Genomic DNA, 56501 nt, shown 5'->3' with positions numbered 1-56501 from the left:
ATGGCCCGTCAGTGCGGTACAGGTGTTGACGTACTGGTAGGAAAAGCCCGGTTATGTCCCTGTAGCGGCGATGCCGCGCAGCCGGGCAGCACAGCGGCGGCGGTACCGAGTTCTTCCCCGGACCGCCGCCGCTCTCACGCGATTCCCGCCCCGTTGTCAGGCTGTCAGTCGGTGAGGCGCTCACCGGAGGACGTCGAGAAGACGTGCGTCTCGCCCGGGCGCGGCACGACGTGCAGCCGGGCGCCCTTGGCCGGGACCTGGCGGCCGTTGACCCGTACGACCAGGTCCTTGACCTCGCCGCCGACCTCCGCGGCGCCGTACACGTAGCCGTCGGCGCCGAGCTCCTCGACGACATTGACCGTGACGGCCAGCCCGGCCGGCGCGTCCGCGGTCTCCTTGGACAGCGACTTCGCGGCCTCGCCGTTCTGCTCGACGATGTCGAAGTGCTCGGGGCGCACGCCGACCGTCACCGTCCGGTCACCCTTGTCCGCGGCCGCGGCCAGCGCCTCGCGGTTGACCGGCACGACGCTGTTGCCGAACTTCACACCGCCGTCGGTGATCGGCACCTCCACCAGGTTCATCGCGGGCGACCCGATGAAGCCCGCCACGAACAGGTTCGCCGGCCGGTCGTACATGCTCCGCGGCGAATCGACCTGCTGCAGCAGCCCGTCCTTGAGCACCGCGACCCGGTCGCCCATCGTCATGGCCTCGACCTGGTCGTGCGTGACGTACACCGTGGTGATGCCGAGCCGGCGCTGGAGCCCGGCGATCTGCGTACGGGTCTGCACCCGCAGCTTGGCGTCCAGGTTGGACAGCGGCTCGTCCATCAGGAAGACCTGCGGCTCACGGACGATCGCCCGGCCCATCGCGACGCGCTGCCGCTGACCGCCGGACAGCGCCTTGGGCTTGCGCCCCAGGTACTCGGTCAGGTCCAGGATCTTGGCCGCGTCCTCGACCTTCTGCCGGATCTCGGCCTTCGGCACACCGGCGATCTTGAGCGCGAAGCCCATGTTGTCCGCGACCGTCATGTGCGGGTAGAGCGCGTAGTTCTGGAACACCATGGCGATGTCCCGGTCCTTGGGCGGAAGGTGGGTGACCTCGCGGTCCCCGATGCGGATGGCGCCTCCGTCGACGTCCTCCAGCCCCGCGAGCATCCGCAGAGAGGTGGACTTGCCGCATCCGGAGGGGCCGACCAGGACCAGAAACTCGCCGTCCTCGATGGCGATGTCCAGTTTGTCGACGGCGGGCTTGTCGGAACCCGGGTAGATACGGGTTGCCTGGTCGTACGTGACCGTAGCCATGGTGAAAAATCCCTTCACCGGCAGGAACGTGCCGGACGATCCGAGTAAAAGGAGTGGTGTAGTCCACTGATATGGACTCTCCGCGACGGTACCCGCGCCCGCTCCCGATGTCAGTAGGCCGGCAGTCACGAATTGGGGAACGGACATCCGTCGACCCTGGGTACACTGCTTCACGCGCGCCTCCTTAGCTCAGCTGGCCAGAGCACCGCTCTTGTAAAGCGAAGGTCGTCGGTTCGAATCCGACAGGGGGCTCTTAGCTTGAACAGGGACGAAGCCCCGGGCCGGTGGATGGCCTGGGGCTTCTGACGTCTGTGGGGGTGTCGGCGCGGGGCGGTCGTTCGGGGCCGGGTCGACCGGGGCAGCTGTGGATGCGGGTTTCCGGCTGCGGGGGGTTGTTTGCGCGTGGTCAGGGCGCCGGGGGCCTCATGTGTGGTCGGGTTTTCTCGACGGGGTCAGCCAGGAGTTTCCCTCGCGTGCGGCGGTGTAGATGCGCTCGATGTCGGAGGGGGTGAGAACGGGGGAGAGGCCGGACAGTTCGCGGGCCGCGTGGGAGCCGTCGATCAGGCGTACCGAGGGAGTCGCGGTGCGGACGGTCACCGTGGCGGCGCCTACCACGGCCAGTACGGGGTGGACCTCCACCGGGAAGCCACAGGTGTGGGTCAGGAGTCGTGCCGCTCTCCGTGCTTCGAAGAGGCTGTTGCGGACGTATGGGGTCGACTGGCCGTTGACCATGGCGGCGTGATCGCCCAGCCAGATCCTGCCGCCTCTGTGATGCTTGGTGTTGATGGTGAAAACACCGGGTGGTCCGATGGCCACGTGGTCGATGTCGGCGCCGCTCGGGAGCTCCACCGAGTGCAGGACGAACCAGCCGTCGCGCCGCAGCCGGTTCAAGCTCTTGCCCGCGATGCGCTCGCCCCGGAAGCCGGTCTCCCAGGGGCGTAATGCGGCGTCCAGCCCGAACCACCGTTTGAGCGTGCGGAGGAGGGGGCTCGGCTCGACATCTTCGATGCGACGTCGTAGCGAGGCGCCCGGCTTGTTGGTGGCCAGGTCTTGGCTCGGTGCCGGGGCGGCGACCGGTGGGGGAGCGGGGCGGCCTGGCGGGGCCGCGACGGGTGTGACGTCCGGCGCGGAGGTCAGGAACGGCGCCAGGGCGGACAAGGCTTCGGCGCGATAGCTCTCGTCGAGGATGTTGATTTTTCCGGTTCTGCAGTCGTACCAGGCCACTGCGGCCGCATCCGCTGCACGGTTCACGTACACGCGATCGTGTCCGTAGCGGCGCCACCGTTCCGTGCGTAAGTCCCCCACACAGCTCCCACCCGTCGGTTCAACTCGCCTCCAGGGGAGCACAGTCGGCGATGGCCGACAAGACGGCCCGGTCGGTGGGTCGGTGGGGGTGGGGCGGCGTAAGTTCGGCGGCATGGTGACTTCGATGACGTGTGAGGACTACGAGCGGCGGATGGTGCGGGCGGGGCGGGCTGCCGCTGACGCCGGGCTGGCCGGGCTGATCGTGACGCCGGGGCCGGATCTGACGTGGCTGTGCGGTTACCGGCCGACGGCGGTCACCGAGCGGCTCACCGCGCTGGTGATCGAGCCGGGGCGGCGCTCGCGGCTGCTGGTGCCCGTATTGGAGCAGCCGGACGCGGAGCATGCCGCAGGGGCCCGGGCGCTGGAGGTGTCCGGGTGGGCCGACGGTGCGGACCCGTATGCCGAGGTCGCCAAGTGGGTGGACCCGCAGGGGCGTTACGGGGTGTCCGACTCGACCTGGGCGATGCACCTGCTGGGCCTCCAGCGGTCGCTGCCGGGCAGCGCCTACGCGGCGCTGTCGGAGGGGCTGCCGATGCTGCGGGCGGTCAAGGACGCTCATGAGGTGGCGCGGCTGGCCGCGGCCGGGGCCGCCGCGGACGCGACGTACGAGGAGATCGTGCGGCTGCCCTTCGGCGGGCGGCGGGAGTCCGACGTGGCGGCGGATCTGGCGCGGCTGCTGCGCGAGCACGGACACAGCCAGGTGGACTTCACGATCGTCGGCTCGGGCCCGAACGGGGCCAATCCGCACCACGAGGCCGGGGAGCGGGTCATCGAGGACGGCGACATGGTGGTGCTCGACTTCGGTGGCCTCAAGGACGGGTACGGCTCGGATACGACACGGACCGTGCACGTCGGGCAGCCGGGCGCCGAGGAGCGCAAGGTGCACGACATCGTGCGAGAGGCGCAGCAGGCGGCGTTCGAGGCGGTGCGGCCGGGCGTCGCGTGCCAGGACATCGACCGGGTGGCTCGGAAGGTGATCAAGGCGGCGGGCTACGGCGAGTACTTCATCCACCGGACCGGACACGGCATCGGGGTGACCACCCACGAGCCGCCGTATCTGGTCGAGGGCGAGCATCTGACGCTGGTGCCCGGGATGTGCTTCTCGATCGAGCCGGGGATCTATCTGCCGGGGCGGTTCGGCGTACGGATCGAGGACATCGTGACGTGCACCGAGTCGGGCGGGCGGCGGCTGAATGAGACGGGGCGGGAGATGGCGGTGGTGCGGTAGGGGAGGGGGATAGGTGATGGGGATAGGTGATGGGGATAGGGGAGGGAGTTTTTCCGGGTCCGGCCTTCCGGCCTGGCCGGCCGGCCCCGTTTGTGTGTTCTGGCTCAGGGGCTTCGTCGGTCGGCATCGTGGCGGCCGGTGGCTGCGTCGCAGGTCGGAGTGCGTTGTCAGTGGGGTGGTTCACGATGGATCGTGCAGGTGGCGAGAGTCGTGGGCCGGCACGGACGGCGCGGCGGGACGGAAGGCGGTGACCGCGTGGCAGGGCGCGACAAGGGGACGGTGCGGGCGGTGCGGGCGGTGCGGCGCCCGGCGGTGCGGTTGCCGGAGCTGACCGCGTATGACGGCGGGGAGCTGGAGGCGGAGGGGGATTACGACGGGCTGGAGTTCGCGGACGCCGACTGGGGCGGGCAGTCGGGGCGCGGTGCCCGGTTCATGGACTGCGCGGTCAGGAGGTGCACGCTCGACGAGACGGGGCTGGGCCGGGCGCGGATCATCGACAGCGTGCTGAGCGGGGTGCGCGGAGTGGGCACGGATCTGTCCCAGGCCTCGCTGCGCGATGTGGAGGTGTCGGACCCCCGGCTGGGCGGGACGCAGCTGCACGGTGCGGTGCTGGAACGGGTGGTGGTGCGCGGCGGGAAGATCGACTTCCCGAATCTGCGCATGGCCAAGCTGAGGGATGTCGCCTTCGAGGGGTGTGTGCTGATCGAGGCGGACTTCGCGGGGGCGCAGCTGGAGCGGGTGACGTTCGACGACTGCACCCTGGCGCGGGTGGACTTCTCCGAGGCGCGGATGAAGGACGTCGATCTCCGGGGTGCGGCCGCGGTGGACATCGCGCGGGGGATCGACCGTCTGTCGGGCGCGGTGATCAGCGCTGCCCAACTGCTCGATCTCGCCCCGGCGTTCGCCGCGCAGATAGGAGTACGGGTGGAGTGAGGTGGGCGGAGTGACGGGGGAGGGGGCCGGGTCCGGAGCGCGGGGTGGTGGTCAGACGCGCGGGAATCGGGCCTGGAGGTCCCAGATGGCGGGGTTGTCGCCGAGGCCGTCGTGCATATCGGTGAGGTCGGCGATCAGGTCGTGCAGGAAGTCGCGGGCCTCGCGGCGCAGCGCGGAGTGGTTGAAGGTGAGCGGGGCCTCGTCGGCCGTCATCCAGTCGGCGTCGACGTCCACCCACCCGAAGCGGCGCTCGAAGAAGATCCGGTCGGCGGATTCGGTGAAGTCCAGCTCGGCGTGGACCGGACGGGCGGAGCGGTTGCCGCGGGGGTCGGTGTCGAGCTGTTCGACGATGTCGCACAGCGCCCAGGCGAAGTCGAGGACCGGCACCCAGCCCCAGGCCGTGGACAGCTCCCGGTCCGTCTTCGTGTCGGCGATGTAGACGTCGCCGCAGAAGAGGTCATGGCGCAGTGTGCGCACATCCGCGGTCCGGTAGTCCGTCTGCGGCGGGTCCGGAAAGCGGCGGGAGAGGGAGTAGCCGACGTCGATCACGTGCTGATGGTGTCACGCCGGTGTGGCGGGCGACCGGCCGCGTCGGCTGTCGCGGTCGCCCGCCACAGCCGCTGACGGGGGGGTGCCGCGATTGATCATCGTGGCTGCTGGCTGCTGGCTGCTGGCTGCTGGCCACTGGCCCGTGTTGTCGCGGTTCGCCCCCCCCGCACACGCGCGCCGCGGTCCTACACCCCCGTCAGCACCCGCGGCCCCTCCTCCGTCACCGCCACCGTGTGTTCGAAGTGGGCGGCGCGGGAGGCATCCGTGGTGCGCAGGGTCCAGCCGTCGTCGGCTGCGTAGTAGGTGTCCTTGCCGCCGGCGAGGAACATCGGCTCGATGGCGAGGGCCAGGCCGGGGCGGAGGACGAGGCCGCGGCCCGGGCGGCCCTCGTTGGGGACCCCGGGGTCCTCGTGCATGCGGCGGCCGATGCCGTGTCCGCCGAAGTCCTCGGGGATGCCGTAGCCGGCGGCGCGTCCGATGGTGCCGATCGCATGGGCGATATCGCCGATCCGGGCGCCGACGACGGCTGCCGCGATGCCCGCCTCCAGGGCCTGCCGGGTGGTGTCCATGAGCCGCTGGTCCTCGGGGGCGGCGGTGCCGACCGTGAAGCTGAGGGCCGCGTCACCGGCCCAGCCGTCCAGGAGGGCGCCGCAGTCGATGCTCACCAGGTCACCGTCGCGCAGCCGGGAGCCGTCCGGGATGCCGTGCACGATCGCGTCATTGACGGAGACGCAGAGGACGCCGGGGAACGGGGTGGGGGCGAAGGACGGGCGGTAGCCGAGGAACGGTGAGTCGGCGCCGGCCTCGTGCAGGACCGTTCGGGCGACCTCGTCGAGGTCCAGCAGCCGTACGCCCGGGGCGGCCGCCGCGCGCACCGCTGCCAGTGCGTCGGCCACCACCCGGCCGGCCGCCCGCATCGCGTCGAGTTGGGCATCCGTCTTGAGCTCCACCATGCGTACAACCTCCCGAGAACGCCGGCCGTGCTCCGCGGCAGGCGTTATTACTTTACCGGTATTTCTTTACCGGTATTAGTATCACGGGCATGGTGCGGACTCCACTGACTCCTTGGGAACGTGAACGCGGTGAGCGGCTCGGTGCGCTGCTGCGTGCGGCGCGCGGCGCGCGCAGCATGGTCGACGTCGCGGCGGCGGCGGGACTGTCCGCCGAGACGCTGCGGAAGATCGAGACCGGGCGGGCGCCGACACCGGCGTTCTTCACGGTTGCCGCGCTGGCCGGGACGCTGGGGCTGTCCCTGGACGAGGTAGCGACGCTGGCCGCCCCGTCCCGGGAGGCCGTGGAGGACGCGGTCGCCTGACGGGGCGGCGCGCAGCCGCCCGGCCGCCGTCCCCGGGAACGCGCCGAGGGCCGGCTCCCCCAAGGGGAACCGGCCCTCCGTAGCGCGCAGCGCGCCGGAAATCAGGCGGACGGCTCAGACGTTGACGCCGAAGTCCTGCGCGATGCCGACGAGGCCCGAGGCGTAACCCTGGCCCACGGCGCGGAACTTCCACTCGGCGCCGTTGCGGTAGAGCTCGCCGAAGACCATGGCGGTCTCGGTGGCGGCGTCCTCGCTGAGGTCGTAGCGGGCGATCTCGGCGCCGCCGGCCTGGTTGATGATGCGGATGAAGGCGTTGCGCACCTGGCCGAAGTTCTGGCTGCGGTTCTCGGCGTCGTAGATGGAGACCGGGAAGACGATCTTGTCGATGTCGGCCGGCAGCGCCGCGAGGTTGATGTTGATCTGCTCGTCGTCGCCCTCGCCCTGGCCGGTGACGTTGTCACCGGTGTGCACGATCGACTGGTCCGGCGTGGCCTTGTTGTTGAAGAAGACGAAGTGCTGGTCCGAGTAGACCTTGCCGCTGCCGTTGACCGCGATGGCGCTCGCGTCGAGGTCGAAGTCCGTGCCGGTGGTGGTGCGGACGTCCCAGCCGAGGCCGACCGTGACGGCGGTCAGGCCCGGTGCCTCCTTGGTGAGGGAGACGTTGCCGCCCTTGGACAGGCTTACAGCCATGGGATGTCCCTTTCCTTGTCGACTCGTCGAAGCGTCGGGCTCCGTACTGCGCACGAAGCTACCGTCACCCACCACAACGCCATCAGGGGACCAGGAGGTTCCAGGTGTCTTTACTTTCTTTGCCGAACCCTGCGGGCGAATGTGGCGCGATGGACCGGGAAAAGCGGGTGACGGGTTCCGTGGCGCGCGGGATCATAGGACTCATGTCCGGGCCCTATGTCATCCGCGGTTCGGTCGCCCTTCCGGAGGCCGAGCTCGTATGGCGTTTCTCGCGGTCCTCCGGTCCGGGCGGCCAGCACGTCAACACCAGCGACAGCCAGGTCGAGCTGCGCTTCGACCTCGACAAGACGCAGGCGCTGCCGCCGGTGTGGAAGGAGCGCGCCCTGGAGCGGCTGGCGGGCCGGCTCGTCGACGGCGTGCTGTCCGTACGTGCCTCCGAGCACCGCTCCCAATGGCGTAACCGCGAGACCGCCGCCGTCCGGCTGGCCGCGGTGCTCGCCGAGGCCACCGCGCCGCCGCCCAAGCCGCGCCGTAAGTCACGGATCCCGCGGGGCATCAACGAGCGGCGGCTGCGCGAGAAGAAGCAGCGCGGCGACACCAAGCGCGGCCGCTCGGGCCGCGACTGGACCTGACCGTCCGGCCCCGTCCCGCCCGCGGCCACCCGCCCCTGGCCCCCTCACCCCAACTACCGGTACTTCCCCCGGAAGTACGTCAGCGGCCCGTCGTCCTCGTTCGAGACCGAGCTGGTCAGGACGCGGGCGATGACGAGGGTGTGGTCGCCGGCCACGATCCGCTGTTCGGTGCGGCATTCCAGGGTCGCCAGCGCGCCCTCGACGAGCGGAGCGCCGGACGCTTCGCCCCGTATGAAGGGGATGTCGTTGAAGAGGAGTCTGTCGCTGATGCGGCCCTTCATCGCGAATCGCCCCGCAATCTGCCGCTGATGCCCCGACAGCACCGAAACGGCCCACGACGGCTGCAGCTCCAGCAGGTCGTCCATCCGTGAATCGTTGCGAACGCTCACCATCACGAGGGGCGGGTCGAGGGAGACGGACAGGAAGGCGGTGGCGGTCATGCCGACGTCCTCGCCCTGCGGTCCGTCGTCCGGATCATGGGCGGTGATCAGCACCACGCCGGCGGCGAGGCGGGACAGGGCAGCGCGGAACTCGTCGTCACTCACCCCAACAGAATGCGGGATCGGAGCGTCGCCCGGCACGGAGGCGAGGGCGACGGTCGGGGCGGAAGGGGTGGCGGGCCCGGCGGCCGTCGAATCGGCTGGGGTTTTCGTGAACACGCCATAAACGCTAACTTCGGCGCGCCCCGGCGCGCATCGGACCCCCGGACCACTCGCGTCCTAGGTCTGACGACGGAATCCCGGAACGCTCGGAATTTGCGTTCAGGAAGTGTAGAAAGGGTGAAGGCGCGCTCCCGTTGCGGCTTATATGGAAGATCGCCAACCGTCCCTCACGGTCTGTGACTTGAGTCACAGCAGGCGCTAATTGTTGACCCTGTGTACCGAGTGAACAGCTCACTGTGATTCAGTGAGCGTGGAATCGGACGACAAAGAATCGTGGAGTTTGCTGTCGAGGTCTCGGGGAGAGCGAACGATGGAGACCGAGTCGGAGCCATACGTCCGCCTTGCGACCCTGCGGCAGCTTCATCAAGTGGTCGCGGAGCTGAATACCGCACGTAGCCTTGCGGACACCCTGCAGACGGTCGCCGACGGCGCGATCACCGGGCTCGGCTTCGAGCTGGCCGCGGTCAATCTCGTCCGCCCCGACGGCGATCTCGTCGTCGCCGCGGTCGCCGGCAGTGCGGGGGCCGAGGCACTGATGGCCGGGCGGGTCGGCTCCCGGGCGGCCTGGGACCGCCGGCTGTCGATGGGCGAGCGCTGGGGCGACCTCATCTTCATCCCGCACACCGAGGGCTGGGTGCTCGATGACGACGACGTGCCCCAGTGGCACACGGCCGGACCCGCGCCCCGCTTCCCCGACGAGTGGCACTCCATGGACCGCCTCTTCGCGCCCATGTACACCGCGGCCAACGGCGGCGGTGAGCTGCTCGGGGTGATCTCCGTGGACCGGCCGCGCAATGGCCGGCGGCCCGGTCCCTGGGGGCAGGAAGCCCTGCAGATGTACGCCTTCCAGTCCGCGATCGCGATCAGCAACGCCAGGCTGCGGGCGAACATGCAGCGCGCCCTGGTCCGGCTGGAGCGCGAGCAGCAGGCGCTGCGGGCCAGCGAGGAGAGCTTCCGGCAGGCGTTCGAGTACGCGCCGAGCGGGATGGCCGTCGCCGAAATGGGCGGTGACCAGCACGGACGGCTGCTGCGCACCAATGACGCGCTGTGCCGGCTGCTGGGCCGCCCGGCTTCCGGGATGCGCCGCTACTCCTTCTCCGACCTCGTCCACCCCGAGGACATCGGCACCCTGCTGCGCACCTCCGCCGAGGGTGGCCGTGCCGAGCTGCGGCTGGCCCGCCGGGACGGCACCTATGTGTGGGTCTCGCTGCGCAACTCCGTCGTCGCCGACACCGCTGATGGCCCCCGGTTCCTGCTCACCCACGTCGAGGACATCGAGGAGCGCAAGCGGCACGAGCTGCAGCTCGCCCACCGCGCCAGCCACGATTCGCTGACCGGGCTGCCCAACAGCGCCGAGCTGCGGGCCCGCCTCGGCGCCCGGCTGTGCTCGCTGCCGCCGGGCTCGATGGCGGACGCCTATGCCTCCTCGGGCGGCCTCGGCATCGATCCGCACGGTTTCCGGGCGGACGGCAAGGAGCCGTTCGAGGGCATCGACGGCTTCGAGGGCAACACTCCGGCACCGTTCGACCATCATGTGCATCTCGTCGCCCCCGCGGACGGGCCGGCCGACGACGGGTCCAAGGGGCTCGCGGTCCTCTTCTGCGACCTCGACGGCTTCAAGTCGATCAACGACCGCTTCGGGCACAACACCGGCGACGCCGTGCTGATAGAGGTCGCCCGGCGGCTGACCAGCGGCGTCCGGGACGGCGACACGGTCGCCCGGCTCGGCGGCGACGAGTTCGTGGTGCTCGCCGACGGCCTCGGCACGGCCGACGCCCAGGACCTCGCGGTGCGGCTGCGCAACGCGATCATCCCGCCGATCAGGGTGGAGGGCCGGGCGGTGCGGGTGGGCGCCAGCTTCGGCATCGGCTGGGCGAGCTGCGGGATGACGGCCGAGGAAGTGCTGGAGTCGGCCGACCAGCGGATGTACGTCGAAAAGCGCTCCCGCTCGAAGGCGAACCGGCGGGCCGCGGGCTGAGCGGCGGCCTCCACCGGGCCCGCAGCGAGCCGCCGGCGCCCGATGCTGCGTATCTCACACCCGCCGCGCTCCGGCCCCCGCACCAGCAGTTCACCGTTCCGTAGCGATCTTGTGGCCCTCCGGGCTCGGTGTGCGGGCGTGTCGACGGGGTAGGCTGCGCCGATGCGGCGCGGCGCCGCCGGGGGCCCGAAAGACAGTTCGCGCAGAAGATGCCTGCGAACGCGTTGAGACGCGTGACAGACGCGCACAGATCGCTTGGGAGTGACACGGAATGACGGCCGGCAACAACGGCGCGGACACGCCGGAGAACGACGACCCGTTCGCCTATCTCTACCGCTCGGAAGGCGGCGAGGGCGGCGCACCGGGCTCGGCGGGCGCCGGTGCGGGGACGCGCCAGCCGGGAATTCCGCGGACGTCCTACAATCAGGTGCGCGCGGTCGGCCAGCGCCAGTACGGCCAGCAGCCCCAGCAGCCGACGACGTACGGGCAGCAGAACGCCCACTACGCCGCGCCGGAGACGCTGCCCGGCGGCGACCGCACGCGCAGCGTCCCGGCCCACGACGGCCCCGAGCCGCGCCGCAACCGCAACGGCCTGCTGATAGGCGCCGTCGCGGTGGTTGCGGTGGTCTGCATAGGCATCGGCGTCGCGATGCTCACCAACGGCAAGGACTCGAAGGGCAGCGAGGCCGGCAAGTCGGGCCCGACGGCCGGCGACTCCGTCAAGCCCGGCGGCAAGAAGCCCGGTAAGACCAAGCCGGGTGAGCTGCCCAAGGAGGACGCGGGCGCCATGCGGCTGGACGGCGGTGCCAGCACCGCGAAGGACGTCCCGGGCGCCCGCTCGGCCAACGGGACGTATGTGGCGGGTATGAACACCCCCGGTGCCGCGGCAACCTGGACAGTGAACGTCGAGAAGGCCGGCAAGTACAAGCTCTGGGTCGGCTACGGGGTACCCGGCAAGGATGCCAACCTCACGATGGCCGTGAACGACAAGCCCGACAGCCGGCCCGTGAACATGGAGAACTTCGCCCACGCCCCGGAGGGCGCCTGGGACAAGGGCTGGACCAAGACCTGGTCCTATGTGCAGCTCAATCAGGGCGCCAACACCATCAAGCTGTCCTGCGAGAGCGGCAACCAGTGCGATGTGAACCTCGACAAGCTCTGGCTGGCCAGGAGTTGAGGGACCACCGGCGCCGCCGGTGACAGCCGCCCCCGTGGCGCTCGGCGAGGCAGGCGCGTCGGCCGCGTGGGCGAGCGATCTGCCCAGGAGCGGGGACACACCCCCTTCGTTCGCACGACGTCCCTGTGAGCCGGGCAATCGCATGCCCTGATGGGTGGAGATCCGATCCGCGCCGGTCGCCGCCAGGGGGCGCGATCCGCCTCGCTGGCGGCTTCTGGGTAAAGGCCGACAAACCGACGTGCAGAGGTTGACGAGCTGGAGGCTCGTCAGGCTAGATGCGGCCGCCCTCCACGCAGGCAGCGGCGACCCACCCCGACCTGTTGCCCCACGTCACCTTGAGCCAGTCGTTGTCCGACGGCCCCCCGCGCCAGCAGGTGTAGGAACCGCCGTTGTTGTTCCTCACGCAGGGGGTGTGGGTGCAAGCAACCGTTGCCCCAGGGTCGTTGATGGTCTTCAGCTTGGCCGAGGACGTGTTGGCATTGGCTCGGATGGTGAAGGAATGGCCGTCCTTTGCCCAAACGCCGGCTTGCTCCGCGGCAACGGCGCCCGCCGTCGTCGCGGTGGCGCCCATGGCCGCCACGATCCCGAGAGTGGCCACTCCCGTCGCCGCGATGCGTACGAGCTTTCTCGTGGTCCTCACCTTTGCCTCCAAGAGATAATGATCAAGGTAAAGGCAACGTAACCAGCGAAAATGTGGCATCACAAGTGACATATTGGCCAGCGCAGTTGAAGGGAAGCCACTTCAAGCGCTTCGCCCCTCCGGAGAGGGCGCTGCCACCTCCACCGTCCGCAGCAGCTCCTCGTACGTAGCCGCGTCGAACTCGCCCGCCGCCGGGGCGCGTACGGTCGCGGCGGACAGGGCCACCGCGCGGGTCAGCCGTTCCGGCCAGGACAGGTCCTCCACCAGTCCCGACAGCAGACCGGCCACCGCCGAGTCGCCGGCGCCGGTCGGGTTGCCGGCGATGCGGCCGGGCGGGGTGGCCTGCCAGGCGCCGCCGGCGGTGACGGCGAGCATGCCGGCCGGGCCGAGTGAGGCGGCCACCGCGTGGGCGCCGCGGCGGCGGGCGTCACGGGCGGCGCGCAGCGGTTCGGTGCTGCCGGTCAGGGCGGCGAGTTCCTCGGCGTTGGGCTTGGCGAGGTCGGGGCGGGCGGCCAGGCCCCGGCGCAGCGGTTCGCCGCTGGTGTCCAGCAGGACCGGGACGCCGACGCTGCGCGCGGCCCGGGTGAGCCGGGCGTAGACGTCCACCGGGACGCCCGGCGGCAGGCTGCCGCACAGTGCCACCGCCCGTGCCTCGCCCAGCAGTTCGCGGTAGGTGGCGAGGAAGGTGTCCCATTCGGCGGGGGTGACGACCGGGCCCGGCTCGTTGAGCTGGGTGGTGTCCCCGGTGGCCGTGTCGGCGACCGCGACGGTGCGTCGGGTGGCGCCGCCGACGGGGACCAGGGCGTCGGTGACCTCGGTCTCCGCGAGCAGTGCGCGCAGCGCCTCGCCGGTGCCGCCGCCCGCGAAGCCGGTGGCGACCGTGCGGTGGCCGAGCGCGGCCAGTACCCGGGCGACGTTCAGGCCCTTGCCGCCGGGGCGTTCGGACACCTCGGTGATCCGGTGCGTGGTGTGCGGGCGGAGCCGGGGAACGCGGTAGGTGATGTCCAGGGCGGCGTTCAGCGTGACCGTGAGGATCATGGTCGCCCCTCCGGGCAGTCATGGCCGGGCGGCCGGGCGTCGGGCGACCGCGCGCGGCGGTGCATACGGACAAGTGCGCGAGCGATCATGCCATCGCCGGTGGCCGTTGGCCCAGACCCGGTCCGGCCGACCTGCTCCGGGGCGGCCCCGAGCGGCCGGACACCCGGATGTCCCGTCGCCCGGAGGCCCTGTGGTCACCGGGCGGGGGACGCCGGCCGCGCCCGCCGTGCCGGCTACGGGACCGCACCCGAGGAACACCGGCCCCGCCGTCACCCCTTCTGCGGGTGCACCAGCCACTCGCCCCGGCGCATGACCCCCACCACGGCGTAGGCCGCGTCCAGCACCACCAGGTCGGCGTCCTTGCCGTCGCTCAGGGAGCCGGTGCGGCCGTCGATGCCCAGGAGGCGGGCGGGGGTGGCCGAAAGTGCCTGTACGGCCTGGTCGACCGTCAGGCCGTCGACGGTGACGGCGCGCCGGAAGGCGCGGTCCAGGGTGAGGGTGGAGCCGGCGATCGAACCGGCCGTGGGCCCCTCGCTGATGCGCGCGACGCCGTCCTTGACCTCGACCCGCATCGGGCCCAGCGGATACATCCCGTCGTTCATCCCGGCCGCGCCCATGGCGTCGGTGATGAACGCGACCCGCCCGTCGCCCGCCTGCCGGACCGCCAACTGGAGGATCGAGGGGTGCAGATGGGTGCCGTCGTTGATCAGCTCGACGGTGATCCGCTCGTCCTCCAGGAGCGCGGCGACCGGGCCGGGCGTGCGGTGGCCCAGCGTGGGCATCGCGTTGAAGAGATGGGTGGCGACGGTGGCGCCCGCCTCGATGGCCCGGCGGGTGGCGTCGTAGGTGGAGTCGGTGTGGCCGACGGCGGCGATCACCCCGGCGTCGGCCAGTAGGCGGACGGAGTCCAGGCCGCCGGGGAGTTCGGGGGCGACGGTCATCATGGACGCGGTGCCGCGCGCGGCGTCGAGGAGCCGGCGGACCTCGGCCGGGTCCGGATCGCGCAGCAGCTCCGGCTGGTGGGCGCCGCAGCGGTGCGGGGAGATGAACGGGCCCTCGAAGTGGATACCGGCCAACTCGCCCTGCTGGACCAGCTCGGCGAGCACCGCGGCCTGCCGGGCGAGATCGGTCAGTTCGCCGGTGACGGTGGAGGCGACCATCGAGGTGGTGCCGTGCCGGCGGTGGGTGGCGATCGCCGTCAGGCACTCCTCGGGGTCGGCCGACGAGAAGGAGCCGCCGCCTCCGCCGTGGACGTGCATGTCCACGAAGCCGGGGACGATGAGATGGCCCGACAGGTCCATGGTGTCGGCGGCGGCTGCGGCCGGCGCCAGGGACCCGCCTCGGCCGAGGTCGGCGTCCCGGCTGTGGACAGCGGCGATCCGGCCGCCCTCGACGGCGATCCGGCCGCGCTCGACGATGCCGGACGGCCGGGCGATACGGGCGCCGGCCAGGACGGTGCGCCCGGGGCCCGAGGGCCGCGGCACGGACTGTTGCTGAGCCATCAGGCGGTTACCTCCGTGGAGAGAAGATCCCGGGCGAGAAGCCCTGCGCCCAGGCACCCGGCGGCGTCCCCCAGGGCCGCCGGAACGATCGAGGGGAGCCGCTGGAACGTCAGGCGCCGGCGGACGGCTTCCCGCAGCGGGGTGAACAGCGTGTCGCCGGCCTCGGCGAGCCCGCCGCCGATGATCAGCGTCTGCGGGTCGAGCAGGGTGAGCGCGGTGACCAGACCGTCGGCGAGGGCGTCGACGGCGCGGTGCCACACGGCGCGGGCCCGCTCGTCGCCGGACGCCACGGCCTTGGCCGCGTCCGCCGCACCGGCCAGCGGATCCCCGCAGGCGGCCGCCCAGTCCCGGCCCACCGCCGCGGCCGAGGCCACCGTCTCCAGGCAGCCGCGCTGACCGCAGCCGCACTCCAGCCCGCCGGGCCGTACGACGATGTGGCCGATCTCGCCCGCGCCGCCGTGCGCGCCGGCCTCGATCCGTCCGCCGATGCCGATGGCGCCGGCGATCCCCGTGCCCAGCGGGACGAACAGGAACCGGTCGGCGTCCCGCCCGGCCCCGATGCGGCCCTCGGCCAGCCCGCCGGTGCGGACGTCATGGCCCAGGGCGACCGGCACCCCGCCGAGCCGCTCGGACAGCAGCGCCCGCAGCGGGACGTCCCGCCAGCCGAGGTTGGAGGCGTAGACGGCCTGGCCGGCCCGTTCGTCGACGATGCCGGGCACCGCGACGCCGGCGGCCGCGGCGGGGACGCCGTAGCGGGCCGCGCCGAGAGCGCGGAGCTCGGCGGCGAAACCGAGGATGGTCTCGACGACCGCGTCCGGGCCGCGGTCGCGGCCGGTGGGGCGCCGTGCCTCGTGGAGCAGCAGGGGCGCACCGGCGGAGGCCTCCCCGCAGGTCGCGGTGTCCACCCCGACGAGGGCGGCCTTCATTCCGGTGCCGCCCACATCAAGGGCGATGACGTGTCTCACGGGAACAGTTTCGCGCGATCCGGCATGAAAGGTCTAGTCCACTCGCCGGACGGATCGCGCCCGGTGAGCCGCCCGGAAGCCGGGTCGGAAGGGGAACGAGGGGGGTGGTGTAGACCTCCGGAAGGGCTCGGGGGAGACTCGTACTTCATGCCGCGCGAGGGGAGACCCCGCGGCGACGGGCCGCGGCCCGGCAAGCGCGGAAACACAGAACAAAAGGCGGAACAGCAGTGCAGCGGCGGTACTTGGGCCTGACGGCAGCGGCAATCGCCACCACCATGACGGTGACTCTCACCGGCTGCGGCAGCGGCTCCGGCGGCGACGTCACGCTCCAGCTGGTCGCCGCGGACTACGGCAGCGGCAAGTCCAACGGCTCCCGGCACTACTGGGACGAACTCGCCCGCGGCTTCGAGAAGAAGCACCCCGGCATCAAGGTCGATGTGCACGTCTACAGCTGGACGGACGTCGACAAGAAGGTCGCGGACATGGTCGACTCCGGCCACGCCCCGGACCTCGCACAGATCGGCGCGTACGCCGACTACGCCGCCAAGGGCAAGCTCTACAGCGCCGACCAGCTGCTCTCCATCCCCACCCAGGCCAACTTCACCCCCTCCCTCGAGGAGGCCGGTGAATACAAGCGCGTCCAGTACGGCCTGCCCTTCGGCGCCAGCACCCGGCGGCTCTTCTACAACAAGAAGCTGTTCGCCCAGGCCGGCATCAGCGGCCCGCCGCAGAACTGGGACGACATCGCCCACGACGCCCAGCTGCTGAAGGCACACGGCGTCAAGATGCCGTTCGCGCTGCCGCTCGGCCCGGAGGAGACCCAGGCCGAGACCCTGATGTGGATGCTCAGCGGGGGCGGTGGCTACACCGACAGCATCGGCAAGTACACGATCGATTCGCCGGAGAACGTCCGGACCTTCACCTGGCTCAAGGACAACCTCGTCGGCAAGGGCCTGACCGGCACCGACCCCGCCAAGCTCAACCGCGGGACGGCGTTCCAGGCCTTCGCGGACGGCGACGTCGGCATGCTCAACGGCCACCCCACCCTGATGAAGCAGGCCGAGGCCAAGGGCATCGACTACGGCACCGTCGAACTGCCCGGCGCCAAGGGCAAGGCCAAGGCCACCATGGGTGTCGCCGACTGGATGATGGCGTTCAAGCAGAACGGCCACCGCGCGCAGGCCGGCAAGTTCCTGGACTACGTCTACAGCGACAAGAACGTCGAGAAGTTCTCCGGCGAATACGGCCTGCTGCCCGTCACCACCTCCGCCTCCCAGGCGATGCAGGAGGACGACAAGTTCGCCAAGATGCACGGCTTCCTCGAGCAGCTCGCCACCGCCGAGTTCTACCCGGCCGACAAGACCTCGTGGCCGCTGATCTCCAAGACCGTCAAGGCCAAGATGGGCGCCGCGGTCCATCCGAACGGCAACCCGTCCGGGGTCCTCACCGACATCCAGAACACCGCGGACGCGGCCGACAACTCCGGCGAATGACCAGGGGCGGACAGGGGCGCCGACGGCTCTCCGCCGCGGCGGAGAGCCGGGCGCTGTCGGACGGTGCGCTTATCGTGGAAGCGTGATGACGGGCGCCACGGCGGAGACGGGCGGCCCGGGCGACGAGCAGGGGCTCGGCGCGCCCGGGCCCGCCGAGGGCACCCCTGGGCTCACCGCCCGGGACGAAGCGGTGCTCGCCGTGGAGCGCCGCTCCTGGCCGGGCCCCGGCCCGAAGGAGCGCGCCATCCGCGAACGGCTCGGCATCTCCCCGACCCGCTACTACCAGCTCCTCAACGCCCTGCTGGACGACCCCCGGGCGCTCGCCCACGACCCCGTCACGGTCAACCGCCTGCGCCGGATACGCGACGCCCGCCGCGCCCGCCGCTGACGGCGCCGCCCGGCCCGCCCCCACGGCCTCCGCAGCTCCGGCCGAGCCGCCCCCGGCCGCCCGCCGCCCGCCGGTAGGGTCGGCGCATGGGCAGCCCCCCGAACGCCGCGCCGCACTCCCAGCCGGACCCCGACCCCGGACCCGTGCCGAGGCCGCACACCCCCGCCGGCCGCGACGGCCTCGCCGCGCTGCTGGCCCACCCGGAACGCGCCGTGATCGCCCTCGACTTCGACGGCACCCTCGCCGAGATCGTCCCCGACCCGGAGCAGGCCCGGGCCCATGAGGGCGCCGTCGCGGCCCTGGGCCGCCTGGTGCCCCGGCTGCGCGCGGCCGCGGTGATCACCGGCCGCCCGGCCGCCGTCGCGGTCCGCCTCGGCGGCTTCGCGGACGTCCCCGGCCTGGACCACCTCACCGTCCTCGGCCACTACGGCGCCGAGCGCTGGGAGGCGGCCACCGGCACCCTCCACGCCCCGCCGCCACACCCCGGCGTCGCCGCCCTGGAGGCCGAACTCCCCGGCGTCCTGGACTCCTCCGGCGTCTGGCACGGCACCTGGGTCGAGACCGCCGTCGAGCGCAAGGGCGGCCGCGCCCTCGCCGTCCACACCCGCCGCGCCCCCGACCCCCAGGACGCCTTCGACCGGCTGCGCGCCCCGCTCACCGCCCTCGCCGCACGCCACGGCCTGATCGTCGAGCCCGGCCGGCTGGTCCTGGAACTCCGCCCGCCGGGCATGGACAAGGGCGTCGCGCTCGCCGACTGGGTCCGCGAGACCGGCGCCGGCACCGTCCTCTACGCCGGCGACGACCTCGGCGACCTCGCCGCGTTCGGCGCCGTCGAGCAGCTCCGCTCCGACGGGCCCGCCGGCATCCTGGTGTGCAGCGGCAGCGCCGAGGTCGCCGAACTGGCCGACCGGGCGGACCTGGTGGTCGACGGCCCGGCCGGAGTCGTCGGCCTGCTCGGCGCCCTCGCGGACCGGCTGGACGAGAGCGGGGCGGGCACGCCGTAGGGGCGGGCGCCCGCCGTCGGGGGGCACCCCGCAGCGCCGGACACTCCTAGCCGCGGGCGCCGGTCACCGCCCGCCGCCCTGCCGGAAGCGCTCGCCCACCGTCCCCTGGTCCGTCTCCCACCAGGGGCGCGTCAGCTCCGGCTGCGATACGGCCGGAGTCTGCGGTACGACCGGCGCCTGCGCTCCGTCCGACCGCCCGGGGCGCGCGCCGGGATCCGCCGCGGCCGCCCCGCCCACCACCGTGAGCTCGCGGTCCAGCCGGGCGTCCAGCGCCGCCGTCCGCCCGCGCTCGGACCGTACCCACTCCGCGAACACCGCGATGAGGAACGGCAGTCCGACCAGCTCGGCGATGGTCAGCATCAGCCCGCCGCCGATCATCTGGTCCTGCTGCGGACTCGGATCCCAGGGCTGGTGCCGGGACGCGTACCAGCCGCCCGCGATCAGGGTGCCACTGGTCATCACGACGATGCCGGGCACCGCGTCCACCAGCCCGTCGAGCAGCACCAGCAGCGCCCGCACCGGGTGGCTGCACCAGGCGGGCAGCAGCTCCTCGCGGGTGAGCATCGGCAGCACGAAGAGGCTGCCCGTGACCAGCAGTTGCAGATACATGATCTCGTGCAGCGGGCCGTGCCGCAGCGCCGTCGGGAAGTACGGCGTGAAGTAGATCGCCAGCTCGGACGACAGCACCAGCACCGTGCTGACCAGGGGGAACGTCAGCAGCCGCAGCAGGCGTCCGGAGAGCGCCGCCCGCAGCCGCCGGGCGGCCGGCCGCTGGTCCGGCAGCGCGCGCAGCGCCAGCGCCAGCGGGTCGCCGAGCGCCAGTCCCAACGGGGCGATCAGATCGAGCACGATGTTCTGCACCGCGGCCGTCCAGAACAGCTCGTGGTCGTAGACCGCCAGCCCGGACATCGTCGCCACCACGATCGCGCCCAGCCCGATCCCCGTGAACGCCGCGATCCGGGCGAGCGGCCACCGCTCACCGCGCCGCGCGAGCCGCACCACACCCCACGCGTAGAGGCCGCCCAGCACGAGCACCAGCACCAGCGCGTACGGATCCAGCTGCCAGCTGTCGGCCAGCCGCCCCGCGGTGGCCCGGGGCAAAGCGGCCGAAAGGGTTGTCACTGTCACGGGCCACCACGCTAGACCCGCCCCGGCACGCGCCGCGGGCGGGGGCACCCGGACGGCGCGGGCCCCGGACGGCGCGTCCGAAGCCGCAGCTCAGCCGCCCAGTGCCCGCAGCTGGTCCAGGAACCACCGGGCGGGCGGCAGCGCGGTGGCCGCCGTGGCCAGCCGCTCGGTGCGCGCCGCCCGCTCGCCGTCGTCCATCGACAGCGCCTCGTGCAGCGCCTCGGCGGTCCCCATGACGTCGTAGGGATTGACGGTCAGCGCATGCTCACCGAGCTCCTCGTGCGCGCCCGCCTCCCGTGACAGCACCAGCGCACAGCCGGCGTCCGACACCACCGGGACCTCCTTGGCGACCAGGTTCATCCCGTCCCTGATCGGGTTGACGAGCGCCACGTCCGCGAGCCGGTAGGCGGCCAGCGAGCGGGCGAAATCGTCCTTGACGTGCAGCACGACGGGCTGCCAGCCGGCCGTCCCGTACTCGGCGTTGATCTCCCCGGCCACCCGCTCGACCTCCGCGGTGTAGTCGCGGTAGACGGCGAGATCCTGACGCGAGGGGTAGGCGAAGGCGAGGTGCACGACCCGCTCGCGCCACTCGGGGTGGTCGGCGAGCAGCTGCCGGTAGGCGAGCAGCCCCCGCACGATGTTCTTGGAGAGTTCGGTGCGGTCCACGCGGACGATCGTCTTGCGGTCCGGCCCGCCGATCTGGGCGCGCAGCGCCGTCATCCGCTCCTCGACATCGGGGCGGTGCGCACGCTCGCGCAGGAACGCGGCGTCGGCGCCGAGCCCGTGCACGCCGATCCAGGTCGTGTGCGCCTTGCGCTCCGGGACGAGCGCGACGATGCCGGGCGACCCGTCCTCCGGCCGCACCCGCTCGCACTGCCCGCTGAGCCCCGTCGCGGCGCAGGCCAGGAAGTTCTCGGCCCACCGCCGGGTGAGGAAGTTCGCCCGGTCCGCGCCGAGAATCCCCAGCGCCAGCTGCCGCTGGATGTCGTCGGGCAGCATCGCGAAGTACTCGGCGGGGGCCCACGGCGTGTGGGAGAAGTGCGCGATCCGCAGATCGGGGCGGCGCTCACGGAGCATGCCGGGGACCAGCGCCAGGTGGTAATCCTGGACGAGCACGGCCGCGCCGTCGGCCGCACTCTCGGCCAGCGCGTCGGCGAAGGCCGCGTTGTACGTCTCGTACGCCGCCCACTGCGCCCGGAACTCCGCGTCGAAGACCGGTTCCAGCGGTGTCTGGTAGAGCATGTGGTGCACGAACCACAGCACGGAGTTCGCGACGCCGTTGTAGGCGGCGGCATGCACCTCGGCCGGAATGTCCAGCATCCGGACACGCTGTCCACCCGTGTCGCCCGGCTCCAGCACACCACCCGTCCGCCGCACGGCCTCGCGGTCACCGTCCCCGAGCGCGGCACACACCCACACCGCGCCCGTCTCGGGCCCGATGGCCGACAGCCCGGACACCAGCCCGCCACCGCCCCGCTTGGCGGTGAGCGTCCCGTCCTCCCCCAGGCTGTAGGAGACCGGCCCGCGATTGGACGCGACCAGAACCTCGGCACCTGCTTGCACCGCACTGCGCTCGGACACCATGTCGCGACAAGTAACCCGCCGCAGAACCACGCAAACGTACGGAAGCGGCCAAGGGCGTGACCCCTCACGCCGCCCGGCGGGCCGTGTACTCCGGGATGTCGGTCATCGGGGGGCGTTCCTCGGTGTCCACGTCCGTGGTGCGGGGGACGAAGCCGTGCTCGCCGCGGTCGAACTGGGTGAGGCGGGGGCGTACCAAGTGGCCGCGGGTCAGGCGCAGTTGGGCGGTGCGGTAGATCGCGGCGGCCATCCGGCCCAGGGCCTGGCCGTCCTGGTGGCGGTGTTTGCGGACGCCCACGTCGACCTGGGCCAGGGCGTCGAGGCCGACGGTGTGCAGGGCGTCGACGAGCAGGCCGAGCTCGACGCCGTAGCCGACGGGGAAGGGGAGGCGTTCCAGCAGGGAGCGGCGGGCCGCGTACTCGCCGCCCAGGGGCTGGACGAAGCCGGCCAGCTGGGGCCAGTGGAGGTTGAGGAGCGGGCGGGCGACCAGTTCGGTGACCCGGCCGCCCTGGCCCGTGCCGGTGCGGTGGGGGCCGGTCTCCAGCGGCCGGTCGTACATCGCCTTGACGAACTGGATGTCCGGGTCGGTCAGCAGCGGTCCGACGATCCCGGAGACGAAGGTGGCGGAGAATTCGCGCAGGTCGGCGTCGATGAAGCAGATGATGTCGCCGGTGGTGGCCAGGAGGGAGCGCCACAGCACCTCGCCCTTGCCGGGGAGGGCGGGCAGTCGCGGCAGGACGCTGTCGCGGTGCACCACCCGGGCGCCGGCCGCCGCCGCGACCTCGGCGGTGCGGTCGGTGGAGCCGGAGTCCAGCACCACCAGCTCGTCGACCAGCGGCAGCGCGTCGGTCATCAGCGCGCCACGGATGGTCGTCACGATCGCGCCGACCGTGGCCTCCTCGTCGAGCGCGGGCAGCACGACACTGACCGTCCGGCCCGTCTGGCGCTTGGCCTCCAGCAGCTGCCCCAGCGGGCGATCCGCGGCGGACCAGGAACGGGCGCCCAGCCAGCGCTCCACCTCTTCCAGCACGTCTACGACTCCTCGGTCGCCGCCGGAGGGCGGCCTGTGTGATCCATCTCGCGGTTCGGACGACTATCTCAACAGTCAGTGCCGTCGGTTACAGTCTTGAACAACGCGGATGACCGTCGCATGTCGGGGTCCGCGCCACAAACGCCTGGGTTTCGGCCCAGCGCCATACCGCTCATCCAGAGGGGCAGAGGGATACGGCCCGTTGAAGCCCCGGCAACCCTCCAGCCGGTCTTGCCGCAAGGACGCTCGATTTCGTCCCGCGCGCGAGGCTCCCGGCTTGGGAAGGTGCCAAATCCGTCTCGTGGCGAGATTCGCCGCGAGGAAGATGAGGAGAAAGGGCCTCGCCTCCATGGCTGTGCAAGTCACCGAAAACACCCCCACCGTCGCTCTGGGCCCCGCCGCGGCATTGTCCTGCCGCGAGTGCGGACAGCGTTTCGCGCTCGGCCCGATCTTCGCGTGCCAGGAATGTTTCGGGCCGCTCGAAGTCGCCTACGACCTGCCGAGCGGCGACCCCGAGGGCCTGCGGAAGCAGATCGAGGCCGGGCCGGACAACATCTGGCGCTACGCCCCGCTGCTGCCCGTCCCCTCCGACGTGGCCGACAAGCCCAACCTCAACCCCGGCTTCACCAAGCTCGTGAAGGCCGACCGGCTCGCCGCCGAGCTGGGCGTCACCGGCGGGCTGTACGTCAAGGACGACTCCGGCAACCCGACGCACTCCTTCAAGGACCGCGTCGTGGCGATCGCCGTCGAGGCCGCCCGTGCCTTCGGCTTCACCACCCTGTCCTGCTCCTCCACCGGCAACCTCGCCGGTGCGGTCGGTGCCGCGGCGCGCCGCGCCGGTTTCGAGTCCTGCGTCTTCATCCCGCACGACCTTGAGGCCGGCAAGGTCGTCATGGCCGCGGTCTACGGCGGCGACCTGGTCGGCATCGAGGGCAACTACGACGACGTCAACCGCTTCTGCTCGGAGCTCATCGGCGACCCGCTGGGCGAGGGCTGGGGCTTCGTCAACGTCAATCTGCGTCCGTACTACGGAGAGGGTTCCAAGACCCTCGCGTACGAGATCTGCGAGCAGCTCGGCTGGCGGCTCCCGGACCAGATCGTCATCCCGATCGCGTCCGGCTCGCAGCTGACGAAGATCGACAAGGGGCTCAAGGAGCTGATCGCCCTCGGCCTGGTCGAGGACAAGCCCTACAAGATCTTCGGCGCACAGGCGGAGGGCTGCTCGCCGGTGTCCACGGCCTTCAAGGCCGGGCACGACGTGGTGCGCCCGCAGAAGCCGAAGACCATCGCCAAGTCGCTGGCGATCGGCAACCCGGCGGACGGTCCGTATGTGCTCGACATCGCCCGGCGTACGGGCGGCGCGGTCGACGACGTCAACGACGAGCAGGTCGTCGACGCGATCAAGCTGCTGGCCCGTACGGAGGGGATCTTCGCGGAGACCGCGGGCGGCGTGACCGTCGGCGTGACCAAGAAGTTGATCGAGGAGGGTCTGCTCGACCCGTCCCTGACCACCGTCGTCCTCAACACCGGTGACGGCCTCAAGACCCTGGACGCGGTCGCGCCGACGTCCGGTCCCACGGCCACGATCCGCCCGGACCTGGAAGCGTTCCGCGCGGCAGGCCTGGCCGGCTGAGGCCGCCGGCCCGTCCCCGGACGGGCACCGCGCCCCAGCCACGCACTCGTACACCGCACCACCGGAAGGCAGAACCATGAGCGTCAAGGTCCGCATCCCCACCATCCTCCGCACCTACACCGACGGCCAGGCCGAGGTCCCCGCCGAGGGCGCGACCCTCTCCGAGGTGATCACGGACCTGGAGCGGAACCACCAGGGCATCGCGGCCCGTGTGCTGGACGACGCCGGCAAGCTGCGCCGCTTCGTGAACGTCTACGTCAACGACGACGACGTGCGCTTCGAGCAGGGCCTGGAGACGCCGACCCCGGACGGCGCGGGCATCTCGATCATTCCCGCGGTCGCCGGCGGCTGCTGATTTGCGCCAACTCTTCCCCTGCTTGACCGGAATTGCCCCGTCCGCCAGAAAGCGGACGGGGCAATTCCATGTTGTGAAAGGGGATACCATTGGGGTGATCCCCTTCCGGATATCACCGTGCGCGTGCCGAACGCATATGAGACAGCGATCAGTTGTGCTCAAAGTGTGAGCAGCATTTGTCGCTTATGTGTGCTACGCCCGGCCCGACTTGCCCCGAAGAACTGGGATTTCACCTTAAATTGCCGATTCTCCGGCCCCAGAATTCTCGTCCGATTGACCTGTTGCTCTGGGCATCTGTGCAGATACATTCAGCGGCGGTCGACGCGTTCCGGCGCACACCCCACGGGCCTTTCGCGGGGTGAGGTCTGACCCGGGTCCGCGAAGTGCGGTCCTGCGCAAGGGCCAGTAATAGGGGAGTTAGGCATGGCTCAGGGCACCGTCAAGTGGTTCAACGCGGAGAAGGGGTACGGCTTCATCGCGGTCGACGGTGGTGCGGATGTTTTCGTCCACTACAGCGCGATCCAGATGGACGGCTACCGCACCCTTGAGGAGGGCCAGCGGGTCGAGTTCGAGATCTCGCAGGGCCAGAAGGGGCCGCAGGCGGACATGGTCCGGGTGGCCGGCTGAGGCGCCGACCGACTGCTGCGCGAAGAAGGCCCGTGCCCTTTGGGGGTACGGGCCTTCTGCTGTCCGCCCCGAAGGGGGCACCCCTTGATGGGCGCTTGCACTCGCACCCCTCGAGTGCTAATCATTGGCGTTAGCACTCTCCGAGTGAGAGTGACAACGAAGGACCGGGTCGGTGAGGCCCGCAGGCCGGGTGGGGCAGGGAACCGCCAGGGTTTGCAGGCCGTCCGTCGCGGGCGCCAGCGCGGTCCGGAGCAATCCTTCCCCACGCTCTCAACTGCGTTCGAGCAGGGGAGACCCCATTAGTCCGGGAGGACCACTTCACATGGCCAAGATCATCGCGTTCGACGAGGAGGCGCGGCGCGGGCTCGAGCGCGGGATGAACCAGCTCGCCGACGCCGTCAAGGTCACCCTCGGCCCCAAGGGCCGCAACGTCGTCCTCGAGAAGAAGTGGGGCGCCCCCACGATCACCAACGATGGTGTATCCATCGCCAAGGAGATCGAGCTCGAGGACCCGTACGAGAAGATCGGTGCCGAGCTGGTCAAGGAGGTCGCGAAGAAGACGGACGACGTCGCCGGTGACGGCACGACGACCGCGACCGTCCTGGCCCAGGCCCTGGTCCGCGAGGGCCTGCGCAACGTCGCCGCCGGCGCCAACCCGATGGCCCTCAAGCGCGGTATCGAGAAGGCCGTCGAGGCCGTCTCCGCCGCCCTGCTCGAGCAGGCCAAGGACGTGGAGACCAAGGAGCAGATCGCTTCGACCGCCTCCATCTCCGCCGCCGACACCCAGATCGGCGAGCTGATCGCCGAGGCCATGGACAAGGTCGGCAAGGAAGGCGTCATCACCGTCGAGGAGTCCCAGACCTTCGGTCTGGAGCTGGAACTCACCGAGGGTATGCGCTTCGACAAGGGCTACATCTCGGCGTACTTCGCGACCGACATGGAGCGCATGGAAGCCGCGCTCGACGACCCGTACATCCTGATCGTCAACTCCAAGATCAGCAGCGTGAAGGACCTGCTGCCGCTCCTGGAGAAGGTCATGCAGTCCGGCAAGCCGCTGCTGATCATCGCCGAGGACGTCGAGGGCGAGGCCCTGTCGACCCTGGTCGTCAACAAGATCCGTGGCACCTTCAAGTCCGTCGCCGTCAAGGCCCCGGGCTTCGGTGACCGCCGCAAGGCCATGCTCGGCGACATCGCCATCCTCACCGGTGGCACCGTCATCTCCGAGGAGGTCGGCCTCAAGCTGGAGAACGCCGGTCTCGAACTGCTCGGCCGCGCCCGCAAGGTCGTCATCACCAAGGACGAGACCACCATCGTCGACGGTGCCGGTGACAGCGAGCAGGTCCAGGGCCGCGTCAACCAGATCCGTGCCGAGATCGAGAACAGCGACTCGGACTACGACCGCGAGAAGCTCCAGGAGCGTCTGGCGAAGCTGGCCGGCGGCGTGGCCGTCATCAAGGCCGGTGCCGCCACCGAGGTTGAGCTCAAGGAGCGCAAGCACCGCATCGAGGACGCCGTTCGCAACGCGAAGGCGGCCGTCGAGGAGGGCATCGTCGCCGGCGGTGGCGTCGCCCTGCTCCAGGCTTCCTCGGTCTTCGAGAAGCTGGACCTCGAGGGTGACGAGGCCACCGGCGCCAACGCCGTGAAGCTCGCGCTGGAGGCCCCGCTCAAGCAGATCTCCGTCAACGGCGGCCTCGAGGGCGGCGTTGTGGTGGAGAAGGTGCGCAACCTGGCCGTCGGTCACGGTCTGAACGCCGCGACCGGTGAGTACGTCGACATGATCGCCGAAGGCATCATCGACCCCGCCAAGGTCACCCGCTCCGCGCTGCAGAACGCCGCTTCCATCGCGGCGCTGTTCCTCACCACCGAGGCCGTCATCGCCGACAAGCCGGAGAAGGCCGCCGCGGCGGGCGCTCCGGGCGGCATGCCGGGCGGTGACATGGACTTCTGATCCTCGCGGATCAGACGCTGGTCCTCCCGGACCACACGTCCAGACGTACGTCGGGGCGGCACCCTCCTCCCAGGGGGTGCCGCCCCGGCGGCGTTTGCGGGCATCGCCGGGGACTACTCGGCGGGCCACGGCCGACGGCGGACGATGAGACAGCCCACGAGGCTCAGTGCCCCCGCCACGGACAGCATCACGGCGCCGCAGAGGGTGGCCGGTGCGGGCGGGGCGTCGCGGTCGAGGGAGCTTTCGAAGACGACCTGGGTCAGAACCTTGCCGTGTGTCGCAGGCAGCGGCGGGAGCGGGGGCGGCGCCTCGCCCCGAAGGATCAGTGCCACGCCGCCCGTGGTCAGCACGAGAACGGTGAGTGCCACGATCAGCCTGGCGCGCCAGGGGCGGCGTAATCGGATCAGCATGGCGCCGACACTACGTACCGCCGCGCCACGGGGAGGCAGGATCAGGGTCGGTCGGATCAGGGTCGGTCGGATCGGGGTCGGTCGGATCGGGGTCTCCGGCGGACTACGTCCGGACCGCCGCACCGGGACACGGCGAGGAGGAGCGGTGACCGTGATTCCGGTGCCCGGAAGCTATGCGGTGGACGAGCGGGACGGCCGCATCGGTCTGGGCATCGGCCATGCGGGGCCGTGCGTGCAGCTCCGGCCGCCGGGCGGTGGCGTGCGGTGGCGTGCAGTGGAACTGCCCGCCGCAGGTGCTGGAGGCCGCCCGGCCGTGCGCCGTGCTGCGGCTCGCGTCAGAGAGCTGAACCGGCAGAGCCGGATGCCGTGACTGCTGTGACTGCCGGGCCGTGGGTGTCGTGGGGGTCGTGGGTGTCGGGGGTGTCATGGGCGCGGCCGGAGCCGGGTGAGGTGGGCGCCGGGTCGGTATCCGTGGGCTCGTCCCTGGTGTGCAGGGGGGCGTCGGCGTCGGCGGGCATGTTCAGCTCCGCCAGCATCGGTTTGCTGAAGCCGAAGAAGTACGTGGCGAGGAAACCGGTGAGGTAGCCGACGGCCAGCCCCAAGGCGTAGACGACGAGGGTGGTGGTGATGCTCTGGCTGCCCTTGACCAGGGGGAACAGGGCCCAGCCGGAGGGGCCGATGGCGGTGGAGCCGACGGCGTCGCCGAGTTGGTTGCACAGGCCGACGAAGCCGCCGCCGAACGCGCCGCCGATGCAGGCGGTGATGAAGGGGCGGCCCAGGGGGAGCGAGACACCGTAGATCAGCGGCTCGCCGACGCCCAGGAAGCCTGCCGGGAGGGCGGACTTGATGGTCGTACGGATCGAGCGGTTGTGGGGGAGACGGAAGTAGACGGCGAGGGCGGCGCCGACCTGGCCCGCCCCGGCCATGGCGAGGATCGGGAGCAGGACCGTGTAGCCCTGCTGCTCGATGAGGGTGGTGTGAATCGGGATGAGGGCCTGGTGGAGGCCCAGCATCACGAGGGGGAGGAAGAGGCCGCCCAGGACGAAGCCGGCCGGCGCGCCGCCGTGGGCCAGGAGCCAGGTGGCGGCGGTGCCGATGGCCGTGGAGACCTCGCCTGCGGCGTACATCAGGCCGAAGATCGTGACCAGGCCCGTGAGCAGGACCGTCAGAGTGGGCGTGACCAGGACGTCCAGCGCTTCGGGCACTCCCTTGCGGCACCACTTCTCCACCTGGACGGCGAGCAGCGCCGCGCCCAGCGCGCCGAGGACCCCGCCCTGGCCGGGAGAGAGCTTCTGGCCGAAGGCGGTGATGTTCGCGACGCCCGGGAAGACGATGATCGCGGCGACCGCGCCACCCAGGATCGGTGTGCCGCCGAATTCCTTGGCGGTGTTGTAGCCGACGAAGACGGCGAGGAGCGACATGAAACCGGAGGCCATGGCGGCGAGCGCGGGGACGGCCGACGGCAGCCAGCCGAGGTTGGTCAGCAGACCGTTGATGCCGGCGACGATGCCGCAGCCGATCAGGGCCGGGATCAGCGGGACGAAGATGTTGGCGATCCGGCGGAGGAACAGCTTCACCGGGGTGGCGTTCCTGGACTTCTGCCGGGCCTTGAGGGCGGCGCCCTGGGCGGCCAGTTCGTCCGCGGTGGTGGCCGGGGTGTTGGCCGGGGCGGTGGGCCGCGTGGTGGCCGACGGGCCGGCGGTCGGCGTGGTGGCCTCGCGGCCGGCGGTCCCGGGCTCGGTGGTCCCGGCGGGTGCGGTCGGCTCGGTGGCCGGCTGTTCGGTGCGGCCCTCAGCCACGAGACGCGCGAACTCGGGGGTGACCCGGGCGACCGTCCCCGGGCCCAGCACGATCTGGTACGTGTCGTCCTCGACCAGGCCCAGCACGGCCGGGAGCGCCCTGAGGGCCTCGTCCTGGACGAGGGTGAGGTCCCGGATGCCGAGCCGGAGCCGGGTCATGCAGTGGTCGACGGAGGTGACGTTTCCGGCGCCGCCGACGAGCGGGAGGAGCGCGGCGGCGGTGGCACGGTTCTTGTCTTCGGACATAGGTGGCGCCTTGCTGTGGTGACCATTCCGGAAGGGGGGGGTGGGGGCGGGGCTCGGCAGGGCGGGTCGTGCGGGGTGCGGGGTCTCAGTGCGGCCGGGCGGCCTGGAGGGCCGCGCGGAGATGGCCGTCGGCGGCGTCGAGCAGACGGGCGGCGGTGGGGGCGTCGACGTCGCCGAGGAGGGTGAGGATGGCGTGCTTCACCTCGCCGTCCGTGCTGCGGAGCGCGGTCTCGATCTCCCGGTCACCGGCGCCGGTGGCGAGTGCGACGATCCGGCGCGAGCGGGCCCGCAGCTTTTCGTTGGAGGCGCGGACGTCGACCATCAGATTCCCGTAGGTCTTGCCCAGACGGATCATCGTGAGGGTCGAGATCATGTTGAGCACCAGCTTCTGGGCCGTGCCCGCCTTGAGCCGGGTGGAGCCGGTCAGCAGCTCGGGGCCGGCCACGATCTCGATGCCGTGCTCGGCGGCCGCTGCCAGGGCCGAACCGGCGTTGCAGGACAGGCCGATGGTCAGGGCACCCAGTGAACGGGCGTGCTCGACGGCCCCGATGGCGTAGGGGGTGCGGCCGGAGGCGGAGATGCCGACGACGGTGTCCATATCGGTCACTTTGACCGCGGTCAGGTCCTCGGCCGCGAGCTCCTTGCTGTCCTCAGCACCCTCGACGGCGGTGACCATCGCGGAGGGGCCGCCGGCGATCAGTCCCAGCACCTCGGACGGGTCGGTGTTGAACGTCGGCGGGCATTCGCTGGCGTCCAGCACGCCGAGGCGGCCGGCCGTGCCCGCGCCCGCGTAGATCAGCCGGCCGCCGCGGGCCATACGGGTGGCGACGGCGTCGATGGCGGCGGCGATCTCCGGGAGCCGTTCGGCGACGGCGGCGGGGACGGTGGCGTCCTCGGCGTTCATGGTGCGGGCGATGTCCAGGGTGGAGCGGCGGTCGATGTCGGCGAGATCGGGCCGGAACGCCTCGGTGGTGAGGGTGTCCAGCTCGGCGCGCAGATGCGCGTGGTCGGCGGGGGAGGTCATGGCGTGGCGGCTCTTTCCGGGCGGGAGGTACAAGGCGGTGGCGGCCGGCCGTGCGGGGTGCGCCGGTGGCTGTGGGGGAGGGCTTCGGCTGGGGTGGCGAGCGGCTGCCGCGGTGCCCGTACGGGCCGTCCGGTGGCCTGCCGGCCTCCGGGGGACGGGCGGCGTCAGCGCTGGTGGCTGCGGGGGGAGTGGCGGTGGGCGAGGGCCTCGTAGGAGGCGGAGAGCGCCGGGGCAGCCGTCTCGTACGTACGCTGCGCGACGCCTATGAACAGGCAGTCGACGACCAGCAGCTGGCTGGTCCTGGACGACATCGCGGCCGGCCGCAGCTCGCTCTCGCGGGCGCTGGACGTGGTCAGGATGTGGTCGGCGTAGGAGGCGATCTCACCGTCCGGGCGGCCGGTGATGGCGATCGTGGTGGCGCCGTGGTCGAAGGCCACCCGCAGGGGCTCTATGACATCGGTGGTCCGCCCGGAATGGGTGATGGCGAGGGCCACATCACCGGTCCGCAGCTGCACGGCGTTCGTCACGGCCAGATGCGGGTCCGCGTGCGCATGCGCGATCAGCCCGATGCGCAGCAGCTTCTGGGCGAGGTCCTGGCCGACGAGGTGGGAGGCCCCGATGCCGTACACATCGATGCGGCGGGCACCGGCGAGCGCGGTGACGGCGGCCTCGAGCTGGGTGACGTCCAGCCCGGCCGCGGTGTCGGCCAGGCACTGCTGCTCTTCCTGCGCCAGCTTCGTCACGACATCGGCGAGGGAGTCGTCGACCGCTATGTCCGCGGTCACCGCGGGGGCGCCGCCGGCCGCCTGCTGGGCCGCGAGCGCGGCGAGCGCGAGCCGCAGATCCCGGTAGCCGGGGTAGCCGAGCAGCCGGGACGTCCGCACGACCGTGGCCTCGCTGGTGCCCGTGCGCTCCGCGAGGCCGGTGACGGTGAGGGCGGCGCAGCCGGCCGGGTCGCTCGCGACGGTCTCGGCGACCCGCTGCATGGAGCGGGTCATCGTCGGGGCGAGGGTGCGGACCTTGGCGGCCAGCGCCGCGGGGGCGGGTGGGGCCGGGGCCGGTCGGGTCTCGACGGCCGCGTCCTTGAAAGTTTCCTTCACGCTGCTGCTCACTCTTGAAAAGTAATTTCATCGAGAGCCGGCGTCAATACCCTCGGTGAGTGCTGTGGACGGAGCGCATGATCCGCCGGGGGCTGTGGACAACTCCGCTCGCCGGCGGAGCGTCGGGAGACAATGGGGCCATGGAGCTGGAACAGGCATTGCACGCCGCGCGGGCGCTGGTGCTCGCCGACCTGATGGCCGACAAGGTGGCCGACGCCGACATCGTCTCGCTCGTGGAGGACGCGGTCGTCCACCGCCGGTGGTGGGTGGAGCAATGGCCGCAGGGCGTGGAATTCGTCGCAGGACTGATAGCGCAGGACGTCCAGGACGCCCTCCTGGACCGGTACGGCCGCTGGCCGTTGTGCCCCGTGTGCACGGAGTCGGGCGATCCCCATGCGCTCGATGTCGAACCGGAGTTGGGGCCCGATCCGCATTGGGTCTGCCCCAAGACGGCCGTCGCGGTGGCCCGGGTCGGGCGGCTCGGCGCTCCTCTGGAGGGCTGAGGTGACCGAGGGTGCGGCGGGCTGACACGGCGATCCGGGCGGAGAACTGACGTGGCGATATATATCGATCCGCCCACGTGGCCGGGGCACGGCAGGATGTGGTCGCATCTGGTCAGCGACCAGTCCTTCGACGAACTGCACGAGTTCGCGGCGGGGATCGGCGCGCCCCGGCGTGCCTTCGAGCGCGACCACTACGACCTGCCGGCGGAGCGGTATGCCGAGGCGCTGCGGGCCGGAGCCGTGGCGGTCGGCAGCAAGGAGCTGCTGCGCCGGCTGACGGACGCGGGACTGCGGCGCCCCAAGCACCGGCCGCCGCCCCGGCCGTAGGGCACGGCATCGGCCGCGTCGGGTCGCCCCGCACCGGCCGCGTCGGGTCGCCCCCGAGTCGGCGGCCCCGCAGCCTGCCGCCCCCGCCGGCGGCCCGTGCCGTCCCGGTCCCGTTGCGGCGCGTCGCAACGACGGCAGGGCCGGGAGCCCGCGCACGATGGGCTGAGCGCGCGCCGTACCGAAAGGGGACAGCCATGCCAGCCGTCGAACCGGGCAACGAGCCGGCCACCGATCTCGCCGCCGACTACAGCAGCGAGGGAGCCACGGCGACTGGCTGGTCCGCGGCCGTCGGCGGTATGACCGAGGCGGAGATCTTCTGGCTCACCACCGTCCGCCCCGACGGCCGCCCCCATGTCACCCCGTTGCTGGCCGTCTGGTCGGACGGCGCGCTGCACTTCTGCACCGGCCCCGGCGAGCGCAAGGCCAAGAACCTGGAGACCAACGCCCACTGCGTGCTGACGACCTCGACCGCCGGTGGCAACGATCTCCATGCGGGCCTCGACGTGGTCGTCGAGGGCGAGGCGGTGCAGCTCCGGGACGAGCCGACGCTGCACCGGCTGGCCGCGCTGTACGTCGAGAAGTACGGCAGCGACTGGCACTTCGACGTCCGCGACGGCGCCTTCCACGGACAGGGCGGCCGGGCCCTGGTCTTCCGGGTGGAGCCGGTCACGGCCTTCGGCTTCGGGCGGGGCGAGACCTACAGCCAGACCCGCTGGCGGTTCGACGGCGGAGCCTGACCGGCCGGGGCACGGACGGCCGGGGGAGCGCCACCCCGAGCCGCCCGGTCACACCCCACGCGGCTCAGCGCCGCCCCCCTGCCTCGGCCGTCTCCGCGGCCTCCTCAGCCCCCGTGCTCCACGTCGCGCCCCGAGTCGTCTGCGACGCGTGCGCCCCCGCCGAGGAGGCGATCAGCCGAGAGGTGGTCGTCGCGCGGTGCAGCCGGAAGGCGAAGGCGGTCAGGATGACGGCCCCCGCCGCCAGCGCGGCGCCGGTCCAGGCCACGGACGGGTAGCCCCAGCCCGCCCCGATGGTCAGCCCGCCGAGCCAGGGGCCGAGGGTGTTGCCGATGTTGAAGGCGGCGGTGGTGGTCGCCCCGGCCAGCGTCGGCGCGGCGTTCGCCACATTGAACATCCGGGCGTTGAGGGCCGGGGCGGTGGTGAACGCGGTCACCCCCAGCAGGAGCGAGAGCGCGACCGCGGCGACCGGGCTCCGCGCGGTCAGCGCCAGGACGGCCAGCACGACGGTGGAGGCGGCGATACCGCCGAAGAGCGTGCCGAAGAGATGGGCGTCAGCGATCCGGCCGCCGAGGAACGTACCGATCAGCGCGCCGACGCCGAAGAGCGCCAGCACCGTCGGCACCCAGCTCTCGGCGAGGCCGGCGGTGTCGGTCAGCAGCGGCGAGAGGTACGAGAAGAGCGCGAAGACCGCGGCGCCGTTCAGCGCCGTGGCGGTCAGCGCCAGCCAGACCTGCTTGTCCTTGTAGATCGTCAGCTCACGGCGCAGCCGCGGGCGGTCCTCGCCGGTCGGCACTGCCGTGTGCGGCACCGCCGCGATCACTCCGAGCAGGCCGACCGCGGCCAGACCGGCCACGGCCCAGAAGGCGGCGCGCCAGCCGGCGTGCTCGCCGAGCAGCGCACCGGCCGGGACGCCCGCGATATTGGCGATGCTCAGGCCGCCGACCATCACGGCCATCGCTCGGGCCCGCGCGGTGACCGGCACCAGCGAGACCGCGACCGCCGCGCCGACCGCCCAGAAGCCGGCGCAGGCCAGCGCGCTCAGCACCCGCGAGACGAACAGCACGCCGTAGGACGGTGACAGCGCGCCGGCCACCTGTCCCAGGCCGAAGAGGGCGAGCAGCGCGATCAGCGTCGTCCGGCGCGGGAGCCGGAGCGTGGCCGCGGCGAGTACCGGGGCGCCGACCACCATGCCGATCGCGAAGGCGGAGACCAGCAGCCCGGCCTGCGGAATGGACACCCGCAGATCGCGGGCGAGCGGCTGGAGGATGCCGGAGAGCATGAATTCGGAGGTGCCGAGGGCGAAGACGGACAGGCCGAGGACGTAGACGGCGAGGGGCAGGCGGGAGCGGTCGGGCGGTGCGGACATATCACGTACTAACCACGGTAGGACGGCGTGCATTCCAGGAGCTGGACTTTGCGGACACGTCCTAGGTGCCGCGCAGCAGATCCAGCTCCGTGGTGAGGTTGCGGCGGGCGGGGTGCTCCCAGAGGTCGTAGCCGCGAGGGGTCCGGAACAGGCGTGGCAGGGCCAGGAGTTGGCTCAGTACGGCGGAGCGGCCAGCGGTGAAATCGGCGTCGGGGACGAAGCCGTACTCCTCGCGGACGGCGGCGGCGTAGGCGGCGTACCGTTCGGGGGAGCCGGCCAGTACGGCGAGGTCGGCATCGCACAGCACCTCGCCGTCGGGATCGTCGGGCGCCGGGTCGTGGGTGACGGTCAGCCGCACCAGGCGGGCGACCTCGGCCGTACGGGCCGCCCCGACGCCCAGTTCGGGCAGCGCGCGCTCGGCGAGGGACGCGCTGCGCTCCTCGTTCTCGGAGCGGTCCGGGCGGTAGACCGCGTCGTGGAACCACGCCGCCAACTGCACGACGGCCAGGTCATCGGCGTGCTCGGCCAGCTCGTCGATGCGGTAGAGGACCTCGGCCAGATGCTCGACGGTGTGGTACCGGCGCTGTGGTTCGCTCCAGCGGGACAGCAGATTGTCGGCGTACGGGGCGGGGTCGGGGGCCGTGGGGTGCTTGTTGCCGCGGGCCTCGGCGAGGGTCAGGGCCCAGCGCTGCCGCAGCTCCGGCGTCGGGTCGGTGGTGTCTGCCGTACGGGACACGGGAGTCATGCGAGCCATTGTGCCCGGTGCGGGGCAACCCGGTACGGGGGCGGGGTGCGGCCCGGCCGGGTCGGCGTTCGGGGGGATTCCGGACGTGCCGGTGGCGATCCGGTCCCCGGAAGGCCGGGCGGCCCGTACCCTGGGATATTGGACTAGACCTCTTGGGGTTCCGTCCCGTCACGCCGTCATCGGAGGATTGGGTCATATGAGCAAGCGCGCGCTGCTGGAAGTGATCGCGCTCGGCCCGCAGGACGCGGTCGCCGCCCGGGCCGGCGGAGCCGATCGCCTGGAACTGGTCACGGACATGGCGGCCGACGGGCTCACCCCGCCCCGGGCCGTCTTCGCGGCGGTCCGGGCGGCCGTCGGCCTTCCGCTGCGGGTGATGCTGCGCGCCACCGACGGCTTCGCGGCCGGTGCGGTCGGGGCGCTGTGCGAGGAGGCCGAGGCGCTGCGGGCGGAGGGCGCCGAGGAGTTCGTCCTCGGTTTTCTGACGCCGGACGGGCGGCCGGACCTCGCCGCGGTGACGGCGCTGGCCGAGGTGATCGACGGCTGCCGGTGGACCTTCCACCGGGCCATCGACCGGGCCGCCGACCGGGACGCGCTGCGCAAGGAGCTGTCGGCGGCGGCCGGGACCACGGGGCTCGACACCTATCTGACGGCCGGCTCCGCACAGGGCGTCGCCGAGGGGCTGCCCACGCTGCTGGCCGAGCAGGCGCGCACGGCGGCGGGCGAGCCCGGATACGCGCCGCGGATCCTGGTCGGCGGCGGACTCGGCCTCGACCACCTGCCGACCTTGTGCGCGGCGGGCCTCGACGCCTTCCACATCGGCGGCGCCGCCCGCCCGGCCGGCTGGTCCGCGCCGGTGGACGCGGCGGCGGTGGCGCAGTGGCGGACGGCGCTGGACCGCGCGGTGGGCTAGGGCCCTCCGGGCGGACGACGGGACGGTGCGGACACGCCCCCCACACGTCGCGGGCTTCTTACATCCCTCTCACAACCGCACCCCACCGTGGGTTTCATGAAGACCAAACGCATTGCTGTCGGTGTCGGAATCCTCGTGACGATGGGCCTGACGGGCGCGGCCGTGGCTTCCGGGGCTCCCGCCCCGGAGTCCGGCAAGGCTTCCGCCGCGGCATCCGGCAAAAAGACGGCGAAGAACTACCTGTACTCCTCCATCGGGGATTTCGACGCCAAGGTCAAGCCGCTGCTCGATCGCCCGGACGTCGCCGGCGTGCAGCTGGTGGTGCCGTGGAAGGCGATGGAACGGAAGAAGAATCAGTACGACTTCTCCGAGATCGACCGGGCGCTGAAGTATGTGCAGGACCGCCACAAGAAGCTGTTCATCCAGGTCCAGGACCGGTTCTTCGCGCCGCCGACCAGGCTCCCGGACTATCTGTTGAAGGACCCGGAGTACAAGGGCGGCGCGGCGCCGACCAAGAACGAGAACGGCCTGGGTCCCGGTGAGCCCGGGGCGGTCGCGGCGCAATGGAATCCGCAGGTGCGGGACCGTTTCCAGCAGCTGCTGAAGGCGATGGCGCAGCGGTTCGACGGCCGCCTCGCCGGGGTGAACCTGCCGGAGACCGCCACCGAGGTGGACACCAAGAAGGACCACACCGGCTACAGCAATGACGCCTACTTCAAGGCGGAACTCGACAACATGGCCTACGGCAGGAAGGTCTTCACCAAGACGCCGTTCATCCAGTACGTCAATTTCTGGCCCGGTGAATGGAACAACAGCCGCACGTACATGAGCCGCACCTTCGAGTTCGCCAAGAAGCACGGCATCGGCCTGGGCGGGCCTGACGTCCTGCCGAACCGCCAGCCGCAGATGGAGAACTCGTACCCCTTCTTCAAGAAGTACCGGGGACAGCTCCCCATGGTGGCCATGGCCGTCCAGGAACCCGACTTCCAGTACAAGAACCCCAAGACCAAGAAGCCGTACACCCGGCAGGAGTTCACCGACTTCGGTACGAACACCCTCGGCGCCGACGGCCTCTTCTGGGCCACCAGCGCGCCCTGGCTCCACAAGCCGGCGGCACGATAGCGCCCCGTCCCCCCAGCCCCCGTCCCCCAGCCCTCGTCCCCCCGGCCCCGTCCCCCGGCCGGGCCGGCGGCGGTCCCGGCCTCAGCCGTCCGTCAGCCGGTCCGGCAGGGCCGCCGCATGGACCACCGTCAGGCCCGACACCGGCCGGGTCAGGCAGACGTACAGACGGCGCAGCCCGGTCCGTTCGTCCGGTTCGCCGTCGACGATCGCGGCCGGCTCGTCCAGGACCACGTAGTCGTACTCCAGGCCCTTGGCGAGCGTGGCCGGTACCAGGGTCAGGCGGGCGGCGGCCGAGGTCTCCTCGCCCGGTGCCAGGCAGGTCACGCCGGCCTCCTCCAGGGCCGTACGCAGCGCCGGAATGCGGGCCTCCGCGGCGATCAGGCCGATCGAGCCCTCCTTGCGCAGCGCGTCGTCGCAGGCCGCGAGGGTGGCGGCGGTCAGGTCCGCCGGCTCGACGGTGCGGATCTCGAAGTCGCCCGCCGACTCGCGGATCGAGGTGGCCTCCGTCAGGTCGGGGGCGATGGCGGGCAGCAGCCGGGACGCGTAGGAGATGACCTCGCGCGGGACGCGGAAGCCCTGGGTGAGCTCCTCGACGGCCGCACCGGGCTTGCCCAGATGCCTCAGCGCCTCCTCCCAGGTGTCGGTCGCCCACGGGGTGGTGCCCTGGGCGATGTCCCCCAGGATCGTGGCCGAACCCGTCGTGCAGCGGCGGCCGACCGCGCGGTACTGCATGGGGGAAAGGTCCTGCGCCTCGTCCAGCACCACATGGCCCAGCGAGTGGGTGCGCGCGACCACGTCCCTCGTCTCGTCGATCAACACCGCGTCCGCGGAGGACCACTGGGCGCTCTTCACGCTGCGGGCCGGCTTGGTCCACAGGATCGTCTTCTGCTCCTCGGGCGTGAGGATCCCCTCGGCCTGCTCGGCCAGGAACTCCGCGTCGCCCAGCAGCCGCAGCACCAGCTTCGCCGGGTCGACCGGCGGCCAGACGGCCTTGACCGTGGCCTTCACCGCGGGGTTGCGGGCCACCGCGTCCTGCACCCGGTCGTCCGGGGCCTCGCCGGCCTGTTCCATGCGGACGAGCACGGCATGCGCGATCCGCTGCGGCAGCGCGTCGCGGGCCGCGCCGTAGCGGATGTCGCGGTCCATCAACTCCCGCACGATCTCCTCGAGTTCGTAAGCCGGAATCCGCCAGCGGCGGGAACCGCGCACGACCACACAGGGCTCCTGGGGCGGCGTGATGTGCGAGCGGACCGCCCGCCGCAGCACCTCGGCCATCCGCGCGTCGCCCTTGACCGTGGCGGCGGCCGCCTCGTCCGTGCCGCGCACCTCCACATGCCCGACCAGGTCGTCGACCGTGGCCTGCTTGACCTCCAGCTCGCCCAGGGCCGGCAGCACCTGCTCGATGTAGTGGAGGAACGAGCGGTTCGGGCCGATGACCAGGGTGCCGGAGCGGGCCAGCCGCTCGCGGTGCGCGTACAGCAGATAGGCGACCCGGTGCAGGCCGACCGCCGTCTTGCCGGTGCCCGGCGCGCCCTGGACGCAGACCGAGCCGGCGATGCCGGCGCGCACGATCTCGTCCTGCTCCGGCTGGATGGTGGCGACGATGTCCCGCATGGGGCCGACGCGCGGGCGCTCGATCTCCGACTGGAGGAGCCGGCTGGTCTGCTCGGCCTCGGCCGGGTCGGTGAGGTGCTCGTCCTCGTAGGCGGTCAACTCGCCCGCCGTGTAGCCGAAGCGGCGGCGCAGCCGGAGATCCATCGGGTCCTTCTTGGAGGCCCGGTAGAACGGCTGGGAGACGGGCGCGCGCCAGTCGATGACCATGGGGTCGCCGTCGGCGTCGTGGACGTGGCGGCGGCCGATGTAGAAGTTCTCTCCCGTGGCCCCCTCGGCGAGGTCGAGGCCGGGCGCGTGGAGGTAGTCGAGGCGGCCGAAGAACAGCGGGGTGTGGGCCAGGTCGGCGAGCGCCTTGATCCGGGCGTCGATCTCGCCCTGGAGCACCTCGGCGTTGACCCAGTTCGCGGTCACATCGGCGATGTTCAGCGCCTCGGCGTCCTCGCGCATGGCCCGCAGGGCGGAGCGGGAGGCGGCGAGGTGGGCCTTCTCGCGCTGGAGCGGGTCCCCGGGCGGCGCGGCAGGACGCTCGGCGTGCGGCGGTTGCGGTGCGGGACGGTGGGCGTGCGAGGGCACGGCGTTGCCTCCGGTGGCGGTACGTCGGCGGGCGCGTCACGGTGGTCGGGCGCGGCGGGCCGGTGGCGGTGCGTAGCGCAGGTCCTGCGGTGCGCGGGTCAGCGGCGTGAAGCGAAGAGCCGGCCGGTTTCCGACCGGGCGGCGGCACTCCTCGACGGAGGCAGGCAGACGCGCGAGTGTAGTGGGCGGCCCGGGGCGGCGCCAACGGATTAAAAGGGCGGCCAGGGCGGCAGGGGACCGGGGACGGACGGCCCGGCCCGGCCCGGCCCGCCGGTATATCTCCCGTAGGGGGTGGGATAGGCCTGGAGGCTGACGTCCGGCCCTCCAGGGATGGACCTATGGACCGATGTGCTGCAATCGCGTGAATTTCATCATGGAGGTATGAGCAGCGCAGCGATTCCCCCAGCCTCTGTCCACCCCTCCCTGCACCCGGCCAAGGGCGCCACGGCCCTCGGCGGCGACCCCGGGCACGGTGCGGCGCCGGTCCATGAGCACCGCCATGCCGTGGGCAACGCGCTCCGCGCGATCAAGGTCTTCGCCGCGGCCGCTTTCGGCGTCGTCGTCATGGGTGAGTACGCGGACGATTGACCCCGCGGCCGCCGCATGGAGCTGAACGCGTCACCATTTCGGCAACAAGCTGACAAACCGCGCACAATCGCGGTCGGGAAACCGGCGCACCCACCGGCACGGGACGGGTGCGGCCACCGGTGAAGAGCCGACCCGCGTCGACATCCAGATGACCGGAAACCGTTACGGCCGGTCGGCCTCGATCCACTAGCGTCGCCGGCGAGGGCGCGCTCAGCGCAACGGGGAGGGGTCAAGGGGTGTCTGCCGCCGACGGGCCGGGGAAGCCGAGACGGGTCTGGGCGCGGAGCATCGCCCGCCCCCGCCCCCGCCGCATGCTGCTCGCAGCGGCGTTGTTCATGGTGTCGCTCGCCGGATTCTGGGCGCTGCACCAGGTCCAGCAGATGCCGATGTCCGACATCGTGGTCTACCGCGCCGAGGGGGAGGCGGCCGCGACCGGCGGCGATCTCTACGGCTTCACGGTCAGCAAGTGGGCTCTTCCGGCCACTTATCCGCCGTTCGCCGCGGTGCTGTTCATACCGACGACCTGGCTCTCGCTCGGCGTCCTCAAGATCCTCGGCGTGCTGCTCAACACGGCCCTGCTCGCGCTGCTCATCCACCTCTCCTGCAAGGCCGCCGGCCTGCGCCGGGCCGCCGGCAACGCGCCCTTCCTGCTCGCCGCCACCGCCCTCGGCCTCTGGCTGGAGCCGGTCTTCCAGACCTTCGTCTTCGGCCAGGTCAACCTCGCACTGGCCTGCCTGGTCCTGTGGGACCTCTCCCGGCCCGATGGCGCCCGCCTCAAGGGGTTCGCCACCGGCCTCGCGGCCGGCATCAAACTCACTCCCGCGCTCTTCGCCGTCTACCTCCTGATCACCGGCCGGGTGAAGGCCGCCTGCACCACCCTCGCCGGGTTCCTGTGCTCGGTGCTGCTGGGGTGGCTGGCCCTGCCCGACGCCAGTGTCGAGTACTGGACCCGCCGGATGTTCGAGACCGGCCGGGTCGGCAAGGCCTGGATCGTCGACAACCAGTCCCTCCAGGGCCTGATCACCCGGGTGCTGCACGACCCCGAGCCCGGCCTCCTGTGGGCGGTGCCCGCCGTGCTGACCGCCGCGGCCGGGCTGTACGCGGCCCGCCGGGTGTATGTGCGGCGCGGCCTGGACCACTGGGGCGTGCTGTGCACGGCCGTCACGGCGCTGCTGGTCTCGCCGATCAGCTGGTCCCACCACTGGGTGTGGTGCGTGCCGCTGCTCCTCGCGCTCGCCGCGCACACCCGGGGCGCCTTGTGGCGCAGGGCGCTGCTGGCCGCCGCCACCCTCGTCTTCGCCGCCCGCACCATGTGGATCACCCCGCACGCCGGCCCGCTCGATCTGCATCTGCCCTGGTGGCAGCAGCCGTTCGCGGCCCCGTACCCGGTGCTCGGGCTCGGCCTGCTGGCGGCGGTGATCTGGTGGACGCGCCGCCCGTCCGGCATTCCCGCCCTCGCGGACGGCGGCCGGCTGCCCGCGCCGCGCGCCGAGCGGCAGCTGTCCGGCCGCTCCCCGGCGGTGTGAGCCCCGGCGTCCGGACCGGGCGGCCGGGCCGCCCGGCCGCCGCCTCAGACGTCTTCGTCCGCCGCCAGCAGCTCGTCCGCGTCCACGATCCGGTACGCATAGCCCTGCTCGGCCAGGAAGCGCTGGCGGTGCGCCGCGAAGTCCTGGTCGATGGTGTCGCGCGCGACGACGGAGTAGAACCGCGCCTCGTGCCCGTCCGCCTTGGGGCGCAGCACCCGGCCCAGCCGCTGGGCCTCCTCCTGGCGGGAGCCGAAGGTGCCGGACACCTGGATCGCGACCGTCGCCTCGGGAAGGTCGATGGAGAAGTTCGCGACCTTGGAGACGACGAGCACCGAGAGCTCGCCCTGCCGGAACGCGTCGAAGAGCTTCTCGCGCTGCGCGTTGGTGGTCTCGCCCTTGATCACCGGGGCGTCCAGATGCTCGCCCAGCTCGTCCAGCTGGTCGATGTACTGCCCGATGACCAGGGTCTGCTCGCCCTGGTGCCGGCGGACCAGCGCCTCGGTCACGTACTGCTTGCTGGCGGTCGTCGCGCAGTAGCGGTACTTCTCCTCGGTCTCGGCCGTCGCGTACGCCAGCCGCTCCGTCTCGGTCAGATTGACCCGCACCTCGACGCAGTCGGCCGGGGCGATGTACCCCTGCGCCTCGATCTCCTTCCACGGGGCGTCGAACCGCTTCGGCCCGATCAGGGAGAAGACGTCCGACTCCCGGCCGTCCTCGCGCACCAGCGTCGCGGTGAGCCCCAGCCGCCGCCTGGCCTGCAGATCGGCGGTGAACTTGAAGACCGGTGCGGGCAGCAGATGCACCTCGTCGTAGATGACCAGGCCCCAGTCCCGGGAGTCGAACAGCTCCAGATGCGGGTAGACGCCCTTCCGCTTGGTCGTCAGCACCTGGTAGGTGGCGATGGTGACCGGCCGGATCTCCTTCTTCGTCCCGCTGTACTCGCCGATCTCGTCCTCGGTCAGCGAGGTCCGCTTCACCAGCTCGTGCTTCCACTGCCGGGCCGAGACCGTGTTCGTCACCAGGATCAGCGTGGTCGCCTTGGCCTCGGCCATGGCACCGGCCCCCACCAGCGTCTTTCCCGCGCCACAGGGCAGCACGACGACACCCGAGCCGCCGTGCCAGAAGCCCTCGACGGCCTGCTGCTGATAGGGCCGCAGCGCCCAGCCGTCCTCGTGCAGCTCGATCGGGTGCGCCTCACCGTCGACGTAGCCGGCCAGGTCCTCGGCCGGCCAGCCCAGCCTGAGCAGCGTCTGCTTGATCTGCCCGCGCTCGGAGGGGTGGACGACGACGGTGTCGGGGTCCAGCCGCGCCCCGACCAGCGGCTGCACCTTCTTCGACCGCAGGATCTCCTCCAGCACCGGGCGGTCCGTGCAGCTCAGTACGAGCCCGTGGGCAGGGTGCTTGGTGAGCGTGAGCCGCCCGTAGCGGGACATCGTCTCCGCGATGTCGACCAGCAGCGCGTGCGGCACCGGATACCGCGAGAACTGCACCAGCGCGTCGACGACCTGCTCGGCGTCGTGCCCGGCGGCCCGCGCGTTCCACAGTCCCAGCGGCGTCAGCCGGTACGTGTGGATGTGCTCGGGCGCCCGCTCCAGCTCGGCGAAGGGGGCGATGGCCCGGCGGCAGGCGTCCGCCAGTTCGTGGTCCACCTCCAGGAGCAGCGTTTTGTCGCTCTGGACGATGAGAGGTCCGTTCACGCGCCTCGCCTTTCGCTTCCGGCCGTCGGCCGCCTGAGCCCGGCCGGTGGATCACCACCGCGGACATCGGCCACGGATGCGGCCAAACGTCCAGTGTGCCGCATCGGCGCGGCGGGCGGCAGTGAGGACGGCGGGCCCCTTCTGCGGCAAGGGGTCCGGGGGCGCGACGGCCCCGCTCAGACCGAGTCGTCCGCCAGCTCCGCCACGCCCGTGATCCGGTGCAGCGGATACGTGCGGACCTCGTCGGCGGTGTGGTCGTAGGCCGTCACGAAGCCGCCCTCGACCCGCACCGGGGCGATCACCCGCTGGCTGGCGGCGCCGTCGGCGTTGACATAGCCGATCCAGAGCGCGGAGTGGGTCAGGACCGCGGCCTGCATGGTGGCGAGGGTCTCGGCGGAGGTGGTGCGGGGGAGGGAGCCGGGGGCCGGCGCGGGGGCGTGCACCGGCTTGCGTTCCGCGGTGGCGGCGAGATCGCCGGCGCGGATGGCGCGTACCGCCGCCGCGAGCAGGGTGGGGTCGGGGGACGGCGGGCCGTCGGGGACCGGGGTGGGGGCGGTGCGCGGCGGCGTGCGGTACGAGTCGGCGCGGGCGATCAGTACGTCACCGGCGGCGGACTCGGCGGCCGGCGCGTAGCCCATCGCCCGCAGACCGTCGAGGAGTTGGTCGGGCGAGGTCTGGGCGGCGAGCACGGTCGGGGCGAGCCGGCGCAGCCGCAGGGGCGCGGCGCGGCGGTCGGCGAGGATCTCGGACAGCAGCGCGTCGTCGTCGCAGCGGACGTAGGCGGCGGCCGCGCCGATCCGCAGATGGCCGTGTCTGCGGGCCACATCGTTGATGAGGTAGGCGAGCGGCTGGGGGACCGGGGTGCGGGAGTGGCTGGTGAGGAACTCCTGCAGTTCGGCGGCGGAGCGACCGGCGTCCAGGGCGCGGCGTACGGAGCCGGGGGTGAAGCGGTAGACCGTCGCGCCGCCCTTGGACTCGATGTCGGCGAGGACGCCCAGCGCCTCGGCGAGCGGGCGGTGCAGCGGCCCCGGGGCGACCGCGGTCAGATCCGCCTGGAGCAGGACGTGGTCGAGGGGTTCGGGCAGGAGGGGCTTGAGCTGCGCGGCGGCGCGGGCCGCCGCGGCGGCGGTGTCGTCGGGGGTGGGGTCGGCGCCGTCCGACGGGGTGTCGAGCAGGCTGCGGCCGTGGGCGGAGAGCGCGCCGCGCCCGGTCACCCCGAGCAACTCGGCCTCGGTCAGGGTCCATCGGGCCAGCCGCGAGCGGAGGTCGTCTGCCGGTGCGGGGACGGTCCCGGCCGGCGCCGTGCCGTCGCCGGTGGCGTCGGCGGCCGCCGGGCCCGCGGCCGGCCGGCCGCCGCGCAGCGGGCGCTCCCACCGCAGCCGGGCGAGCACGGCCGAGGCCGGTACGGAGATACCGGGCGGCAGGGAGGCGAGGAGGGCGAGGGCGCGGCGGCGGACCTCGGGGGCGGGGGAGCGGTCGAGGTGCGGGCCGAGGGCGGCCAGGGCGCGGCCCTTGGCGTCGGCGGTGCCGACCACCCCGGGGGTGCGGGTCGCGCACAGCCAGCCGGCCACCAGCGCCGCCCAGCGCTCCGGATCGGGCAGCTGCAGCCACTCCTCGGCGGCCGGGGTGGCCGCGAAGCGCTCGTCGGCCTCGCCGTCGGAGGCGATCAGCCCGGCCCCGTAGGCGAGTTCGAGCCAGAAGGCGGCGAGCTGCTCGGTGGTGTCCAGGGCGGTGGCGGTCCGCTTGAGGTCGCGGACGCTCATCCCGCCGGCGCGGAGCACGGCCGGGCCGCCCAGGTCCCACTCCTTGAGCAGTTCCTCGACGGTCGCGAGCGCCGTGAACGCCTGGCTCGCGGCGGCGTTGTCCACAAGCTGTGGATCACGTTCCGTGGTGGGCGAGAGCGGGGGCGCGGCCGGCTCGGTGGTGTGGTGGGCGCGCCCGCCGCGCAGATGCAGCGCCACCTCCCGGGGCAGGACGACATTGCGGGCGCCCGCCGGGAGCAGCAGGCCCCGGTCCAGCAGCCACCGCAGATGCGGGGCCGGCCGGTCGGTGACCCCGCCGTACGGCGGGCCCCACAGCAGCTTGTCGAGGACGGCGACGGATTCGGCGGGCGCGGTGTCCAGCAGCGCCGCCATCCGCTCGCGGTCGCCGAAGAGCGCGCTGAGCGCGGCGGCCGCGGTGACCGGGTCATGGGTGGTGGGCAGCCCGGCCGCCGCGATGATCTCTTGCAGCAGCCCCGGCGACATCCCCGCCACGGCCTCGGCGACGGTCGGGCCCAGGCCGGTCGGCGAGGGGTGCACGGCGCTGGGCGTGAGCAGCTCACGGGCCGTGCGCACCAGCCGCAGCCGGTCGTCCGGGCCCCACACCAGCGCCTGCGCCCGCAGCTCCGCCACCGCCCGCGGCAGCGCGGCGGCGACCGCCGGATCCCCGGCGTCCCCGCCCATCAGCGCGCCCAGCGTGTCGTACGGACACGGGTCGGGCGCCACCGCCAGCGCCTCCGCGGCCTGCAGGACGAAGCGGTCCAGCCGCTCCACCGCGCGCACCACCGACGCCCGCGTCCCGGCCCGGGTCGCGAGCTGGGTGACATCGCCCGGCACCGGGCTGAGCAGATCGGGCCGGGCCCGCAGCAGCCCGACGAGCCCGCCGTCCGGGCGGGTCCTGAGCTCCTCGGCGAGGGTGCGGGGTGTACCGGTCATTCGTCCTACGTTAGCGGGGCGCGGGAGGACGGGGGACCGGGTGGCGGCGTGGTTTCGTGCGCCGTCGCCCCGGCGCCGCCGCCGCGCCGCCCGGCCGGGCGCCGCGCCCTCCGGCCCGGCCGCCGGCCGACGGGGTACCGTCGAGGGAGCAACCAGCGGACGCCGCAGGGGATTTCGTGGGGATCGAGAGCGATCAGCTCGTCTTTGACTATCTGAGCCGGGTCGGCGACCTGGCTCAGCAGCGGGGCCTGCCGTCCGGCACACGGATGCGGTTGGTGAGCGGGCTGCGGGCCGAGATAGACGGACAGCGGGCCGACTCGGTGGCCGGCGTGAAGCGGATCCTGGCGCGGCTGGGGACCCCGGAAGCGGTGGTCGCGGCCGCGGGGGGCGACGCCGGCCGGACGCCGGACGCCCCCCGCGGCGGCTTTTCCGGGACGGCGCAGGGCCCGGCGGCCCGCCCCGCCCCGCAGAGCGACGGGCCCGCCGTGCCGCTCGGCCCGCTGCCCGGCGGGCCGTCGCAGCCGGAGCCGCCGCGGCCCACCGCCCGCGACCTGCTGACCGGCCTGGCCCGGCGCAGCGGGCTGACGGGCCGCAACCCCCTCAACGGCAAGGCGGCCGCCGGCGGCCCGGCCTCCGGCAACGGCACCGTGCCCGGCCCGCGGGACGGGGCAGCGGCCGCCGCACCGTCCGTGGGCCTGCCGCCGCATCTGGCCGGGGCGGAGGAGCTGGGCGACGGCGCGGCGCCCGACTGGTGGCGGGTGGAGCCCGGGCCGTTCGGCCCCGGGGAGACCGTGCCGGGGTTCGTCGGCGGGATCGAGATCCCCGAGATGTGGGACCGCCCGGAGAGCGAACGCCCGCTGTCGCTGCGGAAGGACGGCGAGCCGGCGGCCGACGAGGACGGGACGCGGGGCGCGGACGGCGACGGGGCGGGGCTGCGGGGACGCCCGCTGTCCCGGCTGCTGCGGCGGGCGCTCGGCCGGCGGCCCGCCCCGGTGGTCGCACCGGCCGGGGCCGGCGACCAGGAAGAGGCGGTGGCCGTCCCGGCGCGCCCGCCGCTCAGCCCGGTCCTGACGCTGGCCGTGCTGCTGCTGGTGGCCGGCGCGGCGCTGGGGTCGTGGCTCGCGCTGGCGGGCGGCTGGGGGCTGGCCTACGCCTCGCGGCGGCTGAGCCGTCCCGAGGCCAAGTTCGCGGCGTTCGGGGTGCCGGGGACCGTCATGGGCGGTCTGGTGGTGTGGCTGTGGGGCCGCTTCGAGGGACGGTGGGGCACACCGATCGCCCAGGGCCGGCTGGGGCAGGAGATGCTCGACGGGCTGCCGGGGATGGTCCGGGTGGCGGCCGTCGCCTCGGCGCTGTTCCTGGTGTGGCGGATGCGGCGGGTGCCGCGCTGAGCCGCGTCCCCGGCCCGTCCGGCCCGGGCTCCGGCCGCCTCCGGGCCCCCTTGCCGCCGCGGGCACAATGGCAGGCATGGCTGCGCACCCCCTGACGGTCGGATTCGACCTCGACATGACGCTGATCGACTCCCGCCCCGGCATCAAGGCCGCCTATCAGGAGCTGTCCGCCAGGACCGGCACCTTCGTCGACGCCGAGGCCGCGGTGACCCGGCTGGGCCCGCCGCTGGAGCAGGAGGTCCGCCGGTGGTTCCCCGAGGAGCGGGTCACGGAGATCAGCGCGCTCTACCGCGCGCTCTACCCGCAGCACGCGATCGAGGCCACCACGGTCATGCCCGGCGCCCGCGAGGCCCTCGCCGCGGTGCGTGCGGCAGGGGGACGGGCGATCGTGGTGACCGCCAAATACGAACCGAACGCCCAGCTGCACATGGCGCACCTGGATCTCGCGCCGGACGCCGTCATCGGCTCCCTGTGGGCGGAGGCCAAGGCGGAGGCGCTGCGCGCGCACGGGGCGCGGATCTACGTCGGCGACCACACCGGGGACGTCCGGGGCGCGCACACCGCGGGTGCGCTGTCCGTCGCCGTCGCCACCGGCCCGTGCGACGCGCACGAGCTGCGGGCCGCCGGCGCGGAGGTGCTGCTCGGCGATCTGACGGAATTCCCGTCGTGGCTGGATCGCTACGTCGCGGAAGGGGCCGATGGGGCGGGCGGGGCGGATGCGTCGGCGGGGGCCTGCGCCTGACGGCGCTCGGCGACAGCGGAGCGGATCACTCCGGCCGCGGCGACCAGAAAGCCGGCGCCCATCAACATGCACAGCCAGTAGAAAACGGACGGCAGCGGCTCGGTTCCGAGGAACAGCGGCGTCACCGTGGCGAGAGTGGCCACTGCGCCAACTAGGAACATGATCGCGCCGATTCGGACCAGCAGATCCCCGGCCTGGGGAGTTTCGTCAGACACCTGACCAGGGTAAGTCCGGGCGAGAAGCACCGAGGATCCACCCGGCGGCGTCTTGTCACCGGCCTTGGGACCATTAGCCTTGGTGATGGCGGGTCCTGTGGCCCGCTGCAGTGCTATCCGGACCGGTTTCTGCCGCAGAATTTCTCCGTATCCCAGTATCGCCAGCCCATTCTTTTCCCACGAGTACGAGGACGAGGACAGACGTGCCTACCGGCAAGGTCAAGTGGTTCAACAGTGAGAAGGGCTTCGGCTTTCTCTCCCGCGATGACGGCGGTGACGTCTTCGTCCATTCGTCGGTCCTGCCCGACGGCGTGGCCGCACTCAAGCCTGGCCAGCGCGTCGAATTCGGCGTCGTCGCCGGCCAGCGCGGCGACCAGGCGCTGACCGTGACCCTCCTCGACCCGGCACCCTCCGTGGCCGCGGCCCAGCGCCGCAAGCCCGATGAACTCGCCTCGATCGTCCAGGACCTCACCACCCTGCTGGAGAACGTCACCCAGCAGCTGGAACGCGGGCGTTACCCCGACAAGGTGCACGGCGCGAAGATCGCCGGCATGCTGCGCGCCGTCGCCGACCAGCTGGACGTCTGAGACCGGCGGCCCGCGCCGCCGGCCCGCCCGGCAGCCTTCACACAAAGCTCAGCGCATCGCGGCCGAGGGGCGGTACGAGCCCCTCGGCCGCGGCGCGGGTGAGCAGCCCGCGCACCGCGGCATAGCCGTCCTCGCCGAGGCCGGCGGTGAACTCGTTGACGTACAGCCCGATGTGCTGGTCGGCGACCTTCGGATCCATCTCCTGGGCGTGCGCCAGGACGTAGGGCCGGGACGCCTCGGGATCGTCCCAGGCCATCAGGACCGAGCTGCGGATCGCCGCGGCGAGCGCGCGCAGCGCCGGCTCGCCCAGCGACCGCTTGGCGATGATCGCGCCGAGCGGGATCGGCAGGCCGGTGGTGAGCTCCCAGTGCTCGCCCATGTCGGCCAGGCAGACCAGCCCGTAGTTCTGGTACGTGAAGCGCGCCTCGTGGATGACCAGGCCCGCATCGACCTTGCCGTCGCGCACCGCCGGCATGATCTCGTGGAACGGCAGCACCACGATCTCCCCGACGCCGCCCGGCACCTCGGCCGCCGCCCACAGCCGGAACAGCAGATACGCCGTCGAGCGCTCGCTGGGCACCGCGACCGTCCTGCCGGCCAGATCCGCGGCCGCGCCCTGCTCCCGGGTCAGCACCAGCGGCCCGCAGCCGCGCCCCAGCGCCCCGCCGCAGGGCAGCAGCGCATAGTCCTTCAGCACCCACGGCAGCACCGCGTACGACACCTTCAGCACATCGAACTCACCGCGCTCGGCCATGCCGTTGGTGACGTCGATGTCGGCGAAGGTGACCGCCAGCTCCGGCGCGTCCGGGACGCGGCCGTGCGCCAGCGCGTCGAAGACGAAGGTGTCGTTCGGGCAGGGCGAGTACGCGATGTTCAGCGGCCGGGTCACGGGGTCCTCCTCAGCTGGGATGGTGCGACCCCCCGGCCGGTTCGGCGGCCGTCAGGGCTCCGGGAAGCGTACGGAAGGCGTCGGTCAGGGCTGCCAGGGCGGCGCCGATGCGCCAGGCGCCGCGGTCCCGGGGGCCGACGGCGTTGGAGATCGTACGGATCTCCAGCACCGGCACCCCGTGCGCGGCGGCCGCCTCGGCGACCCCGAACCCCTCCATCGCCTCGGCCAGCACGCCCGGGTGACGCGCCGCCAGCTCGGCGGTACGGGCCGCGCTGCCGGTGACCGTCGAGACGGTGACGACGGGGCCGGTGGCCGCGCCGGTCGCCGCGGCGACCGCCCGCACCAGCGCCGCCCCGGGACGGTGCAGCACCGTGCCGAAGCCGAGTTCGGTGACCGGGGCGAAGCCGTCGGGGGTCTCCGCGCCCAGATCGGCCGCGACGATCGCGTCCGCGACCACCACCGACCCCACGGGCGCGCCGGACGAGGGACCCTCCGGTGCGGCACCGGGCGGGAAACCGCCGCCGATCCCGGCCGAGACGACCAGGTCGTAGGGCGCTTCGGCGAGCGCGGCGGCGGTCAGCGCGGTGGCCGTGCCGGCGGCCGCGGCGGCCGGACCGACACCGGCGGCCAGCACCTCGATCGCCACCGGCGCGCCGGGCATCCGCCGCAGCGGGTACCCGCCCGGCAGCGTCGCCTCGTCGCAGGACTCCGCCGCGGCACACACCGCGTCGCGCTCGGCGGCGACCGCCGTGACGACCAGGACCCGCATCACACGGCCCTCCGGCTCAGTTCTCCTGCTTCAGGGTGAAGTGCCACATCGCCTTGGGGCCTTCGCCCGCGTTCAGCTCCGCGACCTGGAGGGTCACGTCCTTGCTGTACGTGGTCTGCCCGGTCTGCGGGTTCTGCTGCATGAAGAGCGTGTCCGCGTCGAAGCTGCGGTAGGTCTGCTTGCTGGGCTCGCGCATGACGGGGCCGGCGCCGATGACGATCCAGCCGGACTTGGCGACCTGAGGGTCGACGCCGACGCGCACCTTCTCACCGGGGTGCACGGTGATCGTCTTCTCGCCCTTCTTGGTCAGGCAGGCGGAGATGGCCTTCTTGGAGAGGACCTTGCCGTCTCCGTTGCAGCCGGGGGTGGCTTCGGCCTGCACCGTCGTCGACCCGACGGTCACGGTCGAGAGCGCCGTCGGCTTCTCGCAGGCGGAGAGGGTGATGAGACCCAGGGACACGGCACCGATGGCGGCAGCGGCACGGCGGCCCTTGCCCCAGGAGATCAACGCAGCGGTCATACGGGCAGGCTATCGGGCGCCCCGGCACACGCCACGCCCGGGTACGGCGTGCCGCGCGCCCATGGGAGGTCAGGCGACCCGAGGGGTCGGCGTGCCGCCGCGCCGGGCCGCGCTCAGCAGCCCCCGCACGGCCAGCGCCACCCCCAGCAGCACCAGCCCCGCGGCCACCGTCATCCCCAGCGTGCCGATCAGCGGCAGCGAGATCCCGATCGCGCCGCCCACCACCCACGACATCTGCAGCGCCGTCTCGGACCGGGCGAATGCGGAGGTCCGCACCCCCTCCGGCACATCGCGCTGGATCATCGCGTCCAGCGACAGCTTCGCCAGCGCCTGGCACAGCCCCGCGACGGCCGCCGCGGCGGTCACCACGACCACCGCCATCACCTGGTAGAACACCGCCGCCAGCACCGTCGCGCAGAGCGCCAGCCCCAGCACCGCCGCGATGATCGCCTCCGGCCCGCGGGCCTTCAGCCAGGCGCCGACCGCCGTCCCCAGCGCATTGCCGGCGCCGGCCGCCACCGCCACCAGCCCCAGCGAGGCCGCCGCCCCCAGCCCGCCCAGCGGACGCTCCCGCAGCAGGAACGCCAGGAAGAACGTCAGGAAGCCGGAGAGCGCCCGCAGACAGGCATTGGCCTGCAGCCCGTGCAGCACCGACGGCCCGACGGTGCGCAGCCCGGGTTTCCGCCCGCCGCGCGCCGCGGCCCGCGCGGACGCCTCCCGGGACGTCAGACGGGCCCGGACCTCGCCTTTCGCCGAGTCGACCTTGTGCGGCAGCGAGAACGACAGGAACGTACCGGCCGCGAACACCACGCACGCCCCGTACAGCGGCCAGCCCAGCCCGATCAGATGCAGCCCGGCACCGATCGGCGCCGCCACCCCGGTCGCCAGCAACCCCGCCAGCGTCACCCGCGAATTGGCCTTGACCAGCGAAATCCGCGGTGGCAGCAGCCGCGGCACCACCGCGCTGCGGATCACGCCGTACGCCTTCGACGACACCAGCACCCCCAGCGCCGCCGGATACAGCTGCAGACCGCCGGTCGCCACTGCGCCCGACATCGTCAGCGCCAGCAGCGCCCGGGCCAGCATCGCGCCCGCCATCGCCGCCCGCCGGCCGTGCGGCACCCGGTCCAGCAGCGGCCCGATCACCGGCGCCAGCAGCGCGAACGGCGCCATGGTGACCGCCAGATACAGGGCTACCCGGCCCCGCGCCTCGTTCGTCGGCACCGAGAAGAACACCGTCGAGGCCAGCGCGACCGTGATCATCATGTCGCCGGCGGAGTTCACCGCGTGCAGCTCGATCAGCTTGCCCAGACCCGATTCGCCCGCGCCGTGCGCATGCGTGGCGCGCCGCAGTCCGCGCGCCGCGCCCGTGAACGGCCGGTGCAGCGCCCGGCCCAGAGCGCGCCCGGCGCGGCGCGCCCGGTCGCCCCCGTATCCGCTCCGTGTCGAGGCGCGCGACCCCGCGGACGACGTCCGTGCCGACGTCCGAGAGGTCCTCGACACCTTCGACACCCTTGCGGCAGCCACTCGGCCATAGTGCCCCAACTCGCCCACGAGGGGGCACTTTCTCCGCGCTGGCGCGCGAGGCGCACCGGCCCGCGGCCGCCCCTGCGGACATTTGCCACTCCCGCCGAGGGGTCGTACACCGCTGAAGGGGTAGCGTGTGTAGCGCGCCACCGGCGGTCGTTTTTGGCCGCGTGCCTCCTCGCGATCCCGCAGAATGGGATGTGAGAGGTGCGCTCGACCGAAACGACCGGGCGCGGACGTCGACGCGGTCCCCAGGTCCGCTCCGCCCGCCCCGGCACCGCCGGTCGTCCGGACAGGACAAGGACAGCTCCGGCTGGCGCGCTCGTGAGACTGGCGTAGAAGAGAGAATCGATTCTTGTGAGTGCTGCGATGCGAAGCCGTACCCCTGACCGCCTGTGCGCCGAGGCGGTCGACCTCGCCCGGGAGGCGGCGGAGGACGATGCGCTGCCCGGCATGGTCGGCGACCACATCGATGCCGTCGCCGACGGAGACCGCGTCGTCACCCACCTCTTCGCCTGCAATGAGCCCGGCTACCGCGGCTGGCGCTGGGCCGTGACGGTCGCCCGGGCCTCCCGCGCCAAGGCCGTCACGCTCGACGAGACGGTCCTGCTGCCCGGACCCGACGCGCTGCTCGCGCCGGAGTGGGTCCCGTGGAGCGAGCGGCTGCGCCCCGGCGACATGGGCCCCGGCGATCTGCTGCCCACCGAGGCCGATGACCTGCGGCTGGAGCCCGGCTTCACCGGCGACGACGTCCCGCCGCCGAACTCCGTCGTCGCGGAGGGCATGGCCGCCGAGGTCGCGGACACCGAGGAGGCGACCGTCCTGCCCGGGTCGCCCGCGATCCAGCCCGCCCCCGACCGCGGCGGCATCGCGGCCGTCGCCGAGGAACTGGGCATGCGCCGCGCCCGGGTCCTGTCCCGCTACGGCCTGCACGCCGCGGCCGACCGCTGGGACGACGCCTACGGAGCCAAGTCCCCCATGGCCCAGGCGGCCCCCGCCACCTGTATGACCTGCGGTTTCCTCACCCCGCTCACCGGCTCCCTGCGCCAGGCCTTCGGCGTCTGCGCCAATGAGTTCGCCCCCGCCGACGGCCGGGTCGTCTCCCTCGCGTACGGCTGCGGGGCGCACTCCGAGGCCGCCGTCATGCCGAAGCCGCCGCGGCCGGCCGCGCCGGTGGTGGACGAGACCGTGGTCGAACCGCTGTCGCTGCGCCCCGAGCGGGATGGTGGCTCGGTGGAGGAGACGGGGCCGGGGGAGGAGCTCGGCCACAGCTGAGCCTGGCGGCCCGGCGGACGAATTCGGCTGCGGCACCGTTGGCCTTTCTTTCGCCTTCGGCGGGGCTGGGGTGTTTGGGCGGGGGCGCCTGTGGCTTTGTGGTGGTGCCGGTGGTGAGCCTGCGGGGCCTGTGTTGTGGACTGCTTCGCTTTACGTCCACAACACAGGCCCCTCCGGCCCCCCACCTCCCGCTCGGGATGGCGCCCCCGTCCGGTGGGGGGATGGGTCAAAGAGCCAGAAGCTCGGCCGTGTCGTACGCCGGCCGAGCTTCTGGTTTTTGTCTTTGACTCTTCCCTCCACCGGGGTGGGCCCGGGAAACGACGGGAGGGGGCAGGGGCGGAGGGGTGTGTTGTCGGACGTAAAGCGAAGCAGTCCGACAACACACCCCGGAGCCCCTGCCCCCGCCACCACCACACAGCTACCGGGACCCCACCCCACAACCCCTTCCGCTCCCGCCGAAGGCGGGGAACGACCCACAGGACAGAGACGGCGGGAAACCCGGCAACGCGGGGAAGATACCGTCGGCCTCACCGACAGACGAGGGAGACGGACAGTGACAGCTACGTCCTGGGTGCGAGGCGCAGCCGGAGATCCGTTCGGGACGGGGCGGCTCCGGCGTGGGGTGCTGGATGCGTGGGCCGCGTCGCCGGCGCGGTTCCGGGAGGATGCCAATGCCGAGGAGGACCTCGCGCTCGGCGGCTACCGTGACCGGCTCGTCGTGGAGCTGGCGCAGAACGCGGCGGACGCGGCGGCCCGCGCCGGTGTCGCCGGCCGGCTCCGCCTGACCCTGCACGCGGCCGACAGCGACGCGCCCGCCGTGCTCGTCGCGTCCAACACCGGTGCACCGCTGGACGCCACCGGCGTCGAGTCGCTGTCGACGCTGCGGGCCTCCGCCAAGCGGGAGCCCAGTGTCGCGGCCGGGGCGGTCGGCCGGTTCGGTGTCGGGTTCGCCGCGGTGCTGTCCGTGAGTGACGAGCCGGCGCTGGTGGGCCGTACCGGAGGCGTGCGCTGGTCGCTGGCCGAGGCCCGGGCGATGGCGGAGGAGGTGGCGGCGCACAGCCCCGGCCTGGGCGGGGAGCTGCGCCGCCGGGACGGGCACGTTCCGCTGCTGCGGCTGCCGCTGCCCGCGGAGGGCGGCGCGCCCGAGGGATATGACACCGCCGTCGTGCTGCCGCTGCGGGACGTCGCGGCGCAGGATCTCGCCGGGCGGCTGCTGGCGGGGATCGACGCGGCACTGCTGCTGACGCTGCCGGGGCTGGCCGAGGTCGTGGTGGAGACGCCCGAGGGCGTACGGGAGTTGCGGCGGCGGCAGGACGGTCCGTACGTCCTGATCGAGGACAGTGAGCGGGGCGCCACCCGGTGGCGGGTGGCGAGCGACGGCGGTCCGCTGGCAGCGGCGCTGCTGGCGGACCGGCCGGTCGAAGAGCGGCTGCGGCCGGTCTGGTCGGTGACCTGGGCGGTGCCGGTGGACGGCGAGGGCGCACCGGCCCGGCCGGGGACGGCGCCGGTCGTCCATGCACCGACGCCGACGGATGAGCCGCTGGGACTGCCCGCGCTGCTGATCGCCTCCTTCCCGTTGGAGCCGACCCGGCGGCATGTCGCCCCGGGGCCGCTGACGGACTTCCTGGTGGGCCGGGCGGCCGCGGTCTATGCCTCGCTGCTGGGCGAGTGGCAGCCGGTGTCGACCGGCACCCTGGACCTGGTGCCGGGGCCGCTGGGCAAGGGCGGCCTGGACGGTGAGCTGCGCCGCCAGGTGCTGGAACTGCTGCCGCGGGTGCGGTTCCTGCCGAGTGCGGGCGCGCCGCGCGACGGTGCGGAGGCCGAGCCCGAGGCGCCGGCGGCGGGCGAATGGGACGCGGACGACGGCGGCGTGGACCGCTATGTGCTGCGGCCGGTGGACGCCGAGCTGGTGGAGGGCGCGGGCGCGGCGACCGTCGGGGTGCTGGCCGAGCTGTTCCCGAGCCTGCTGCCGGCCGGCCTCGAACGCCGTCCGGAGCTCAGGGCGTTGGGCGTGGCCCGGGTGCCGCTCGGTGAGATGGTCGACCGGCTGGCGGGCGTCGAGAGGTCGCCCGGCTGGTGGTGGCGGCTCTACGACGCGCTGGCCGGCACCGACCCGGACCGGCTCAGCGGGCTGCCGGTGCCGCTGGCGGGCACGGCGGGCCAGGGCCCCGGCGGGGCGCACGGCACCGTACGGACCACGATCGGGCCGCGTCAGGTGCTGCTGCCGCCGCCCGGCTCCGGCGAGGACGCCGCGGCGCGGCACCGCACGCTGGCCCGGCTCGGCCTGAAGGTCGCCCACCCCGACGCGGTGCACCCGCTGCTGGAGAAGCTGGGCGCCACCCCGGCCGCCCCGCGCGCCGTGCTGACCACGCCCCAGGTGCGGGCGGCCGTGGCGAACTCCCTGGACGCGGACGAGGACGCCTACGACGTCTTCGCCGACGAGACGGGCGGGGCCCCGCTGGGTGCCGAGGAGCTGGCCGAGACCGTGCTCGGCCTGGTCCGGG

The 56501-nt window shown here is 72.7% G+C and carries 52 protein-coding genes, 1 tRNA gene and 1 riboswitch (1 of these 54 running past the window's edge); of the genes, 26 read left to right on the top strand and 27 right to left on the bottom strand.

Annotated features, from left to right (window positions below; genetic code table 11):
• Positions 1-164: 164 nt before the first annotated feature.
• Positions 165-1301 carry an ABC transporter ATP-binding protein gene (locus OIU81_RS14635; RefSeq protein WP_329147813.1) on the bottom strand — a complete coding sequence of 379 codons (1137 nt, stop codon included), beginning with the start codon at positions 1299-1301 and terminating at the stop codon, positions 165-167.
• Positions 1302-1479: 178 nt separating this feature from the next.
• On the opposite strand from OIU81_RS14635, the gene OIU81_RS14630 reads away from it, so the two are divergent.
• Positions 1480-1553, top strand: a tRNA-Thr gene (locus tag OIU81_RS14630).
• A gap of 171 nt (positions 1554-1724) precedes the next feature.
• Here the strand turns inward: OIU81_RS14630 and OIU81_RS14625 are convergent.
• Complete coding sequence (locus OIU81_RS14625) at positions 1725-2552, bottom strand: nuclease-related domain-containing protein (RefSeq protein ID WP_329147811.1); 828 nt, start codon at positions 2550-2552, stop codon at positions 1725-1727.
• A 178-nt stretch (positions 2553-2730) separates the two neighbouring features.
• Between OIU81_RS14625 and OIU81_RS14620 the strand changes: the two genes are divergently transcribed.
• Positions 2731-3834 (top strand): aminopeptidase P family protein, encoded by a 1104-nt coding sequence (locus tag OIU81_RS14620; RefSeq protein ID WP_329155157.1) that lies wholly within the window; start codon positions 2731-2733, stop codon positions 3832-3834.
• Between the two features lie 288 nt (positions 3835-4122).
• Complete coding sequence (locus OIU81_RS14615) at positions 4123-4767, top strand: pentapeptide repeat-containing protein (RefSeq protein WP_329155155.1); 645 nt, start codon at positions 4123-4125, stop codon at positions 4765-4767.
• A 51-nt stretch (positions 4768-4818) separates the two neighbouring features.
• Here OIU81_RS14615 and OIU81_RS14610 read toward each other — a convergent pair whose 3' ends face one another.
• Together OIU81_RS14610 and map are read right to left on the bottom strand one after the other, a co-directional pair.
• Positions 4819-5316 carry a hypothetical protein gene (locus OIU81_RS14610; protein WP_329147809.1) on the bottom strand — a complete coding sequence of 166 codons (498 nt, stop codon included), beginning with the start codon at positions 5314-5316 and terminating at the stop codon, positions 4819-4821.
• 185 nt (positions 5317-5501) lie between these two features.
• Positions 5502-6269, bottom strand: coding sequence for a type I methionyl aminopeptidase (gene map, locus OIU81_RS14605; RefSeq protein WP_329147808.1), 768 nt, complete (start codon positions 6267-6269; stop codon positions 5502-5504).
• An 89-nt stretch (positions 6270-6358) separates the two neighbouring features.
• Between map and OIU81_RS14600 the strand changes: the two genes are divergently transcribed.
• On the top strand, positions 6359-6631 hold the full coding sequence (locus OIU81_RS14600; protein ID WP_329147806.1) for a helix-turn-helix domain-containing protein: 273 nt from the start codon (positions 6359-6361) through the stop codon (positions 6629-6631).
• Positions 6632-6745: 114 nt separating this feature from the next.
• On the opposite strand, the gene OIU81_RS14595 is transcribed toward OIU81_RS14600, so the two are convergent.
• On the bottom strand, positions 6746-7321 hold the full coding sequence (locus OIU81_RS14595) for a TerD family protein (RefSeq protein ID WP_329147804.1): 576 nt from the start codon (positions 7319-7321) through the stop codon (positions 6746-6748).
• Positions 7322-7524: 203 nt separating this feature from the next.
• Between OIU81_RS14595 and arfB the strand changes: the two genes are divergently transcribed.
• Positions 7525-7953, top strand: a complete 429-nt coding sequence (arfB, locus tag OIU81_RS14590) for an alternative ribosome rescue aminoacyl-tRNA hydrolase ArfB (protein ID WP_329147802.1) — start codon at positions 7525-7527, stop codon at positions 7951-7953.
• Positions 7954-8006: 53 nt separating this feature from the next.
• Here arfB and OIU81_RS14585 read toward each other — a convergent pair whose 3' ends face one another.
• Positions 8007-8498, bottom strand: a complete 492-nt coding sequence (locus OIU81_RS14585; protein ID WP_329147799.1) for a flavin reductase family protein — start codon at positions 8496-8498, stop codon at positions 8007-8009.
• A 427-nt stretch (positions 8499-8925) separates the two neighbouring features.
• Here OIU81_RS14585 and cdgB point away from each other — a divergent pair, with 427 nt between their 5' ends.
• The gene (cdgB, locus tag OIU81_RS14580) at positions 8926-10593 is read left to right on the top strand and encodes a diguanylate cyclase CdgB (RefSeq protein ID WP_329147797.1); all 1668 of its coding nucleotides are present in this window, start codon (positions 8926-8928) and stop codon (positions 10591-10593) included.
• A gap of 271 nt (positions 10594-10864) precedes the next feature.
• Positions 10865-11770: a carbohydrate-binding protein gene (locus OIU81_RS14575; protein ID WP_329147795.1), complete on the top strand. Its 906-nt coding sequence runs from the start codon at positions 10865-10867 to the stop codon at positions 11768-11770.
• A gap of 271 nt (positions 11771-12041) precedes the next feature.
• On the opposite strand, the gene OIU81_RS14570 is transcribed toward OIU81_RS14575, so the two are convergent.
• The 4 genes from OIU81_RS14570 to OIU81_RS14555 form a co-directional block, all read right to left on the bottom strand.
• Positions 12042-12410, bottom strand: a complete 369-nt coding sequence (locus OIU81_RS14570) for a hypothetical protein (protein WP_329147793.1) — start codon at positions 12408-12410, stop codon at positions 12042-12044.
• Between the two features lie 102 nt (positions 12411-12512).
• Positions 12513-13448, bottom strand: a complete 936-nt coding sequence (locus OIU81_RS14565) for a 1-phosphofructokinase family hexose kinase (protein WP_329147791.1) — start codon at positions 13446-13448, stop codon at positions 12513-12515.
• 269 nt (positions 13449-13717) lie between these two features.
• A complete protein-coding gene (gene nagA / locus OIU81_RS14560; RefSeq protein WP_329147789.1) occupies positions 13718-14950 on the bottom strand; it encodes an N-acetylglucosamine-6-phosphate deacetylase in 1233 nt (410 codons plus the stop codon).
• Positions 14950-15915 carry an ROK family protein gene (locus tag OIU81_RS14555; protein WP_329147787.1) on the bottom strand — a complete coding sequence of 322 codons (966 nt, stop codon included), beginning with the start codon at positions 15913-15915 and terminating at the stop codon, positions 14950-14952. The genes nagA and OIU81_RS14555 overlap by 1 nt, the downstream gene beginning before the upstream one ends.
• A 227-nt stretch (positions 15916-16142) precedes the next feature.
• Here OIU81_RS14555 and OIU81_RS14550 point away from each other — a divergent pair, with 227 nt between their 5' ends.
• The 3 genes from OIU81_RS14550 to otsB all read left to right on the top strand — a co-directional run bounded on the left by OIU81_RS14550 (position 16143) and on the right by otsB (position 18800).
• The gene (locus OIU81_RS14550; protein WP_443073991.1) at positions 16143-17408 is read left to right on the top strand and encodes an extracellular solute-binding protein; all 1266 of its coding nucleotides are present in this window, start codon (positions 16143-16145) and stop codon (positions 17406-17408) included.
• Between the two features lie 85 nt (positions 17409-17493).
• Positions 17494-17796 (top strand): DUF3263 domain-containing protein, encoded by a 303-nt coding sequence (locus OIU81_RS14545; protein WP_329147783.1) that lies wholly within the window; start codon positions 17494-17496, stop codon positions 17794-17796.
• 86 nt (positions 17797-17882) lie between these two features.
• The gene (otsB, locus tag OIU81_RS14540; protein WP_329147781.1) at positions 17883-18800 is read left to right on the top strand and encodes a trehalose-phosphatase; all 918 of its coding nucleotides are present in this window, start codon (positions 17883-17885) and stop codon (positions 18798-18800) included.
• Between the two features lie 63 nt (positions 18801-18863).
• Here otsB and OIU81_RS14535 read toward each other — a convergent pair whose 3' ends face one another.
• The 3 genes from OIU81_RS14535 to OIU81_RS14525 form a co-directional block, all read right to left on the bottom strand.
• Positions 18864-19922 (bottom strand): cytochrome c oxidase assembly protein, encoded by a 1059-nt coding sequence (locus tag OIU81_RS14535; protein WP_329155154.1) that lies wholly within the window; start codon positions 19920-19922, stop codon positions 18864-18866.
• A gap of 96 nt (positions 19923-20018) precedes the next feature.
• A complete protein-coding gene (locus tag OIU81_RS14530; RefSeq protein WP_329147779.1) occupies positions 20019-21512 on the bottom strand; it encodes an alpha,alpha-trehalose-phosphate synthase (UDP-forming) in 1494 nt (497 codons plus the stop codon).
• A 64-nt stretch (positions 21513-21576) separates the two neighbouring features.
• Positions 21577-22539, bottom strand: coding sequence for a glucosyl-3-phosphoglycerate synthase (locus tag OIU81_RS14525; protein ID WP_329147778.1), 963 nt, complete (start codon positions 22537-22539; stop codon positions 21577-21579).
• 169 nt (positions 22540-22708) lie between these two features.
• Positions 22709-22871, top strand: a riboswitch (SAM riboswitch).
• 17 nt (positions 22872-22888) lie between these two features.
• Between OIU81_RS14525 and thrC the strand changes: the two genes are divergently transcribed.
• The 4 genes from thrC (at position 22889) to groL (ending at position 27102) form a co-directional block, all read left to right on the top strand.
• A complete protein-coding gene (gene thrC, locus OIU81_RS14520) occupies positions 22889-24172 on the top strand; it encodes a threonine synthase (protein WP_329147777.1) in 1284 nt (427 codons plus the stop codon).
• 76 nt (positions 24173-24248) lie between these two features.
• Positions 24249-24527, top strand: a complete 279-nt coding sequence (locus OIU81_RS14515; RefSeq protein ID WP_329147775.1) for a MoaD/ThiS family protein — start codon at positions 24249-24251, stop codon at positions 24525-24527.
• 423 nt (positions 24528-24950) lie between these two features.
• Positions 24951-25154: a cold-shock protein gene (locus OIU81_RS14510; protein WP_003986833.1), complete on the top strand. Its 204-nt coding sequence runs from the start codon at positions 24951-24953 to the stop codon at positions 25152-25154.
• 322 nt (positions 25155-25476) lie between these two features.
• Positions 25477-27102, top strand: a complete 1626-nt coding sequence (groL, locus tag OIU81_RS14505) for a chaperonin GroEL (protein ID WP_329147773.1) — start codon at positions 25477-25479, stop codon at positions 27100-27102.
• Between the two features lie 113 nt (positions 27103-27215).
• Here groL and OIU81_RS14500 read toward each other — a convergent pair whose 3' ends face one another.
• The 4 genes from OIU81_RS14500 to OIU81_RS14485 all read right to left on the bottom strand — a co-directional run bounded on the left by OIU81_RS14500 (position 27216) and on the right by OIU81_RS14485 (position 31693).
• Positions 27216-27512: a hypothetical protein gene (locus tag OIU81_RS14500; RefSeq protein ID WP_329147771.1), complete on the bottom strand. Its 297-nt coding sequence runs from the start codon at positions 27510-27512 to the stop codon at positions 27216-27218.
• Between the two features lie 335 nt (positions 27513-27847).
• Positions 27848-29557, bottom strand: coding sequence for a PTS transporter subunit EIIC (locus OIU81_RS14495; RefSeq protein WP_329147769.1), 1710 nt, complete (start codon positions 29555-29557; stop codon positions 27848-27850).
• An 85-nt stretch (positions 29558-29642) separates the two neighbouring features.
• Positions 29643-30581 carry an N-acetylmuramic acid 6-phosphate etherase gene (gene murQ, locus OIU81_RS14490; protein ID WP_329147767.1) on the bottom strand — a complete coding sequence of 313 codons (939 nt, stop codon included), beginning with the start codon at positions 30579-30581 and terminating at the stop codon, positions 29643-29645.
• Positions 30582-30745: 164 nt separating this feature from the next.
• The gene (locus tag OIU81_RS14485; RefSeq protein WP_329147766.1) at positions 30746-31693 is read right to left on the bottom strand and encodes a MurR/RpiR family transcriptional regulator; all 948 of its coding nucleotides are present in this window, start codon (positions 31691-31693) and stop codon (positions 30746-30748) included.
• Positions 31694-31821: 128 nt separating this feature from the next.
• Here OIU81_RS14485 and OIU81_RS14480 point away from each other — a divergent pair, with 128 nt between their 5' ends.
• From OIU81_RS14480 to OIU81_RS14470, 3 genes are all read left to right on the top strand, one after another.
• Positions 31822-32184 carry a hypothetical protein gene (locus OIU81_RS14480; protein WP_329147764.1) on the top strand — a complete coding sequence of 121 codons (363 nt, stop codon included), beginning with the start codon at positions 31822-31824 and terminating at the stop codon, positions 32182-32184.
• Positions 32185-32235: 51 nt separating this feature from the next.
• The gene (locus OIU81_RS14475; protein WP_329147763.1) at positions 32236-32511 is read left to right on the top strand and encodes a DUF4031 domain-containing protein; all 276 of its coding nucleotides are present in this window, start codon (positions 32236-32238) and stop codon (positions 32509-32511) included.
• A 194-nt stretch (positions 32512-32705) separates the two neighbouring features.
• Positions 32706-33248, top strand: a complete 543-nt coding sequence (locus OIU81_RS14470; RefSeq protein ID WP_329147761.1) for a pyridoxamine 5'-phosphate oxidase family protein — start codon at positions 32706-32708, stop codon at positions 33246-33248.
• Between the two features lie 64 nt (positions 33249-33312).
• On the opposite strand, the gene OIU81_RS14465 is transcribed toward OIU81_RS14470, so the two are convergent.
• On the bottom strand, positions 33313-34614 hold the full coding sequence (locus OIU81_RS14465; protein WP_329147759.1) for a Cmx/CmrA family chloramphenicol efflux MFS transporter: 1302 nt from the start codon (positions 34612-34614) through the stop codon (positions 33313-33315).
• Positions 34615-34675: 61 nt separating this feature from the next.
• Complete coding sequence (locus tag OIU81_RS14460; RefSeq protein WP_329147757.1) at positions 34676-35359, bottom strand: HD domain-containing protein; 684 nt, start codon at positions 35357-35359, stop codon at positions 34676-34678.
• Positions 35360-35555: 196 nt separating this feature from the next.
• On the opposite strand from OIU81_RS14460, the gene OIU81_RS14455 reads away from it, so the two are divergent.
• Together OIU81_RS14455 and OIU81_RS14450 are read left to right on the top strand one after the other, a co-directional pair.
• On the top strand, positions 35556-36269 hold the full coding sequence (locus tag OIU81_RS14455) for a copper homeostasis protein CutC (protein ID WP_329147755.1): 714 nt from the start codon (positions 35556-35558) through the stop codon (positions 36267-36269).
• A 96-nt stretch (positions 36270-36365) separates the two neighbouring features.
• Positions 36366-37391, top strand: a complete 1026-nt coding sequence (locus OIU81_RS14450) for a hypothetical protein (protein ID WP_329147753.1) — start codon at positions 36366-36368, stop codon at positions 37389-37391.
• An 81-nt stretch (positions 37392-37472) separates the two neighbouring features.
• On the opposite strand, the gene OIU81_RS14445 is transcribed toward OIU81_RS14450, so the two are convergent.
• On the bottom strand, positions 37473-39578 hold the full coding sequence (locus OIU81_RS14445) for a HelD family protein (RefSeq protein ID WP_329147751.1): 2106 nt from the start codon (positions 39576-39578) through the stop codon (positions 37473-37475).
• Between the two features lie 381 nt (positions 39579-39959).
• Between OIU81_RS14445 and OIU81_RS14440 the strand changes: the two genes are divergently transcribed.
• Positions 39960-40166, top strand: coding sequence for a hypothetical protein (locus tag OIU81_RS14440; protein ID WP_329147749.1), 207 nt, complete (start codon positions 39960-39962; stop codon positions 40164-40166).
• Between the two features lie 236 nt (positions 40167-40402).
• The gene (locus tag OIU81_RS14435) at positions 40403-41692 is read left to right on the top strand and encodes a glycosyltransferase 87 family protein (protein ID WP_329147747.1); all 1290 of its coding nucleotides are present in this window, start codon (positions 40403-40405) and stop codon (positions 41690-41692) included.
• 44 nt (positions 41693-41736) lie between these two features.
• Here OIU81_RS14435 and OIU81_RS14430 read toward each other — a convergent pair whose 3' ends face one another.
• Both OIU81_RS14430 and OIU81_RS14425 read right to left on the bottom strand, forming a co-directional pair.
• Positions 41737-43389 carry a DNA repair helicase XPB gene (locus tag OIU81_RS14430; RefSeq protein ID WP_329147745.1) on the bottom strand — a complete coding sequence of 551 codons (1653 nt, stop codon included), beginning with the start codon at positions 43387-43389 and terminating at the stop codon, positions 41737-41739.
• 176 nt (positions 43390-43565) lie between these two features.
• Complete coding sequence (locus OIU81_RS14425; RefSeq protein ID WP_329147743.1) at positions 43566-46085, bottom strand: helicase-associated domain-containing protein; 2520 nt, start codon at positions 46083-46085, stop codon at positions 43566-43568.
• A 176-nt stretch (positions 46086-46261) separates the two neighbouring features.
• Here OIU81_RS14425 and OIU81_RS14420 point away from each other — a divergent pair, with 176 nt between their 5' ends.
• Both OIU81_RS14420 and OIU81_RS14415 read left to right on the top strand, forming a co-directional pair.
• Positions 46262-47473, top strand: a complete 1212-nt coding sequence (locus OIU81_RS14420; protein ID WP_329147741.1) for a hypothetical protein — start codon at positions 46262-46264, stop codon at positions 47471-47473.
• Between the two features lie 76 nt (positions 47474-47549).
• Positions 47550-48215: an HAD family hydrolase gene (locus OIU81_RS14415; RefSeq protein ID WP_329147740.1), complete on the top strand. Its 666-nt coding sequence runs from the start codon at positions 47550-47552 to the stop codon at positions 48213-48215.
• On the opposite strand, the gene OIU81_RS14410 is transcribed toward OIU81_RS14415, so the two are convergent.
• Complete coding sequence (locus OIU81_RS14410) at positions 48152-48430, bottom strand: hypothetical protein (RefSeq protein ID WP_329147738.1); 279 nt, start codon at positions 48428-48430, stop codon at positions 48152-48154. The two genes, OIU81_RS14415 and OIU81_RS14410, sit on opposite strands and share 64 nt — an antisense overlap.
• Before the next feature lie 203 nt (positions 48431-48633).
• On the opposite strand from OIU81_RS14410, the gene OIU81_RS14405 reads away from it, so the two are divergent.
• Positions 48634-49017, top strand: coding sequence for a cold-shock protein (locus tag OIU81_RS14405; protein ID WP_018089689.1), 384 nt, complete (start codon positions 48634-48636; stop codon positions 49015-49017).
• Between the two features lie 37 nt (positions 49018-49054).
• On the opposite strand, the gene OIU81_RS14400 is transcribed toward OIU81_RS14405, so the two are convergent.
• The 4 genes from OIU81_RS14400 to OIU81_RS14385 all read right to left on the bottom strand — a co-directional run bounded on the left by OIU81_RS14400 (position 49055) and on the right by OIU81_RS14385 (position 52698).
• Positions 49055-49906 (bottom strand): 1,4-dihydroxy-6-naphthoate synthase, encoded by an 852-nt coding sequence (locus OIU81_RS14400; protein ID WP_329147735.1) that lies wholly within the window; start codon positions 49904-49906, stop codon positions 49055-49057.
• A 10-nt stretch (positions 49907-49916) separates the two neighbouring features.
• Positions 49917-50675 carry a futalosine hydrolase gene (locus OIU81_RS14395; protein WP_329155152.1) on the bottom strand — a complete coding sequence of 253 codons (759 nt, stop codon included), beginning with the start codon at positions 50673-50675 and terminating at the stop codon, positions 49917-49919.
• 16 nt (positions 50676-50691) lie between these two features.
• Positions 50692-51195 carry a hypothetical protein gene (locus tag OIU81_RS14390; protein ID WP_329147733.1) on the bottom strand — a complete coding sequence of 168 codons (504 nt, stop codon included), beginning with the start codon at positions 51193-51195 and terminating at the stop codon, positions 50692-50694.
• Positions 51196-51264: 69 nt separating this feature from the next.
• The gene (locus tag OIU81_RS14385) at positions 51265-52698 is read right to left on the bottom strand and encodes an MFS transporter (protein ID WP_443073990.1); all 1434 of its coding nucleotides are present in this window, start codon (positions 52696-52698) and stop codon (positions 51265-51267) included.
• A 393-nt stretch (positions 52699-53091) separates the two neighbouring features.
• On the opposite strand from OIU81_RS14385, the gene OIU81_RS14380 reads away from it, so the two are divergent.
• Positions 53092-53997: a DUF3027 domain-containing protein gene (locus OIU81_RS14380; RefSeq protein WP_329147732.1), complete on the top strand. Its 906-nt coding sequence runs from the start codon at positions 53092-53094 to the stop codon at positions 53995-53997.
• 622 nt (positions 53998-54619) lie between these two features.
• Positions 54620-56501: the 5' portion of a sacsin N-terminal ATP-binding-like domain-containing protein gene (locus tag OIU81_RS14375; protein WP_443074141.1), read on the top strand. It continues 1328 nt past the right edge of the window; only the first 1882 of its 3210 coding nucleotides appear in the window; the start codon lies at positions 54620-54622; its stop codon lies off the right edge, out of view.

Source organism: Streptomyces sp. NBC_01454, from assembly GCF_036227565.1.
Classification (GTDB): Bacteria; Actinomycetota; Actinomycetes; order Streptomycetales; family Streptomycetaceae; genus Streptomyces.
This window is presented reverse-complemented; position numbering and strand designations above follow the sequence as displayed.

Bases quoted from the DNA above. Each gene is read 5' to 3' on its own strand.
- OIU81_RS14635 (WP_329147813.1), bottom strand. From the start codon at position 1,301: ATGGCTACGGTCACGTACGACCAGGCAACCCGTATCTACCCGGGTTCC.
- OIU81_RS14620 (WP_329155157.1), top strand. From the start codon at position 2,731: ATGACGTGTGAGGACTACGAGCGGCGGATGGTGCGGGCGGGGCGGGCT.
- map (WP_329147808.1), bottom strand. From the start codon at position 6,269: ATGGTGGAGCTCAAGACGGATGCCCAACTCGACGCGATGCGGGCGGCC.
- OIU81_RS14600 (WP_329147806.1), top strand. From the start codon at position 6,359: ATGGTGCGGACTCCACTGACTCCTTGGGAACGTGAACGCGGTGAGCGG.
- OIU81_RS14595 (WP_329147804.1), bottom strand. From the start codon at position 7,321: ATGGCTGTAAGCCTGTCCAAGGGCGGCAACGTCTCCCTCACCAAGGAG.
- arfB (WP_329147802.1), top strand. From the start codon at position 7,525: ATGTCCGGGCCCTATGTCATCCGCGGTTCGGTCGCCCTTCCGGAGGCC.
- cdgB (WP_329147797.1), top strand. From the start codon at position 8,926: ATGGAGACCGAGTCGGAGCCATACGTCCGCCTTGCGACCCTGCGGCAG.
- OIU81_RS14575 (WP_329147795.1), top strand. From the start codon at position 10,865: ATGACGGCCGGCAACAACGGCGCGGACACGCCGGAGAACGACGACCCG.
- OIU81_RS14565 (WP_329147791.1), bottom strand. From the start codon at position 13,448: ATGATCCTCACGGTCACGCTGAACGCCGCCCTGGACATCACCTACCGC.
- nagA (WP_329147789.1), bottom strand. From the start codon at position 14,950: ATGGCTCAGCAACAGTCCGTGCCGCGGCCCTCGGGCCCCGGGCGCACC.
- OIU81_RS14545 (WP_329147783.1), top strand. From the start codon at position 17,494: ATGACGGGCGCCACGGCGGAGACGGGCGGCCCGGGCGACGAGCAGGGG.
- otsB (WP_329147781.1), top strand. From the start codon at position 17,883: ATGGGCAGCCCCCCGAACGCCGCGCCGCACTCCCAGCCGGACCCCGAC.
- OIU81_RS14530 (WP_329147779.1), bottom strand. From the start codon at position 21,512: ATGGTGTCCGAGCGCAGTGCGGTGCAAGCAGGTGCCGAGGTTCTGGTC.
- thrC (WP_329147777.1), top strand. From the start codon at position 22,889: ATGGCTGTGCAAGTCACCGAAAACACCCCCACCGTCGCTCTGGGCCCC.
- OIU81_RS14515 (WP_329147775.1), top strand. From the start codon at position 24,249: ATGAGCGTCAAGGTCCGCATCCCCACCATCCTCCGCACCTACACCGAC.
- OIU81_RS14510 (WP_003986833.1), top strand. From the start codon at position 24,951: ATGGCTCAGGGCACCGTCAAGTGGTTCAACGCGGAGAAGGGGTACGGC.
- groL (WP_329147773.1), top strand. From the start codon at position 25,477: ATGGCCAAGATCATCGCGTTCGACGAGGAGGCGCGGCGCGGGCTCGAG.
- OIU81_RS14500 (WP_329147771.1), bottom strand. From the start codon at position 27,512: ATGCTGATCCGATTACGCCGCCCCTGGCGCGCCAGGCTGATCGTGGCA.
- OIU81_RS14495 (WP_329147769.1), bottom strand. From the start codon at position 29,557: ATGTCCGAAGACAAGAACCGTGCCACCGCCGCCGCGCTCCTCCCGCTC.
- murQ (WP_329147767.1), bottom strand. From the start codon at position 30,581: ATGACCTCCCCCGCCGACCACGCGCATCTGCGCGCCGAGCTGGACACC.
- OIU81_RS14480 (WP_329147764.1), top strand. From the start codon at position 31,822: ATGGAGCTGGAACAGGCATTGCACGCCGCGCGGGCGCTGGTGCTCGCC.
- OIU81_RS14470 (WP_329147761.1), top strand. From the start codon at position 32,706: ATGCCAGCCGTCGAACCGGGCAACGAGCCGGCCACCGATCTCGCCGCC.
- OIU81_RS14465 (WP_329147759.1), bottom strand. From the start codon at position 34,614: ATGTCCGCACCGCCCGACCGCTCCCGCCTGCCCCTCGCCGTCTACGTC.
- OIU81_RS14460 (WP_329147757.1), bottom strand. From the start codon at position 35,359: ATGACTCCCGTGTCCCGTACGGCAGACACCACCGACCCGACGCCGGAG.
- OIU81_RS14455 (WP_329147755.1), top strand. From the start codon at position 35,556: ATGAGCAAGCGCGCGCTGCTGGAAGTGATCGCGCTCGGCCCGCAGGAC.
- OIU81_RS14450 (WP_329147753.1), top strand. From the start codon at position 36,366: ATGAAGACCAAACGCATTGCTGTCGGTGTCGGAATCCTCGTGACGATG.
- OIU81_RS14440 (WP_329147749.1), top strand. From the start codon at position 39,960: ATGAGCAGCGCAGCGATTCCCCCAGCCTCTGTCCACCCCTCCCTGCAC.
- OIU81_RS14425 (WP_329147743.1), bottom strand. From the start codon at position 46,085: ATGACCGGTACACCCCGCACCCTCGCCGAGGAGCTCAGGACCCGCCCG.
- OIU81_RS14415 (WP_329147740.1), top strand. From the start codon at position 47,550: ATGGCTGCGCACCCCCTGACGGTCGGATTCGACCTCGACATGACGCTG.
- OIU81_RS14395 (WP_329155152.1), bottom strand. From the start codon at position 50,675: ATGCGGGTCCTGGTCGTCACGGCGGTCGCCGCCGAGCGCGACGCGGTG.
- OIU81_RS14390 (WP_329147733.1), bottom strand. From the start codon at position 51,195: ATGACCGCTGCGTTGATCTCCTGGGGCAAGGGCCGCCGTGCCGCTGCC.
- OIU81_RS14380 (WP_329147732.1), top strand. From the start codon at position 53,092: ATGCGAAGCCGTACCCCTGACCGCCTGTGCGCCGAGGCGGTCGACCTC.